The organism is Algoriphagus sp. (assembly GCF_029254265.1).
Classification (GTDB): domain Bacteria; phylum Bacteroidota; class Bacteroidia; order Cytophagales; family Cyclobacteriaceae; genus Algoriphagus.
The window spans coordinates 1-40,684 of the sequence record NZ_JAQWXX010000134.1 but is presented as its reverse complement, the minus strand read 5'-3'; the positions used below and the strand labels follow the sequence as shown (position 1 = coordinate 40,684).

The 40,684-nt window shown below is 38.9% G+C and carries 39 protein-coding genes; 18 read left to right on the top strand and 21 right to left on the bottom strand.

What is annotated here, in order from left to right; genetic code table 11:
- Window positions 1–204: 204 nt before the first annotated feature.
- The 4 genes from P8O16_RS20510 to P8O16_RS20495 all read right to left on the bottom strand — a co-directional run bounded on the left by P8O16_RS20510 (window position 205) and on the right by P8O16_RS20495 (window position 3,845).
- Window positions 205–696 carry a hypothetical protein gene (locus P8O16_RS20510; RefSeq protein WP_300318247.1) on the bottom strand — a complete coding sequence of 164 codons (492 nt, stop codon included), beginning with the start codon at window positions 694–696 and terminating at the stop codon, window positions 205–207.
- Window positions 697–805: 109 nt separating this feature from the next.
- Window positions 806–1,468 (bottom strand): ribulose-phosphate 3-epimerase, encoded by a 663-nt coding sequence (rpe, locus tag P8O16_RS20505; RefSeq protein WP_300318244.1) that lies wholly within the window; start codon window positions 1,466–1,468, stop codon window positions 806–808.
- Window positions 1,469–1,504: 36 nt separating this feature from the next.
- Window positions 1,505–3,169 carry a S8 family serine peptidase gene (locus P8O16_RS20500; RefSeq protein ID WP_300318241.1) on the bottom strand — a complete coding sequence of 555 codons (1,665 nt, stop codon included), beginning with the start codon at window positions 3,167–3,169 and terminating at the stop codon, window positions 1,505–1,507.
- Window positions 3,156–3,845 carry a hypothetical protein gene (locus P8O16_RS20495; protein WP_300318238.1) on the bottom strand — a complete coding sequence of 230 codons (690 nt, stop codon included), beginning with the start codon at window positions 3,843–3,845 and terminating at the stop codon, window positions 3,156–3,158. The genes P8O16_RS20500 and P8O16_RS20495 overlap by 14 nt, the downstream gene beginning before the upstream one ends.
- Window positions 3,846–3,975: 130 nt before the next feature.
- On the opposite strand from P8O16_RS20495, the gene P8O16_RS20490 reads away from it, so the two are divergent.
- On the top strand, window positions 3,976–4,596 hold the full coding sequence (locus P8O16_RS20490; protein ID WP_300318235.1) for a phosphoribosylanthranilate isomerase: 621 nt from the start codon (window positions 3,976–3,978) through the stop codon (window positions 4,594–4,596).
- A gap of 36 nt (window positions 4,597–4,632) precedes the next feature.
- On the opposite strand, the gene P8O16_RS20485 is transcribed toward P8O16_RS20490, so the two are convergent.
- The 5 genes from P8O16_RS20485 to P8O16_RS20465 are packed head-to-tail and all read right to left on the bottom strand — an operon-like array spanning window position 4,633 to window position 10,824.
- On the bottom strand, window positions 4,633–5,583 hold the full coding sequence (locus P8O16_RS20485) for an aldo/keto reductase (RefSeq protein WP_300318232.1): 951 nt from the start codon (window positions 5,581–5,583) through the stop codon (window positions 4,633–4,635).
- Between the two features lie 49 nt (window positions 5,584–5,632).
- On the bottom strand, window positions 5,633–7,030 hold the full coding sequence (locus P8O16_RS20480) for an NAD(P)H-binding protein (protein WP_300318229.1): 1,398 nt from the start codon (window positions 7,028–7,030) through the stop codon (window positions 5,633–5,635).
- 54 nt (window positions 7,031–7,084) lie between these two features.
- Window positions 7,085–8,461, bottom strand: coding sequence for a putative oxidoreductase C-terminal domain-containing protein (locus tag P8O16_RS20475; RefSeq protein ID WP_300318227.1), 1,377 nt, complete (start codon window positions 8,459–8,461; stop codon window positions 7,085–7,087).
- A 7-nt stretch (window positions 8,462–8,468) separates the two neighbouring features.
- Window positions 8,469–9,839 carry a Gfo/Idh/MocA family oxidoreductase gene (locus P8O16_RS20470; protein WP_300318225.1) on the bottom strand — a complete coding sequence of 457 codons (1,371 nt, stop codon included), beginning with the start codon at window positions 9,837–9,839 and terminating at the stop codon, window positions 8,469–8,471.
- Window positions 9,840–9,855: 16 nt separating this feature from the next.
- Window positions 9,856–10,824: a PmoA family protein gene (locus tag P8O16_RS20465; protein WP_300318223.1), complete on the bottom strand. Its 969-nt coding sequence runs from the start codon at window positions 10,822–10,824 to the stop codon at window positions 9,856–9,858.
- A gap of 82 nt (window positions 10,825–10,906) precedes the next feature.
- Here P8O16_RS20465 and P8O16_RS20460 point away from each other — a divergent pair, with 82 nt between their 5' ends.
- Window positions 10,907–11,815 carry a ThuA domain-containing protein gene (locus P8O16_RS20460; protein WP_300318220.1) on the top strand — a complete coding sequence of 303 codons (909 nt, stop codon included), beginning with the start codon at window positions 10,907–10,909 and terminating at the stop codon, window positions 11,813–11,815.
- 14 nt (window positions 11,816–11,829) lie between these two features.
- Here the strand turns inward: P8O16_RS20460 and P8O16_RS20455 are convergent, their stop codons facing one another.
- A complete protein-coding gene (locus P8O16_RS20455) occupies window positions 11,830–13,092 on the bottom strand; it encodes an NAD(P)/FAD-dependent oxidoreductase (protein WP_300318218.1) in 1,263 nt (420 codons plus the stop codon).
- 176 nt (window positions 13,093–13,268) lie between these two features.
- Here P8O16_RS20455 and P8O16_RS20450 point away from each other — a divergent pair, with 176 nt between their 5' ends.
- The gene (locus P8O16_RS20450) at window positions 13,269–14,483 is read left to right on the top strand and encodes a serine hydrolase (RefSeq protein ID WP_300318215.1); all 1,215 of its coding nucleotides are present in this window, start codon (window positions 13,269–13,271) and stop codon (window positions 14,481–14,483) included.
- Window positions 14,484–14,535: 52 nt separating this feature from the next.
- On the opposite strand, the gene P8O16_RS20445 is transcribed toward P8O16_RS20450, so the two are convergent.
- From P8O16_RS20445 to P8O16_RS20435, 3 genes are all read right to left on the bottom strand, one after another.
- A complete protein-coding gene (locus tag P8O16_RS20445) occupies window positions 14,536–15,114 on the bottom strand; it encodes a methyltransferase domain-containing protein (RefSeq protein ID WP_300318212.1) in 579 nt (192 codons plus the stop codon).
- Window positions 15,115–15,161: 47 nt separating this feature from the next.
- Window positions 15,162–15,413 carry a hypothetical protein gene (locus P8O16_RS20440; RefSeq protein ID WP_300318210.1) on the bottom strand — a complete coding sequence of 84 codons (252 nt, stop codon included), beginning with the start codon at window positions 15,411–15,413 and terminating at the stop codon, window positions 15,162–15,164.
- Window positions 15,414–15,523: 110 nt separating this feature from the next.
- Window positions 15,524–16,606 carry an SRPBCC family protein gene (locus P8O16_RS20435; protein ID WP_300318207.1) on the bottom strand — a complete coding sequence of 361 codons (1,083 nt, stop codon included), beginning with the start codon at window positions 16,604–16,606 and terminating at the stop codon, window positions 15,524–15,526.
- Between the two features lie 58 nt (window positions 16,607–16,664).
- Here P8O16_RS20435 and P8O16_RS20430 point away from each other — a divergent pair, with 58 nt between their 5' ends.
- Together P8O16_RS20430 and P8O16_RS20425 are read left to right on the top strand one after the other, a co-directional pair.
- Window positions 16,665–17,969, top strand: a complete 1,305-nt coding sequence (locus P8O16_RS20430; protein ID WP_300318204.1) for an APC family permease — start codon at window positions 16,665–16,667, stop codon at window positions 17,967–17,969.
- Complete coding sequence (locus tag P8O16_RS20425; protein WP_300318201.1) at window positions 17,966–18,838, top strand: dimethylarginine dimethylaminohydrolase family protein; 873 nt, start codon at window positions 17,966–17,968, stop codon at window positions 18,836–18,838. Before P8O16_RS20430 ends, P8O16_RS20425 begins: the two co-directional genes overlap by 4 nt.
- 51 nt (window positions 18,839–18,889) lie before the next feature.
- Here the strand turns inward: P8O16_RS20425 and P8O16_RS20420 are convergent, their stop codons facing one another.
- A complete protein-coding gene (locus P8O16_RS20420; protein ID WP_300318198.1) occupies window positions 18,890–20,551 on the bottom strand; it encodes an amidase in 1,662 nt (553 codons plus the stop codon).
- A 205-nt stretch (window positions 20,552–20,756) separates the two neighbouring features.
- Here P8O16_RS20420 and P8O16_RS20415 point away from each other — a divergent pair, with 205 nt between their 5' ends.
- Window positions 20,757–21,485, top strand: a complete 729-nt coding sequence (locus tag P8O16_RS20415) for a head GIN domain-containing protein (RefSeq protein ID WP_300318196.1) — start codon at window positions 20,757–20,759, stop codon at window positions 21,483–21,485.
- Between the two features lie 40 nt (window positions 21,486–21,525).
- The gene (locus tag P8O16_RS20410) at window positions 21,526–22,404 is read left to right on the top strand and encodes an aldose 1-epimerase family protein (protein WP_300318193.1); all 879 of its coding nucleotides are present in this window, start codon (window positions 21,526–21,528) and stop codon (window positions 22,402–22,404) included.
- 21 nt (window positions 22,405–22,425) lie between these two features.
- Here P8O16_RS20410 and P8O16_RS20405 read toward each other — a convergent pair whose 3' ends face one another.
- Window positions 22,426–22,797 carry a hypothetical protein gene (locus P8O16_RS20405; RefSeq protein ID WP_300318191.1) on the bottom strand — a complete coding sequence of 124 codons (372 nt, stop codon included), beginning with the start codon at window positions 22,795–22,797 and terminating at the stop codon, window positions 22,426–22,428.
- A 372-nt stretch (window positions 22,798–23,169) separates the two neighbouring features.
- Here P8O16_RS20405 and P8O16_RS20400 point away from each other — a divergent pair, with 372 nt between their 5' ends.
- The 4 genes from P8O16_RS20400 (at window position 23,170) to P8O16_RS20385 (ending at window position 26,923) form a co-directional block, all read left to right on the top strand.
- Window positions 23,170–24,096 carry a bile acid:sodium symporter family protein gene (locus P8O16_RS20400; protein ID WP_300318188.1) on the top strand — a complete coding sequence of 309 codons (927 nt, stop codon included), beginning with the start codon at window positions 23,170–23,172 and terminating at the stop codon, window positions 24,094–24,096.
- Entirely contained in the window at window positions 24,097–25,098 is a 1,002-nt protein-coding gene (locus tag P8O16_RS20395; RefSeq protein WP_300318186.1) for a 1-acyl-sn-glycerol-3-phosphate acyltransferase, read from the top strand.
- A 74-nt stretch (window positions 25,099–25,172) separates the two neighbouring features.
- Complete coding sequence (hppD, locus tag P8O16_RS20390; protein WP_300318183.1) at window positions 25,173–26,267, top strand: 4-hydroxyphenylpyruvate dioxygenase; 1,095 nt, start codon at window positions 25,173–25,175, stop codon at window positions 26,265–26,267.
- 74 nt (window positions 26,268–26,341) lie between these two features.
- Window positions 26,342–26,923 carry a hypothetical protein gene (locus P8O16_RS20385; protein WP_300318180.1) on the top strand — a complete coding sequence of 194 codons (582 nt, stop codon included), beginning with the start codon at window positions 26,342–26,344 and terminating at the stop codon, window positions 26,921–26,923.
- On the opposite strand, the gene P8O16_RS20380 is transcribed toward P8O16_RS20385, so the two are convergent.
- Together P8O16_RS20380 and P8O16_RS20375 are read right to left on the bottom strand one after the other, a co-directional pair.
- Window positions 26,920–28,737, bottom strand: coding sequence for a glycoside hydrolase family 2 protein (locus P8O16_RS20380; RefSeq protein ID WP_367182866.1), 1,818 nt, complete (start codon window positions 28,735–28,737; stop codon window positions 26,920–26,922). The genes P8O16_RS20385 and P8O16_RS20380 overlap by 4 nt on opposite strands.
- A gap of 22 nt (window positions 28,738–28,759) precedes the next feature.
- Entirely contained in the window at window positions 28,760–31,570 is a 2,811-nt protein-coding gene (locus tag P8O16_RS20375) for a glycoside hydrolase family 2 TIM barrel-domain containing protein (RefSeq protein WP_300318177.1), read from the bottom strand.
- Between the two features lie 177 nt (window positions 31,571–31,747).
- Between P8O16_RS20375 and P8O16_RS20370 the strand changes: the two genes are divergently transcribed.
- A complete protein-coding gene (locus tag P8O16_RS20370; protein WP_300318175.1) occupies window positions 31,748–33,478 on the top strand; it encodes a phospho-sugar mutase in 1,731 nt (576 codons plus the stop codon).
- 48 nt (window positions 33,479–33,526) lie between these two features.
- Here P8O16_RS20370 and P8O16_RS20365 read toward each other — a convergent pair whose 3' ends face one another.
- The 3 genes from P8O16_RS20365 to P8O16_RS20355 are packed head-to-tail and all read right to left on the bottom strand — an operon-like array spanning window position 33,527 to window position 36,631.
- On the bottom strand, window positions 33,527–34,492 hold the full coding sequence (locus P8O16_RS20365) for an L-histidine N(alpha)-methyltransferase (RefSeq protein WP_300318172.1): 966 nt from the start codon (window positions 34,490–34,492) through the stop codon (window positions 33,527–33,529).
- Between the two features lie 4 nt (window positions 34,493–34,496).
- Complete coding sequence (gene egtB, locus P8O16_RS20360; protein ID WP_300318170.1) at window positions 34,497–35,642, bottom strand: ergothioneine biosynthesis protein EgtB; 1,146 nt, start codon at window positions 35,640–35,642, stop codon at window positions 34,497–34,499.
- A gap of 44 nt (window positions 35,643–35,686) precedes the next feature.
- Entirely contained in the window at window positions 35,687–36,631 is a 945-nt protein-coding gene (locus tag P8O16_RS20355; protein ID WP_300318168.1) for a succinylglutamate desuccinylase/aspartoacylase family protein, read from the bottom strand.
- A gap of 77 nt (window positions 36,632–36,708) precedes the next feature.
- Between P8O16_RS20355 and murB the strand changes: the two genes are divergently transcribed.
- Window positions 36,709–37,722, top strand: coding sequence for a UDP-N-acetylmuramate dehydrogenase (gene murB / locus P8O16_RS20350; protein WP_300318165.1), 1,014 nt, complete (start codon window positions 36,709–36,711; stop codon window positions 37,720–37,722).
- On the opposite strand, the gene P8O16_RS20345 is transcribed toward murB, so the two are convergent.
- Window positions 37,719–38,201, bottom strand: coding sequence for a dCMP deaminase family protein (locus tag P8O16_RS20345; RefSeq protein ID WP_300318162.1), 483 nt, complete (start codon window positions 38,199–38,201; stop codon window positions 37,719–37,721). The genes murB and P8O16_RS20345 overlap by 4 nt on opposite strands.
- Before the next feature lie 130 nt (window positions 38,202–38,331).
- Between P8O16_RS20345 and P8O16_RS20340 the strand changes: the two genes are divergently transcribed.
- The 5 genes from P8O16_RS20340 to P8O16_RS20320 all read left to right on the top strand — a co-directional run bounded on the left by P8O16_RS20340 (window position 38,332) and on the right by P8O16_RS20320 (window position 40,541).
- On the top strand, window positions 38,332–38,919 hold the full coding sequence (locus P8O16_RS20340) for a DUF4136 domain-containing protein (protein WP_300318159.1): 588 nt from the start codon (window positions 38,332–38,334) through the stop codon (window positions 38,917–38,919).
- Entirely contained in the window at window positions 38,919–39,242 is a 324-nt protein-coding gene (locus P8O16_RS20335; protein ID WP_300318156.1) for a DUF962 domain-containing protein, read from the top strand. Before P8O16_RS20340 ends, P8O16_RS20335 begins: the two co-directional genes overlap by 1 nt.
- A 109-nt stretch (window positions 39,243–39,351) precedes the next feature.
- Window positions 39,352–39,708 (top strand): response regulator, encoded by a 357-nt coding sequence (locus P8O16_RS20330; RefSeq protein ID WP_300318153.1) that lies wholly within the window; start codon window positions 39,352–39,354, stop codon window positions 39,706–39,708.
- Between the two features lie 101 nt (window positions 39,709–39,809).
- Complete coding sequence (locus P8O16_RS20325) at window positions 39,810–40,292, top strand: hypothetical protein (protein ID WP_075351072.1); 483 nt, start codon at window positions 39,810–39,812, stop codon at window positions 40,290–40,292.
- 60 nt (window positions 40,293–40,352) lie between these two features.
- On the top strand, window positions 40,353–40,541 hold the full coding sequence (locus P8O16_RS20320; protein ID WP_075351073.1) for a hypothetical protein: 189 nt from the start codon (window positions 40,353–40,355) through the stop codon (window positions 40,539–40,541).
- The last annotated feature ends 143 nt before the right edge of the window (window positions 40,542–40,684 follow it).

Sequence of the window (40,684 nt, the reverse complement as noted above, 5' to 3'; positions counted from 1 at the left end):
TTACCTAGACGAGTTTTGTTACAAGCTCAACAGAAGATACTTCGGTCAAAAACTCTTTGACAGACTCATCATTGCTTCGATTTAATCATACTGGCAAGATTGCGGATATACATATTTTTCTAACGAAGCAGTAAAATGTTTTGGTGTGTAAATATAAAAAAAGCCTCCCGAATAGGAGGCTTTCATATAAAATTCAATTTGAGATTACTTTCCGTCTTCAGCTTTCTCAGCAGATTCTTTGGCTTTTTGAGCCTCAATCATTGCATCAAGCTTTGCTTTAAGTGCAGGATCTTCCTTGATTGCACCATTTACTTTATTATAAGTACCAGCGCCAAGAATCGTATCATCCATGATTAGCTCAGTTTTATATTCTTTGACACTTTCCTGAAGGGAATTCTGAAAATCCTGTACTGCTTGATATGCAGCTTTTTCAGCGTCAGTAATATTTGCTTCGGTCATTTTTGCTTCATCTCCCCAAGCAGCTTTGATCTCATTATATCGAGCGCCTCCATCAATATTTTCATTATTAAGGATCATATTTCTTAATTCCTCTGTTTTTGCATCCACATAATTAGATGTCATGACTTCCACGTTCGCAAACTTTGCAAGTTCTTCATCCGTTACCGCTTCATCTTGCGCATAAGCTGCCAATCCCATCATGGAAAAAAACATTCCCAAAAGCATCAATTTTTTCATATTCTTCTGTTAATAGTTGATTATCAATTTGCAATAAAAAAATCAAACCCCGAAAAATCAAGGATTCTTCGGGGTTATTAAGTTAATTTATGATAAATGGCAACAGATATTAGTCTTTTATCCTGATTGCCTTCAGATCTGCAATTGTTTTAATAGGATCATCTGAATTAAAAACAAAGCTGCCAGCTACTAAAATATCTGCTCCTCGTTCGATCAATTTTGGGGCGTTTTGAGCATTCACTCCACCATCGATTTCGATTTGTGCTTTCGAATTTTTTGAAAGTATCAATTCCTTAAGACGATCGATTTTAGAATATGTATTTTCTATAAATTTTTGTCCCCCAAATCCAGGGTTTACCGACATCACACAAACCACGTCGATATTTGAAATTACTTCGCTGAGCAATTCAATAGGCGTGTGGGGATTGATTGCTACACCAGCCTTTGCACCAAGTTGATGGATAGCTTGAAGGGTACGATGTAGATGTGGACAAGCCTCATAATGAACTGAGATCACTTCTGCTCCTGCATTTCGAAATGCCTCCAAATACTTATCCGGGTCCACAATCATCAAGTGAACGTCCAATAGCTTTTGTGCATGTTTGTAAATTGCCTCAGTGACTGGAATTCCAAAAGAAATATTTGGCACAAATACTCCGTCCATGATATCCACATGAATAAAGTCTGCTTTGGAGTCATTTAGCATTTTTACTTCAGACTGTAAATTGGCAAAATCGGCAGCTAAAATAGAAGGAGCAATCGATGGATACATGGTGAATTATGGATTAAATAAAATTAGGTAATTAAATTACTGACGAAAAAGCTTGGCATGTTTGATTTGCTGACCATCCTGCATTTGAATCAAATAAATTCCTTGCTTAATACCTTCAAGTGTAATTTGATAAGGATCCTTTACACTGTATCGGTTTAAATTAGACTTTATCAATGGACGACCATTCATATCAAGCAGAGTGAATTCACTGGATGTACTTGTACCAAAGAAAATCTGAAGCTGATTACTTACCAATGGATTTGGATAGACTTTCCAGAGAATTTCTTCTCGATTTTCTTCGACTGAAAGGATTTCTCCATATAGTGCATCCCGAAAATTTGGAATCCCAAAACCGATTAAATTATCTGGATTATCAGCTTGGGTTCCACTCTCCAATAATCTCTCAATCAATTCGTCTTTAGTCCACTCAGGTTCAGCCTGCCAAAGTCCGGCTGCTAATGCTGTAATTTGAGGGGCTGAAAACGAAGTTCCGTTTGCAAAGCCTACACTTCCGTTGAAACGGACTAATGCCACCCCATTTCCAAAGGTTACCAAATCAGGCTTGATTCTCCCATCCCCCGTAGGTCCTCGAGAGCTGAAAGCTGAAACAGAAAGATCCTTATTTACGGCTCCAATAGCTAATATTCCTCGAGCATCCGCAGGAGCTACTAATGAAGATTCTCCGGATCCATAATTCCCAGAACTGTTTATTACCAATATTCCTTTTGAAGCAGCGATTGTAGCACCCTTGGTTATCACAGTAGTTTCACCATCCAAATCTGCTACAGTATAATTCATAGAAGCATCGTCAAAATCCCAATAACCTACAGAACTGGAAATTATATCTACTCCAAGACTGTCAGCAAACTCGGCACCTCTTACCCAATTATATTCCTCCACACGATATTCTGTTGCTACTTCTTCGGTCATGACCAGAATATAATCTGCATCCGGAGCACCTGCTATAAGTACGTTCGGATCCTTGGAGGCAATAAGAGAAAGTACATTAGTCCCGTGTTGGTTGTCCTGATATACGTTAGTATTCCAAGGTCTTACGAAATCTCTCTTAGCAAGAATCTGATTATTGGTCTCCAAATGTGTCAATGCTGAGGAAGTATTGGCACCAGGAAAACCAGCATCAAAAACAGCTATTGTTATTCCTTCGCCGCTGTAGCCTTCTTCCAGCATTTGATTGATTCCCAAAAGTTCATTCTGAAAATCATAGGGATTTTCCTGTGAAGCAAGACTACGCTTATTCTCTCCACTTGGTGGATAAAACTTATTACGGACCGAGATAGAAGGTTTTTTTTCAATCCGAGCATTTGGACTTGGAATGAAACCTCTTCCCACTAGCTCTACTTTTTCCACAAATGGCAAACTTGCCATCTCGATCGCTCCAGTCTCATCAGTGACTGCAATAGTCGCATTAAACCATTTGCTGGAGTATAATATGTAATTTGAGAGCTCCGATATCTGATCCTCGTATTTTTTAGCTACAGGTAAATCCAAACTATCTGCCTGCACTCCCTCTTTAGCTCTTCTCGTTAATGCTTTTTGAGACAAAAACTCATCGGGTCTTTCCAAGGAAAGACTTGTCTGCGGTTTAAATTTGTAAAATACAGCATACCTATCCTGAGCAAATAAATTAAGCCCAAGACTACAAAAAAACAGTAAAAATAATGCTCGCTTAATCATTGCCATATTCAATCAGATTCATCTGGATTTTAGATCCAGAATCAATTATTTCATCTCCAAGACAATCATTTCTGGAGCAATATGTTAAAACTTCAGCGAAATATTCTGTCATGCCAATTCCTTTTCCATAGTACTCATAGCGTATATCTCTGAATGTGATTTTATCATCACTTTTTTCCTGCAGAACCCTATATCCAATTTCAAAATCTATCCCATTAGCGGGTCCATTTTGCACTGAATCTATCTCAAAGTCATCTCTAATATCATTTCTGTAAATATTACCATTCCAAACTCTCCCAATTTTGGGTGGAAAAACAAAGGATACCAGCGGTTGATTATCCACAGTCTTGATTAGCGTAAAATCCCTTAGAATAAGGGTATACTCTTTTTCTAACACCCAAGTTTGTTTATCACTGGATTTTAAACGCTCCACTATAAAAACCTGCTCCTTTGCCTCATTCAGGTAAAAAGTTCTGATATGATCGCGGTAAAAGAAAAGTTCCTGCTCAGAATCATTCTCCCCAAAATAAGTTGTCTGATCTACTTCATAGATCCAAAAATTACCAACTCCCAAGGGTTGAAAATCAAATCCAATCTCAATAATGGATTCTTCTACTTCTCGTTCACAAGAAGAAAAAAAGATAAGAGCAACCAATGAAATAAAGCCCAAATGCTTTCTCATAAATCTATAATATGCCCAAAAATACTAGTTTTTGATTAATAAATCTTTTGACTGATAATTGATATAGTGCTTTCACTTTTTTCTATTAAATCATCTTGGCTACCTTCGTATCTCTAAAAATTAAGAACCCATGGCTTTAAGTACTTTTGTAAAAATCAGCGGAATTACCAATCTCAGTGATGCAAGATATTGTGCAGGGATGTATGTAGACTTATTAGGTTTTTCCTTAGAGAAAGATGCCGATCGATATGTAAGTCCTACCCAATTCAAGGAAATAACAGGCTGGATTTCAGGAGTTGAATTTGTTGGAGAATTTGAAACCTATACTGAATCTCAGATTCTTGAAACACTCAAAGAATATCCGGAAATCAAATGGATAGAACGTGATAGATTAGACCCTTTGATTTCCTTCGAAGGAAAAGGATTTAGATTAATCTACAAAATGAATTTGGAAGAAGTCTATCGAATGGAAGAGGATGTTGCGGAGAAGCTTTCTGAATCAGGAATTATTTTTCATGTCACTTCAAAAGATCTTCATTTGAGCCAAGATGATCTAGAAGCTGTGAAAAAATTAAGCACTTACTGCAAAGTCATTTTAGGAACTGACATTTCTGCAAAAAATGTCAATAAGCTAGTAAAAGAATTGAATCTAAAAGGAATAGCTTTAACTGGAGGAGATGAAATAAAACCTGGCCTAAAGGATTTCAACGAATTGGCTGATATCTTGGAAGCTTTAGAAGTCGAGGAATAAAAAAATTGCTGTCGGAGCATTCCGACAGCAATTTTTTTAACTATCCCAAAGATCAGATAATTTGTAGGGACTGTTCGTGCCGGTAAAAAATGTACCGTCTACAAATCGATGGCTCACGCCTATATCCCGAAGTTCCATCATATCATGATCATCAAGCTGAATTTTTGACGCTTCAAAATTTTCCTTAATTCTTCCTTCATTGGTCGACTTTGGAATTACAGCTATATCTCTGGCAATAGACCAGGCGATGAGGACTTGACCTTCAGATATTCCGTGCTTGGAAGCGACTTCCTTCACGATGGGGTTAGTCAAAAGTTTTGGGTCTTCGACATGCTTTTCGTTTCGAGAGTCCGGTGATCCCAATGGAGAATAAGCCGTCATCAATATCCCATGCTCCAAACAAAAATTAACCAATCCTTCTTGTGGTAAAAATGGATGCATTTCCACTTGGTTCATTTCCGGATGCTGCCCTCCTATTCCCATAATTTCTTTCAACTTACTTTGATTGAAATTAGAGACTCCGATATGCTTTGCTAAACCTTTAACTTTAAGATCCTGCATTGCTTCCCAAGTTTGGCTTAGAGGCACATCATGGTAGGTGTAGAATTCCTCTATTTTTTGGGCAAAGGAAACTCCTGATTTAAATGCCAAAGGCCAATGAATTAAATAAAGATCAAGGTAATCCAATCTCAAATCTGAAAGCGTTTTTTGAATTGCGGGCAAAACATCTTCATGACGGTGGGCACTGTTCCAAAGTTTGGAAGTCACAAAAAGATCTTTTCGCTTCACAAGACCTGCTTCAATTGCATCCGCGATCCCTTGACCAACTTCTTTTTCATTTTGATAGATTGCTGCACAATCAATATGTCTATATCCAGCCTCAATAGCCCAAAATATCGCTTTTCTAACTTCTCCAGGGTTACTTTTCCAAGTTCCCAATCCGAGGATTGGAATCTGATCTCCGTTTTTAAATGTTAAATGTTTCATTTTGGTAAAGTTTATTTAGGTAAAGCTTCAAAACATAAGTATGTATCAATCATTTCTTTTTTAAATAAGAATTGAACCGATTCATTACCCAAAGATGCAACCTAGCTTGCGTATTGACATAAATAAACCAAGGTAATCTCGGAACAAATTCATGAATGGCAGAAATCATGTATCGATTGTTCAATACTCCTCTGAACTCTAGCCAACCGTAGTCAAACCGTCGAACCAACCAGCCTCCTGTGATATAAAATAGCTGACGATCCTCATCACTTCGATCAGGTATCATGGTAAGCTGGAGCATTGGTTTTTTTCCGTTCAAAAGGTGGAACCCGATATCTCCGTTTTCATTCCTTTTACCATTGATTAGGAATTTGAAAAAACTGGGCAACCAAAGGTTGTATCTATTGGCAACCCAAATAGCTGAATTCCCATTTTGATTCCGCATTCGTTGAATACTTCTGACCGTATTTTTTACACCCTTTTTCTCATAGAATGTAGGCATTTGGGGACTCTCCTTGGAATTCAGAGCTTCATCAACCGATTCTTCATAACTCAGATAGCTAATTTCTTTTTCTTTAAAAGCCAATTCGGGTGATACAGTCAGTGTATGTTTTAAACTTTCGACCAAAGGCGAAACCAGCTGTGGCGGACTGTCTCCAAATAAACCCACCCAAAATTTTGATAGTCCCAATGAAAAAACCGGCACAGAAAAAACCAATCGCTTTTTCCCCATCACTTCGGCGGTTCGCTCCAGCATTTTTCGATAAGACATCACCTCTGGACTTCCGATTTCAATGGGTTTATTATAAACAGAGGGATTCCCGATACAGGTATCCATTATATCCAAAGTGTCCTTGAGAGAAATAGGCTGAGTAAGGGATTCAGTCCATTTGGGACACATTAACACTGGAAGTCTCCTTACCAGATTTTTGATCATATCAAAGGAGGATCCTCCCGGTCCTACAATAATTGATGCTCTAAGTGCCGTTAGTTTTGCACTTCTGGAACCTAAGGTCATTTCCACTTCCAATCTACTCTTCAAATGTCTTGAGAGTTTTTCTTCGGGTTCCTTAGGCAAAAGTCCGCCTAAGTAAATAATTTGTTTGACACCGTTGATAGCAGCTGCCCGGCTAAAGTTATCTGCCAAAAGCAAATCAGTATCCTCAAAACTCCCTTGATTTAAACGGGTAGAAGCATTCATTGAATGCACCAAATAAATCGCCACGTCGACTCCTCTTAATGCTTCAATCGTGCTTGAGATTGAGTATAACTCTACCTGCCTCCACTCTACTTGAGGGTTGGGATTGGACTTTAACTTCTTTCTGCTAAGTGCAACAATGTTATACTTATCCTTAAATCGATGAATAAACCAGCGACCGATATACCCTCCCGCACCAGCTATTGCGATTGTGAGTTTTTTTGGAGTTACTGTGGCTTGTTGGTTCATAAAAAGTATTTCCCTATTCAACCGATTTAAGTAGGGTAAGTTCAATAAAGCCGATTATTTCTCCATAGCTTTCTCCAGCGCTTGTGTGGTCGTAAAATATTTAACGATCATATTCGGCACTTCCCAATCGGGCATTTTACCTGCATTCATGTATTCCAAGAATCGCTCAGTTACTTGAGCAAAATGAGCCTCATGACCAACATGATAGCTTTCAGGAATATTTATCAAATATTCCCCACTACTTTGTTTAGTAATTGTAAGTCCAGGGAATTTACTTTGAAGTGTTTGCTGAATAGCTTTTTCCAAGCTTTCAAATTGGGCTTCATGAAGTCTGACATAAAGACTCGGTTTGTAATTTTCCTCCTTCCCTTGACGAATAATCAAATCGGCTTTTGTACCTCGCATCATGCTGTAATGAGTATCTCCTGTTCCTTCAGGAGCCTGATAGTTCCAGATAACACTTATTTTCGCATGTTTACCTTTCAAGGTGTAATTCATTTCTCCATTTGAAAACACCTGCAACTTGTCATTTTTTAAATCTTTTTGAAGAAAATCCGGAAACTCGCTTTTACCCGTTACTTCTTTGAATTGATTCAAATCCAATTCTGTTGTCCATCTTTTAGCTGAAAGCATTTGAACTTGAGTGGTATCAAGAATTTCTCCTGGAAAAACTTCCCATTGAATCAAATCAACCAAATGAGTGGTCACATCGACGATTCCGTCCCCCTCTTGTTCCACATCAAAAAACCAATCTGGACGGATCAAAGCTTGCCCGGAAACATATTTAAAAAAATGGTGCACTGATTCTTTGGTAATTGCAGGGTTTTCCAGAGTGCCATCTTCCAGCGTGCCAAATACTTCTGGGATCAGAGATAACTCCCGCTGCAAAATCGTACTAATCTCGTATCGCTCAGTCATGATGTCGTAGAGCATCAGATTTTTTTCTTCAGCTGATTCAAAAGCATTTATAAGTTTCTTAAAACCTTGCGAATTGATCACCAAAGGTTTATCAGCATAGACATTAATCCCGTTTTCTATAGCTGCAGTGATATAGTCAATCTTCAAATCATTCTTTCCTGCTACCACCATCACATTCCCAGGCTTTGATCTGATCATCTTATCCAGGTAATCTGGCCCTATTTCAAGATTGATATTCCATGCAGTCGGATTTTCATTCCGCTCATTGTAACCTGCAATACGATTGAGGTAATCTTTCAATTCGGGACCCTCAGGTGCGAATACATAAATGGTAGAATCGATTTCCGGATACATGGTCTTATGAATCAGGCCGGCATGAAAATGTCCCGGATCCAAAGCCATGATTTTTATCTTGGATTCTGAAGGTGGTGTTGAGTTTTCCAAATTTTTCGTTTCACATCCAAAGATTGAACTCATCAATAGAATTCCCAGGATTGGTTTTAATAATTTCATTTTCAGTTTAGACTTTTATATTATTCGTGCCGTAAGGTGCACGTTGTGGCCGACTCAAATGTGAATTTGCTTCCGAATCATTAACAAATGTTTCCGATTTAGCATCCCATTCCAGCTTTCTTCCAAGTTTCATCGCGATATGGCTCACTAAGCAAACTGAGCAAGAACGATGACCAATCTCAGCTGGAGAAAGCAATTCATTCTGGCCTTGAATTGCGCCCAACCAATTTCCATGATGCTCAGTACTTCGCAACAGTTGAATCTCATCTGGCCCGATAACTGAATCCAAAATCTTAGGATCAGATGCATCAAGTGCTTTGCTACTTGCTTCTTTGGAAACTGGATCTGAAGCAGAGGCGGTATAACTTCCTCGAGAAACCCATATCCATCCCTCAGTTCCCTCATATCGAATTCCATTTGGATAGCCTCCACTGGTAAACATGTTTATTCCATTTTCATATTCTGCTTTCACCATAAAGTCACCATGAACATTCCAAAGACCTGATCGAGGGAATTCTGCAACTGCCTCAATGAATCGTGGACCGGTTAATTCAGTATCCATTCCCCAAGCTGCTGAGTCAAAATGATGCTGCCCCCAACCGGTAATCATTCCTGCACCGTATTGCTCTAATCTCAACCAACCCGGACGATCATATCCAACTTGCGGATGAACCCCAATCTCCGTATAAGGGACCTCAGGAGTTGAGCCTAGCCACATATCGTAATTCAAATTTTTGGGAATTGGCATCGCTGGCGCATCTGGACCTGATGGATCACCCGGAAGTCCAATTCGTACCGTATGAAGCTTACCAATTCTTCCATTTCTCACCAATTCGGCAGCTTTTCTAAATTGCTCACTGGAGCGTTGCTGTGTGCCCAACTGAAGTACAATTCCGGTTTTATTAACCATTTCCACGAGTTGTCTTCCCTCTTTAATAGTTAGTGAAGTAGGCTTCTGTACATACACATGCTTTCCTGCCAAAGCAGCTTCCATAGCAGGCTGAGAATGCCAATGATCCGGTGTACTGATCACTACAGCATCGATATCTTTATCAGCAAGCATATCATGGTAATCTGCATATTGCTTCACGTCCAAATAGGGAGATCCCATCTTTTTTGTATAGTAGTTCTCTACATGTTTTTTACCATCTGCCATTCGGTTGGAATCCAGATCAGAAACAGCTACTATTCGAGCTACATCATGCTGCCAGACTCCCGGCATATCGTGATCTCTGGCGATGCGTCCGCAGCCGATTTGACCAATATTAATCTTATTACTAGGTGCATTTTTTCCAAAAACGGAAGACGGAACGATCGTTGGAAATCCAATGGCAGCACTGGCTAATGCTGTGTTTTTGATAAAGTTTCTTCGTTTCATGATTTTTGGGTTATTGTTATTTTACAAATGCCTTCCAGTAGGCCTCAGCCTCCTGAGGGCTGAGTTCACCATCGAAGACAATCATTCTATATTTCAAGGTATAATTATGATTTTTTTGCATTGCCCAAGACTCGTGGCGAATAGGACAAAACTCGATGAATACATTTCCCTGACCATCGTATTGCCCTTCAGGCCAAACCCGCAATGGTTCAGGGTGAGCTTTATTTGTGTTGTGACTTAAAAAAAGAATTCCACTTTTTCCAGACTTATCTTTTGTTTCTCCTTGTACGATTATCCACTTGGCAGCGGTACCGTCGGCAGTTTTACGATCATTTCCTTCGGAAGTAAGAATAGTACTATTTGCATCACCCCATACTTCAGTCGCACGAAAACCAATACCTCCACCATACCGGTAATCATCTAATAAAATCCCACCTTCTAATGGAGTACTTATGGTCGTTGTATAATCTACACTGTATCGTCCCTGATCAGCAGGCTTTACTTTGATTCGAAGATCTTCTTTGATTGCCAATCGCTCCCTTTCTGGAGCTGTAAGGTCTAGATGATTTTGCCTCACATTTAGTTCAGCCGCTCCTCCTGCTTCTTTCATCGAAAGAATTTCCCCAAAATCAACTCTGCCTTTTCCGTCACCCAAATTCCAAAAATCGACCTCTCTCCCACCAATGGTAGCACGGGTCCAAGGTCCCCAAATCCCATAATGATGGTAATGATCTTTAGGCTGGATCCTACTCAATACCTGACCGGATGGGGAAGTAATTGGATGGATAAATCCAGACTTTTCATAGTCTTTTTTTACGCCATCAGGGACTTTAGCAGTCGCGGTTTGATAGGTTAGAACCACTCGGTCTCCAAGCTTAAAATCTACCCCATTTTCATTTTGAGTCAAACTGACTGATTGCGCGAACGATTCCGTAGAAAGTAAAAGCAAAATGCCAATGAGACCAAGGTATGTTTTGCGAATCATAGAAAAATCAGGTTATTGGGTGTTGACTTTTAAAGTTATTGAAATTCTAAAAAGATTACAGACTATTCAACAATCAAACCCAATGAAGACCCTAGTTTTCTACGCAATCGTTTTCTTTGCTTTTTCTGGAATAGCCTTAGGCCAAAATTTAAGTGAAGTCCCTTTAGATGAAAATTGGAAAGGAAAAATCAAATCACTGGCACCAGAAGAAACTTCTTTTGAATTTAAGAAAAAGAAAAAAATCCTGGTCTTTTCCCTTCATACAGGATTCAATCATTGGGTAATTCCTCATACTGAAGAGATGCTCAAAATAATCAGTGAGAAAGCTGAAGTATTTGATGTCACTGGCAGCAAAGACATCGCTTGGTTTGAGCCAGAGAATTTAGCTCAGTTCGACGCGGTTGTTTTGAATAATACCTGCTCTAAGTCAGACCATCGTAATTTGTTTTGGGATAAACTCCGAGAAACTTCAGATGCGGATTCAACCGTTTTGATGGCAAAAGCATTAGAATTGGAAGGGAATATTAGTAGATATGTTAAAAACGGTGGAGGATTACTTCTTATTCACGGAGCCATCACCACCCAAAACAATTCCGATGAATTCAGTCGATTAGTTGGAGGAAGTTTTGATTACCATCCAAAGCAACAAAAATTTCAGGTACGTCTTGAAGATTCATCTCATCCATTGGTTCAGGCATTTCCTGTAGAAGGTTTTAGCCATATAGACGAACCTTATTTCTACAAAAACGCTTACGCAAATCTTGATTTCACCCCGCTGCTTTATTTCAACAATGCTGAAATTGAAGGTCAACGAGAAGGTCAAGAGTTGAAAGAGGGAAAGACCTATGTATCCTGGATCAGATCAGAGGAAAAAGGTAGGGTAATGTACATTTCCCCATCTCACAATGCCCAAAGCTTTGATAACCCTAGATTACTCCGATTTTATTTGGATGGTTTACAATACGTTGCCGGAGATGTTCCCTTAAAATAATTTTAAGTTTCCGTTCAGTGGGTAGTCATAAAACTATGGCTAACGGCTTCAGCAGCGAGTCTTCCTGAAGTCATTGCTGCATTGATCGAACCATTGAGAAGGTAATCTCCTGCTAAGAATACATTTTCGGTAATCTTGGTCTCGGTAAAAGCAATTTCATATTTCAAATCATCCAAAGTAGGTAATGCATATGGAATCTCGTAAGTTTTCAGATGCTTGAAATATTCTCCTTTAATCCCTGAGATCCTTTCCAGCTCAGCCTGTACTGCTTTGATCAACTCTTTTTCAGAAAAGGAGTGATCCAGCACGGTTACTGACAATAGTGAACGATTTTCTGCACTATACTCCTCAGATACATCATCCATAAAAACAATATTGCTTACCAAATGACCATCACCCGGAATTAATCCAATCATAGGGCGAGCCATAAATGACTTCTGGGTTGTGAAATACAGATTAGTCACATGCTTAGGTTTAGCGAATTGACCTTGCATTTGAGGCAATACGCTATCCGGCTGAGTAGCTATAATGATTCGATCAGCAGCTAGTATCTCCCCATTCTCAAGATGAATCTCCTGGCTTTTTATTTGTTTAACGGGGGTTTCAAAATAGATTTGAGTTTTGCTCAACTGACGACGAAGCATCTGTGGTATTTCCCCCATTCCTTTTGCCGGGACAGCTGCATTTCCTATGGAAAACATCTTAAAAACAAACTCAAACATTCGGGAAGAGGTATTCAAATGGGGTTCAAGAAAGATCCCTCTGAAGAATGGCTTGAAGAAATAGGAAATAATTTGATCAGAAAAACCATATTCCTTTAAGTACTGAAGTGTAGGTCTTGATTCCGAACTGAAGATCTCATCCACAGTTTTCTTTTTGAGGCTTTGAGTAAGGCTGAACATTTTCACTTTATCCAAAAATGAACCCACTTTGGAAAAAGCCATTCCAACAATTTGGAGTGGATTTCGCAGCGGATCGGTAATAATAAAAGATTCATGCTCATCAAAAATCACTGCGCCAGGTTCAAAGCTTTTTAGATTCAAAGCCTGATAGTCCAAATATTTCTTAGCCTCAGGGTAGGCCGTAAGTAAAACCTGAAACCCCTGATCCAGTCGAAAACCATCTATCAAATCAGTCTTGACTCTTCCTCCAATCGAATTACTTCCTTCTAAGATAACAGGAGAAAATCCACTTTTCTCCAGCTCAATTGCCGCCACAAGGCCTGAAATTCCAGCTCCGATGATGTAGATTTTAGGGTCAAGTTTTGCTTCGGTCATAACTTTGATATGAATAGGTTTGATTTTCTTTCCAAAGAATAACTCCGCTAAGGAGGAAGGGTTTGAAATGCAACCACAAAGAAAACCAGAATTATTGACTTCTGATGAAAGAGCTTTTGATGAATGGCAGATTATGAATGATAAAAAATAGTAAACTCGCAACAAAGTTCAAATCCATGAAAATCTTTATCAACACACTTCTGGCCTTCCTGTTTTTAAGTCAAACCACTGTTGCACAGCAGTATTTCCCTCCGAAAGGAGACTGGAAAAAAGTGAAACCTAGCGAACTCGGCATAAACGAATCAAAACTGAATGAGGCTCTTGAATTTGCAAAAACTCATGAGAGTAACGAAAACCCAAATCTTAAAATAGCACATTATGAAAGTGCTTTTGGTCGGGAGCCTTTTGGATATCCTGTGGGTCCGATGAAAATCAGAGGTTCGGCAGCCGGTCTGATTATTTACAAAGGTATGGTCGTAGGTGAGTGGGGTGATCCAAGTCGGGTAGATTTGACATTTAGTGTTGCAAAAAGCTTTCTATCCACTACTGCAGGACTCGCTGTAGAGGCAGGTTTGATTAAAGATGAAATGGATTTGGTCTATCCCTATATGGCTCCTATTTACCCTTATGACCCAGTGAAAGCAATGATGAACAAATCCGATCATTTGTTCGAAGAAGATGTTTTTGAGCTATTTGACACAGAGCACAATAGACAAATCCGATGGGATGACTTGCTCCGCCAGACTTCAGATTGGGAAGGAACGCTCTGGGGAAAACCTGACTGGGGCGATCGTCCATCTGAGGGTGTGAAAGAAAAACGAGCAAGACCACAAAATGCCCCGGGATCAGTCTATGAATACAATGACACACGAGTAAACGTACTTGCGCTGGCTCTATTGAACGTGTGGAGAAAACCACTTCCTCAAGTATTAAAATCTGAAATAATGGATCCAATAGGCGCAAGTGATACGTGGAGATGGACTGGGTATGAAAACTCTTTTGTGATCCTGGACGGGCAGATAATTCAATCTGTAAGTGGTGGCTCTCATTGGGGTGGAGGGATGATGCTTTCAGCTTGGGATCAGGCAAGATTTGGATATTTGACGCTTCGAAATGGAAATTGGAATGGTAAACAATTGATACCTGAAAACTGGATTGCCAAATCACGAACCCCTACTCCTGCTAATCCAGGTTATGGTTTTATGAATTATTTCCTCAATGAGGATCAAAAACAAGTTCCAGATGCACCCAAAAGCGCTTTTCTTCATATTGGTGCTGGAACAAATATGATCTACGTAGATCAGGAAAATGATTTAGTGATTGTAGCGAGATGGATTCCAAATAGCGATAAGGCAGAATTGGTAAGGCTAGTGCTGGAGAGTTTAAAATAAATCGCTCTCACTTCCACTTCATCAGCATCATGAAAAACCAATTTTGGGAGGTTTAAATCTGCTTTTCCCAAAACCGCAATTTCCCCTTGTGGCTTTGCTGGACCAATCGGTAGCTTTCCGGGATTTCAGAAGCTTCGCCACAATAGGTGACTATTTTGGTTTTAATAGGACAAGCATCAAACTTCGCCCTAAGAGCTAAGATATGTTGCTCATATTGAATCGAATTTATGTTGCTTTGCCTGTCTAGAGGGTCTTTTGAATTGATATTCTCCTCGAAGGAATTGAAAAAGTAGAAGCCGTCAAAATCACGGAAATCCAGGGAAATCAAATCTCCATGGATAAATTCCAGATTAGAAAGTTGATGATTGACAGCAATCTTTCTGGCGAGTTGAACCAGATTTTCCCGCTGTTCTATGCCAGAAATTTTAATACCCGAACTGTCTGCAGCGATCAGGCAGAATTTTCCTAGGCCTGATCCTAAATCTAAAACCGACTTACATCCTGAATTTTCAAAGAAGGAAATTGCTTTCCTTGCAATTCCCACAGGAGTCCAGTGTGTCCCTGAAAGCTTCCTCATTTTGAGGGGGTAAAGCGCATCAAAATCCTTATCCGAATAAGATCCTAAAACCATTCTGTTTCAAATTTAAGTAACAACTAGAAGGGCTTACTTTTCAAAACTCATGAGATTCGTGATTCAGAATACAGGTCATAAGCTGCAACAAGAGTTTGTCTTTGGGAGGAATGTCCATAGGGCTCATAGTCTTGAATTTGGTCTCTATTTTCTACAAAAACCGGAAAGTAGGTAGCCTCAAGTTCATCCCAAACGATCAAAATATAGGCATATGAAATTTTACTGTTTCTCCCATTTTCAAGCCAGGAATCAAAAACTGATTCATCTAGCGCTTTGGGGTAATCGGGACTTTCAAACATAAACAAGGGAGAGTTCTAATAGGTCTGCAAAATAGAAAGGTCCACAATCTACTCCAAATTCGAATTTGTAATCAATGAAGCGTTAAGAAGCTCTAGCAGAGACTCAAAATTTAAGAGTTCAAAAACTGCGCTAATAAACCTTGAAACTGATGAACTCCTTGTTCCATTTTAGGGGAAAAACGTCCAGTTTGATAGACTCTGGAAGACATTCCCTTGAAAACACCTTCCACCACAAATTCATCTTCCCGTTCTACTTTATCTAGCGCAGCCCCTGCACCGGTGTCAAGTTTAGACTCATCAAGTACATAAGTGATGAAGCTAACTTTGGTTCGATTCAGTGAAATAGGTTTAACAATGTTGATTGAGCAGCCCCATGGATAAAAATTGAACATCATATTTGGGAAAATCCAGAAGTAGTAAGCAGAGATCTTCTGTCCATAATCTTCATGATCTTTTGGTAAATCAAACACATGCTCCCCTCCTGCTGCATGACCAACTTGTAGATTACAATATGGATAAAGCTGCGTCTCGTACTTTTTATAATCCAGCACAGCATTTAGACTGTCATGCACAAAAGGAATATGAAATCCCTCCAAATAATTGTCGCAATACAAGGCCCAATGCGTATTGACCAAGTAATCCTTGTTTCGACTTTTATCTTCTTTAAAATCGTTTAAAGGCAAAAAACCCACTTTACGCTGCATGACATCTAAGACTAATTGAAAGTCTAAAGAGTCTTCTAATGCAGTAAATAACCAAGGCCCCCATTGCTTGAGCGGAAAGCGATGCAGGTTATCTCCTTTTCTTGGAAAATCTTTAGCTTCCTTAAATTCAGGCATGTGTTGAAATCCCCCCTGAAGATCAAATCTCCTTCCATGATATGCGCAAGTAATTTGTCGCATTTTGCAGGGATCATGGCAAAGAATATTGCCACGATGCGTGCAGACATTGGAGATACAGGATATAGATCCATTATCATTGGTCAGCATCATTGGTTCTTCAAGACCAAATTCCAAAAAAGTAAATGGGTTTATTTGCTGATTCAAAGAGACTAAACCAGTATCTCCGACAAATTGCCAGGTTTTGGCGAAGACCCTATCGATTAGTTCCTCATAAACCTCCTTCGAGCGGTAAAAAGAAGAAGGCAAAGTTTCTGCCTGAGTAATATCGGGATGGATATGGAAAGCTTTCAATTATCTAATTATCTTGTTTGCTTCCAAAATAAGTATTTCCACTCAATTCAGTTTTCTTTTGAATAAAACTTCTTCGCCTAGACAGCTCGGATTAATTACAGTCATCGCATTGGTTGCCGGGGGAATGATCGGCTCGGGGATTTTTACTCTTCCTTCTGCTCTAGCGCAGTTTGGAGGGATCAGCATTTTGGGTTGGGTTGTAGCCGCGATAGGAGCAATAGTTTTAGCACATATGATGGGGCGGCTTAGCAAAGTGATTCCCGAAAGTGGCGGTTCTTATGCTTATACCAAAAGAGCTTTCGGGGATTTTCCCGCATTTTTAGTGGCATGGGGATTTTGGCTTTCACTTTGGAGTACCAATGTGGCCATTGCTTTAACTTTCACAGGCTACCTCAGTGTTTTCTTTCCTGCTATTGGGCAATCATCTTATTTATCACCAATCATTAGTTTGGTTGTGATTTGGACACTCACTGCCATCAATAGCCGATCAATACGAACAGGAGGAAACTTACAAGTGCTGACAACGGCTTTGAAGGTAATCCCTGTTTTAGTTGTCGCAGTTGGTGGAATCTTCTTTTTCAACCCAGATCATTTCGTTCCTTTCAACCTTTCAGGAACTTCTTCTGCTCAAGCAGTTTTAGGTGCGTCAGTGCTTTGTTTCTATGCCTTCCTCGGTATTGAAGCCGCTACGATCCCAGCAGATAATATTAAGAATCCCGAGAAAAACATTTCAAAAGGCACACTGATCGGAGTTGGATTGGTAGTTTTTCTTTACATGTTCAGTTCAATATCCCTGTTTGGTGTGCTGCCTCCAGGTGAAGTAGCTTCAAGTCTTGCCCCACTTAGTGATGCTGCGACCAAAATTTTTGGAGGTGGAGCAAAATACTGGGTTGCAGCAGGAGCTTGTATTTCCACTTTTGGAGCGCTGAATGGTTGGATTTTGATTCAAGGACAAATTGCCCAATCAATGGCAAAAGATGGCTTGCTTCCCAAAGCGCTGGCTTTTAAAAACAAGAATAATTCGCCTAGTACCGGCATTATCGTTTCCAGCGTTTTTGTGACAATTCTTTTGATCCTAAATATGACCAAAGGATTTGCCAGCCTTTATTCCTTTATGGTTTTGCTAAGTACGATTACTTCTTTATTTTTCTATTTATCTGCAGCTTTGGTGTATACCTATTTTTCATTCGGAGAAAAGTTAGGGTTTACCTGGACCCTCAAAAGCAAAATCATTTCTTTGCTTGGACTAGGCTTTAGTATTTGGGTATTCTTTGGTTCGGGAACAGAAGCGATACTTTGGGGAACTGTTGGAATGCTACTAGGGGTCCCAGTTTATATCTACAATAAAAAACAACGAAAATGAAAACTTGCCACTCAGACTATGGATTGATTAAAAGTGTTATCCTGAAACCAGCAGAATCTGCTTTTGAATCAGCCGAAAAAATAGCCGCAGAATGGAAAGAATTGAATTATCTCTCTGCTGTGGATTTCACAAAATCAAAAACAGAATATTCAGAGTTCCAAAAATACTTCGAAAATCTAGGCGCTGAAGTCCATTTGCTTCCTGCATCCAAGACGAGCATGGATTCGATTTATTGCCGGGATGCAGCTTTGGGAACAGATTTTGGTCTGATCCTTTGCAATATGGGAAAAGCGGCAAGGAAATCTGAACCAAAGTCAATAGAGGTTTTTTGTCAGGGAAATGGAATAAAAGTTTTAGGTAAAGTGGAAGCACCTGGAACCTGCGAAGGTGGAGATATGTGTTGGCTGGATGAAAAGACTTTGGCTGTAGGCCATACTTACCGAACCAACCTAGAAGGAATCAGACAACTTCGAAATTTTTTAGAGCCAAGAGGAATTGAAGTCCTCCAAGTAGAGCTTCCCCATTACAAAGGACCATCTGACGTATTTCATCTAATGTCGATTATCAGTCCTTTAGATAAGGATTTGGCTATGGTTTATTCTCCTCTTATGCCAATATATTTCAGGGAGGAGTTAATGAAAAGAGGATTTACTTTGGTCGAATGCCCAGAAGAAGAGTTTGATTCAATGGGTTGCAATGTCCTGGCTTTGGCTCCAAGAAAGTGCCTCATTGTCAAAGGAAACCCAATAAGTGTAGCACGTTTAAAAGCTGTCGGATGTGAAGTGATAGAATACGAGGGTCAGGAAATTAGCCAAAAAGGATGTGGTGGACCAACTTGTCTAAGCAGACCTTTGTACAGAATGATCTAGTCTGGTTAAATTTACAAGTTATTTTATCCTGAACTCAAGCGAGATTCTCTTCTATTTCTGAAACAAAGGAGGATGCGCCTCTTCAAATTCAGTGGCAGCTTGATAGGCTTTAGCCAAAGCTAAAATACTACCCTCATCGTAAAGATTCCCAATTAGTGTAAAGCTCGTAGGTCTTCCTTTTTTATCTAAACCATTTGGAACGCAGACCACCGGATGTCCAGTTAGATTCGTACCCATCAGTTGGTGCATATTCGAAGTGGGAGAAATAATCACATCATATTGGCTAAAAAGTTTATTTACTTCTTCAATTAGAAGTCTTCGCTGCCGATTTGCCTGAAGGTATTCCACCGCAGGGATAAATCGAGATTGCCGAAGCGAATTCGTTCGTGAACTTTTTTGTTGCTCGACCATTGTATCCACTGCCCCTGATCGAACCAACTCATCAAAGAACGCTCCAGCCTCTGCTCGCAAAATAATGTCAAAAACAGCATACGGGTAATCAGCTGGAAAAGCAATCGAATCCAGTTGAACTCCTAAATTTTGAAACAACTCCAAAGTTGCCTGGAGATTCCTTCCAACATCGGTAGTATCCTTATCTATATCCCCCTTTAAATAAGCAACTTTCAATTGGCCTGCAGTCTTTGAGGACCGATTGAAGGGAACGTCATTTGTACTGGGATCTTTTACATCTTTTCCATAAATGGTCTCAAAAACTATCTCACAGTCTTCTGCTGATCTCGCGATCGGACCGATCTTATCCATAGACCAACTCAAACTCATCACGCCGTGACGACTCACTCTTCCATAAGTAGGCCTAAGTCCAGTCACGCCATTTCTACTGGAAGGTCCCACGATTGAACCCAAAGTTTCTGTACCTAGTGCAAAAGCTACTAATCCTGCAGAAGTTGCCGATCCAGAACCTGCAGATGAACCACTAGCCCCTTGTGTAAGGTCCCAAGGGTTTTTGGTTTTTCCACCGAACCAGACGTCTCCTCTAGCCAAGGCTCCAGAGACTAGTTTGGCAATTAGTACCGCACCTTCAGCTTCCAATTTTTGAACTACCGTAGAAGTGTAATCTATTACTTGATCCTCGTATGGCTTTGCTCCCCATGTCGTCGGGTAGCCTTCCACAGCCATCAGATCCTTTACCCCGTAGGGAATGCCGTGTAAGATGCCTTTATAATTTCCAGCCGCGATTTCCCTATCTGCTTTCTTTGCCTGCGCCAAAGCCAAGCTGTCTGTTAGAGTAATCACACTCAGCAATTGCCCATCAAAACGTTTGATTCGATCGATATAAAGTTGGGTAAGTTGCTCAGAAGTGATTTTTCTATTTTTGATTAGTGAGGCGAGCTGCGGAATAGAGAAAAATGCCACTTCCTGCAAATCATCAGGTAGTTCTATTCCTTCTGGAATCAGAAACTTGGGGTTTTCTTTTTTCTGAGGAAATTCAAACCCCAATGGATGCGGGTCAAACATCATTGCCGGAAAAGTCTCTGCTGAAGTTTTATATAGGCGAAGACTGTCATATCCAAGTTTATTTTCTACCAAGTAATCATACATGGTATCAATCTCTTGATTTGAATAATTAAGGCCAATTAGCTTTTGACTGGCTTTAATATCCCTTTTTGTGAACGGAGCTTGATTGCTTTTGCAAGCAAAAACAAATAATGAAATCAGTAAAAACTGAAAAACTCTAAGTGTGATCGTGTTCATAAAAGCGTTTGGGTAGATAAATCGAATTGGATTGATTCGGGATTAAGATAACCGAACATTTCCGAAGAAAAAATTGATATTACTCCACATGATTTCTTATTGTATTTTCATGGTTTATACGCCTTTTTTTAGATTGCTAAAATTCAATCGAGATGATTAGTATCTTTAATTTCTATTATTTGAAAACAAAACAACCCCACTGCACATGAAAACTTATCACTATTTCCTAGCCTTGGCCTTTTTAGCCGTTTTATCCTGCACTTCCCGGTCATCTCGTGAAAGACAAGAATCGGGTGAAAATGTAACTGATGAGCGAAAGCTTAGTGGTATTTCCGAAGTTAAAATCTCCGGTATCCTCAATATTTACCTAAAGCAAGGAGATAATGAGTCGATTCGAGTAGAAGGTGATGAAAAGGCAGTTGCGTTACTTGAAATTGTTGAGAATGGAGAGGTTCTGGAGATTGGATATAAAGATGAAGATAATGTCAAAAATATATTTGAAGACTTTACACCCGATATCTATGTGACTGTCTCAGATCTAAGTAAGTTGAATTTTGAAGGTGTAGGGAATATTCAGACTGAGAATGCATTCCAAGTAGACGGAATCATCATTTCCGGTGATGGGATAGGAAAGATTGATTTGGAAATTGAGGCAAATACTATCGAAGCAACATTTAATATGATGGGGAATATTATCCTAAAAGGAACTGTAGAAACAATTAGTCTGTCCAACGAAGGCATGGGTAAGATTGATGCTTCTAAACTAATTTCCCAAAAAATGATGCTGAATTCTTCAGGAATAGGGCTGGTCGAGGTGTATTGTGAAGAAGAATTATCAATCACAGTAAATGGCATAGGATCAGTTAATTATAGTGGAAATCCTAAAGTGATCAAAGAAGATATTAACGGGATAGGAAAAGTCAACAGGAACTAACCTTGAGGCGCAAACCTCAATTTTCAAAAAGTAAAATTTTATGATGCATCAGATCGAATCCTCCGATCTAAGGATCCAAGTCAATTCTATTGGTATGGAGCTTTCCTCCATCCATTCAAAAAATTCTAATCAAGAATACTTGTGGCAAGGAAACCCAGATTACTGGGCAGGCCAAGCGCCAGTATTATTCCCGATCGTTGGAGCCTTGAAAAAAGGACAGATGACTTATAGAGGAATTACCTATTCCCTGGAGAAGCATGGGTTGGTTAGGAATTCGTTAAAACCAAAGCTTATAGCTTCCGGAAAAAATTTCCTGCGCTTTGCTTTATCATGGGACGAAGAATCATTGATTGCTTATCCTTTTAAGTTCAGGTTGGAAATTGAATTTTTATTGGATAGAAAAACACTTCAAGTCAAGCATCATATTTCTAATGAAGGTGAGGATTTTATGCTGTATTCCATTGGAGGACACCCAGCTTTTAACTGCCCACTTCATTCAGATGAAAAATACGAGGATTATTATTTAGAATTTCCCGAAGACGAGACTGATGCAACCTGTATGATCGAACCAAATGGATTAATAGGTTTGGGTAGTATCCCTATGCTAAATCAAAGCAAAACCATCCCTCTTCACTCCCATCTTTTTGATGATGATGCCTTGGTTTTTAAAAATTTGATATCCAGAAAAGTAGCTCTTGTATCTCAGAAGCGCGGACCGATACTAGCTGTAGAATACCAAGATTTTAATTACCTGGGGATTTGGGCAAAACCATCAGCTCCATTTGTATGTATCGAGCCTTGGCTAGGAATTGCTGACTCAGTGGACACCAATCAAAACTTTGAAGAGAAGGAAGGACTCTTGAAGTTAGCTCCGGGTGAATCAGATCAAAAAAATTATTCAATTACTATTTTGGAATAACTCCGCAGTAAATTTTAATTCTCAGACCGTACATTCAAAGCCGGTTCCTTTCCAAATGATGACCTCATTTTTGATTTCCGTCGGGTCAATCCCAGCTCCATCTCTACCTAGAAAACCTAAGACCTTTCCCTCACAATCATAAACTGAGATTATTGTGTTACAATTTGGACAACAGTTTCGGATCAGAAAGACTTCTTGGTTTTGGTATTTGCCAGCAGTGACATAAAAATAAACTCCAAAATACGAGTCATTTAATTCATCGGTGAGTGTGTTTAGCCAAGTCAGACTTTCAGCAGGATTTTCTACCCCACAATAAATAATTGGTTCTTCTTCCTCTTTGCAGGCAGTGATTAAGAAAAAAAGAATGAATAGAGATAAAAGCGACTTTTTCATTTTAAAAGAGATTTTTAATCTTTTACGAAGGAAAACAGAAATAGATAACAATGCTCGAAGATCAAATTAAGCAATAAATAGAAATTAACAGGATTATCCGAAATGATGTCATCGGCTTTATTTCATTGATCTTCAATATTGAATAACGAAAAGAACAAATTCAGGCTTTACCCTTATTTCTAATAAGGTTTAATCTATTTACTGGCAAAAAATCGGATATTAAAATTAGAATTAAAACGAAAGCCAGAAGGAAGCTCGCATTCTAGAAATTCAAAGAGCATCAACTCGATAAACATATTTTAATCAGTAGCTTTATTAGCTTTGGTCCTCTTCTTAAATCTGATTTCATAATTTTAAGGCTAGCTGCTTGATATGGACCCAACCTCACCTCTCGATTCAATCCGGATAAATTTCTCTACAAGCGATCTACTTTTATTTAATCTTGCGCTTGCATTGATCATGTACGGAGTTTCACTTGATCTGAGGTTCCAGGATTTTAAATACCTACTTAAAAACCCTAAGGCCTTTTTCTTAGGGGTATTTTCCCAATTTTTTCTTTTACCTTTTTTGACTTGGTGTCTAGTGCTGGCCATGAAGCCACCACCTTCTGTTGCACTTGGGATGTTTTTAGTTGCAGCTTGCCCAGGAGGAAACGTATCAAATTTCTTGAGCAATCTTGCTGGAGGGAATACTGCACTTTCAGTGAGTCTGACGGGATTTTCTAGTATTTTATCAATCGTGACTACTCCCTTGAATTTTGGGATTTGGGCTAGCTTCTACTCCCCAACCTCCAATCTTTTACGAGATATAAGCCTAGATTATTCTGATGTTTTCATGACTGTAGGCTTAATTCTCGGTGTTCCGTTGATTTTGGGAATTCTGACTCATCAATACCTTCCTAAATTTGCTGAGCGTGCTTCTGCAATATTGAAACCGCTGAGCATTCTCATTTTTGCAGCATTCGTGGTTATTGCATTTATAGGGAATTTAGATATTTTCCAAAAGTACATTTCATTGATTTTCTTCTGGGTTTTAGCTCATAACCTAGTGGCATTAGGAGCTGGTTTTTTTACAGGAAAAGTTTTTGGTTTGCCCATTACCGATATCAAATCACTTACAATTGAGACAGGAATTCAAAATTCAGGCTTGGGGCTCGTCTTGATTTTCACTTATTTTGATGGGTTGGGAGGAATGGCAATCATCACTGCCTGGTGGGGAATCTGGCATTTGATCTCAGGAATGACAATTGCCAGTATATGGAAACAAAAAAAACTCCCTGTAAAAGTTGAATTTGAGTAAATGAAATACTTGCTAAATGCATTTCTTCGTCTGATCGTGAAAATCGCCCTTCATGGGTATTTCAAAAAAATCAAGGTCGAAGGATCAGAAAACATCCCAAAGAATGTCCCTATCATCTTGGTAGCCAATCATCAAAATGCTTTGGTGGACCCTTTGCTTTTGGCCACACACACTTCACTGAACCCATATTTTCTAACTCGAGCCTCAGTTTTTAAAAACCCAATTGCTGCTAAACTGCTGGATTTAATCCGGATGCTTCCAGTATACCGTGTGAGAGATGGTTTTTCTACAATTCAGCAAAATCAAAAAACCTTCGATCAAACTTTTGAAGTTCTTCGCAAAAATGGCACTGTAATCATTTTTGCCGAAGGTAGTCATAGTCTTATTCGAAATCTTAGACCACTCAGCAAAGGCTTTACCCGAATGGCATTTGGACTTAAAGAAAAATATCCTGAAAAAAATCCGGTCATTTTACCGGTAGCCATGGATTACAGTGCACATCGAAGGTCAGGCAGCAAAGTAAGAATCACTTTTGACCGGCCCATTCCCGTGGACATGCCAGCCTCTAAATCCGGTCTACTTACCAAATCTGTCGAAAAAGCACTCCAAAAGCTTGTGGTCACCATTCCAATCGAAAATTATGAATCTCATTTGGAAAGGTTGATCGAGAATGAAGTAGATCTTACCTCCAAAAAAGATGTTGAACTTTTTTTGAAAACTGGAGAGGTTCCAAATCCCATCAGAACCCATGGAGGATTAAAAAACAAGCTGATGAAAATATTTCATTTCCCACTCTTTTTCCTCTGGCTTTGGAAAAGTCCAAGTGTCAAGGATAAGGTTTTTGATAGCACTTGGAAGTTTTTGATCGGATTCGTTTTTGGACCGATTTGGTACTTTTCCCTGTTTTGGCTTGCATTAGACACTCCCCTTGGCAGTTGGGCTCTCGCTTTTTTGATCATGGCTTGGATTAGTCTTTGGGGAAATAAAAACCCTCAGGAATAATTCGCGAACACCAAATAATATTTGGCAGGATTTTCTACCTTTGAGGTAGATTTTAACCCAAAAATAACGAAATCATGTCTGAAGATTTTCTTCCTCTTAATGGTACCGACTACGTAGAACTATATGTAGGAAATGCCAAACAATCTGCATTGTATTATCAATATGCATTTGGATACGAACTGATAGCTTATGCGGGTCCTGAAACAGGTATTCGAGATCGTGCTTCTTATGTATTGAAGCAGGGAAAAATCAGATTAGTCTTAACATCTCCTCTTCAAACAGGCGGAATCATTTCTGATCATATCCTAAAGCATGGAGACGGTGTAAAAGTGCTTGCTCTTTGGGTTGATGATGCAGAAAAATCTTGGCTAGAAACTACTTCAAGAGGTGCGGAATCTGAATCAGAGCCAAAAGTCCTTTCTGATCAATTTGGAGAAGTAAAGGTGGCATCGATCAAAACCTATGGAGATACAATTCATACTTTTGTAGAGCGTAAGAATTATACGGGCGTTTTCCTTCCGGGATATATGCCTCGTAAAAGCACCTACACCCCTACTACTATTGGGTTGATGTATATCGATCATTGCGTTGGAAATGTAGCCTTAGGAGAAATGAACAAGTGGGTTGAATTCTATGAAAATGTAATGGGATTCAAGCTTTTGATCACATTTGATGACAAAGATATATCCACCGAATATTCCGCATTGATGTCAAAAGTTGTTTCCAATGGAAATGGCTATGTGAAGTTCCCAATCAATGAACCTGCTGAAGGCAAGAAAAAATCTCAAATCGAAGAATACCTTGATTTCTACAATGGACCTGGGGTACAGCATATGGCAATTGCCACGGATGATATTATTCATACCGTTGGAGAACTTCGAAAGAGAGGAGTTGAATTTTTAGAAGTTCCAGCTTCGTATTATGATGATTTATTGGACCGAGTAGGTAAAATTGATGAAGATCTACAACCACTTAAGGATCTCAATATCCTAGTTGACCGAGACGAAGAAGGTTATTTATTGCAAATATTCACCAAACCGGTGCAAGACCGCCCTACCTTGTTTTTTGAGATCATCCAGCGGAAAGGGGCCAAATCATTTGGAAAAGGTAACTTCAAAGCACTTTTCGAAGCAATCGAACGAGAGCAAGAGCTCAGAGGAAATTTATAATTACAAAAGCCGGTCTTAGACCGGTTTTTTTTTGCTCAATAATCTCTTAATTTTTAAACTCAAAGTAGAAATCTATGAAAACAATCCTGTCATTTGTGTCAAAGACTATCAAAGGAGGAATTTTTTTTCTTTTACCCATCCTTCTCGTATTATTTTTTGTAAAAAAAGGAATAGCGCTGATTAAGCCAGTGGCAGAAGCGATTAGTAATGAGCTCGAAATCAATAGCTCCATTCTAAATGTGCCTTATATTCTTACCATCCTGATCATTGTATTAATTTGCTTTTTAGCAGGTTGGATTGCCAGTTTCGGATTGGGAAAAGTAATGGTTAAATGGATTGAAGAAAATGTCCTTTCTCTTTTTCCTGGGTATTTATTGATGAAAACTAGCTTAGAGAGTAAGGCTGGTTTAAAATCTGAAAAAGAGTTTCCAGTAGTACTCGTTCCAATTGACGGATTAATGTTTGGCTTTCTAGTGGATGAATTTGAAAATGGAGACTGTGTGGTTTTCGTACCATCAGCTCCAAGCACATGGGAGGGGAATGTAATTATTTTCAAGAAGGATCAAGTCACACGAACTAATTACAAACAAGGAGATATTTCTTCGATCATGAGAAAATTAGGAGTAGGAACAGTTGGTTTACTTTCGAAGAGTTAGTAGAGCCCAGAATGAATGTTTTTTAAAAACTTTTCGTCAAACTTAAAAATCTTCCGATCATAAGTCATCAAACCATTCGTTTCTATTTCTACATCTGTGGTCTGAGTATAGATAGCAGCTGCCAAACCAAGTGGAATGAGCTTTTTCAAATCCGCCATTAGTCTTTCATAACGGGTCTGTAAATCCGCTTTCGTAGTAAAAGACTGATAGCCCCAATTATCTTTATTCAACCAAGTATGACCTTCGATAGGCAATCCTAATCCACCAAATTCTCCCAGAACCATCAAATCAGATTTACCAAAGGTCCCTGGGTCAGGCATAACAGGGTCTGGATAATTATGAAGATCCAGAATATCTCCCACCACATCTGTTCCTTCCATTTCAAAATTACCTCCACTCGCTGAATTGATCAGCCGTGTAGGATCCAATTTCCTGGTTAAGTCCACAATCTCAGCTGTTTTGAATTGTCCCCAAGCTTCATTGAAAGGAACCCACACCACAATCGATGGAAAAAACTTGAATTCATTTATGATTTCTGTCCACTCGGTTTTGAAAATCTGCTCACTTTCAGGAGTACGGTCTTTATTCATTCCTTCCCTGATAATTCCCGGACGTACTTCCCAGCGATTCCCCATATCTCCACTTGGCATATCTTGCCAGACTAGCATTCCCAATTTATCCGCATGGTAATACCATCTTGCTGATTCTACCTTCACATGCTTACGAATCATATTAAAACCCATCTCCTTGGTCTTAAGTATATCAAAAGCTAGCGCTTCATCGGTTGGAGCTGTGTACAATCCGTCTGGCCACCAACCTTGATCAAGCGGGCCATATTGAAAGAGCGGTTTACCATTCAAAAACATCCTTTGGAAACCTTCTGAATCTTTAGACATTCGGATATCTCGGTAAGCCGCATAGGATGTAATTTCATCAATAACTTTTTTGCCTTTTAACAGGCTCACTTTTACATCATATAGAAATGGACTATCTGGAGACCATGTTTTTGGATCGGTCAAGATGATTTTTCGAGTATCCGAAGCGGATGCTAGGCTTGAATAAATCTCCCTTCCAGCTTCCATGAGCGTTATCTGAAGCTGCATACCCTCGGAATTACCAGTGATTTCCTGAGAAAAAATCAGTGCCGAGTTTTCCCAATCAGTCACAGAATAAAGAGATTTAAGATGAGTCTCTGGAACAGATTCCAGCCAGACGGTCTGCCAGATTCCAGTGACAGGAGTATACCAAATGCCCTTTGGGTCTTTGACTTGCTTTCCACGAGGCTGAGAGCCCGAATCACTCGGATCCCAAACTCTCACCTTGATTTTTTGGGTTTTCCCTTTTTTCAGAAATGGCGTCACATCGAAGCTAAAACCATCAAATCCACCTTGATGGATTCCAACGCGTTGATCATTCACCCAAATTTCAGATTCCCAATCAACCGCTCCAAAATGAAGTAAAATCCTGTTTTCACCTCTTTCTAAAGAAAGATCAAATGATCGTTCGTACCAAAGTTCAGCCTCAGGTCCAACGGTTTTATGCACTCCAGACAGCAGGGATTCTGCTGCAAAAGGAACAATGATTTCCCCCTGATCAATCGTTGTTGGGGCCGTTCCTTTGGCTTGAATGGCATAATTCCATCGACCATTGAGGTTCTGCCAATTATCCCGAACAAGTTGAGGTCTTGGATATTCCGGCAAGGGTGAATCAGGATTCACCTCGTCGGTCCAATCGGTTTTGAGAATCGGCCCCTGAGCAAAAACCTGAACAGCTAAAAAGCTAATTAAGCAGGATAAAAACAGATTTCTCATCATTGTTTTCTAGGTTTAGGTAAAGTCATTTAAAATCAAACCAGAGAATCATCGAGTACCCGGTATCGCCAGAATGAGCCACTCCATTGGATTTTTGCCCCTGTGGCCCCATTTCATCTGCCAGATGAAACTTAGTGCCAATCGGAGAAATTTTATACAAGAAAGATAAATCACCTTTTGGTAAAACTGGTCTTGTGCCTGGAGTTGAAAGGGGTGGGATTTCAGGATTAAAAAGCCCCAGAAATAAACCTAGTGTTTCAGACCGAATCTCTATCTCTCCTTCTTCAGTCTTTAAGTTAAGTGCATGAAAATTAGAATGAAAGCCTTTGAACTCCGGATAAATTAAATTTTCGAAGCTAAAACCAGTCATGGTGTTATTGTATTCCTTTTCCCAAAGCCCAAATTCAACACCCTTCAATCTGTTCTGCCAGACTCGATAAGGACCATTTCCTATCCATTGGGCACTGATGACTTTTTCCTCTGGATAAGAAAAACCAAGTCCAAGGATATCCAGATTCTTACCGTTGAAGTTTGGGGCAGAAGATTCCATTTTCAATCTTCCATCAGTCAAAACAGTCCAGGTAATCTTTGCTGGATAAGGTTTATACTCTGATTGTATCTGAATTGAACCGTCCTTATTTCTCTTCCAAGACACTTCTGAGACAGTTGACTCTACTCCCTCAACCTCCTCACGCTGTACAAGCGAAATTAAATCCCGGTCAACTCTGATCAATTGAAGATTTCCGTATTTCTTTCCAAAGAAATAAATCTTTTCACCTACCGCTATCTGCAAATCAGTTGATGTCTCTCTGACCACAATGTTTTGGGTTTCCAAGGGAGGATCATTACGGAAGTAATTTTGATTTCCTTTTGTGGGGTTATGAATTGGCTTAGCCCAAGTATAAAGCTCCTCACCGTTTATGCCAATTGCCGTTATCTTAAGCACATCACCGCTAGTCCATGAGCTAGGGAGATTCAAATTAACGATCCTAGTTTCACCTGGTTTTCCTTCAGGAAGGTCTATGGTACCTGAGTGGATTTCACTTCGCTCTTTCCATCCGTTAAAAGCCTCGATAGACCAATTGAGTTTGGTTTGATTCAAATTGGAAAAAAGGTATTTGTTCGTAACTCTGATGTTTCCATCAAAATTGGGAGAAAGAATAAAAGGTTCTACCTGCACTGGAGACCATATGGATTTGATGGTATAAAAACTGCCTTCCTTTTCCCGATATGGGCCTACTATCCCATCTGGAGCATGATTTCCGTCCACATCATGGATATTTCCCAGATCTTTTCTCAAAATCGCTTCATCTGCAAAAACCCACAAAAAACCGCCAGCACCGAGTGGATTGGACGTGTAGCTCTGCCAAAAATCATCTAAACCAGCGCCCAAACCACCATCATAAAGTCCATGAAGTAATTCGGTAGGTAAAAAAACATCTTGACCGCTGGTCAGTCTATTGATTCCAGCATCATAACGCGGGTAATGAAAAGTGTCAAAGCCATTTCGCTGTAACCAAGGATAAAGGATGGGACGCTTTTGAATATCTAACTGGTGGAAACCTTTTTCATTGGCAAAATTCCATCCACCTTCATTTCCATGATCCCAAATTACTACTGAAGGGTGATTGGCATCTTTGAGCACCGTTTCCTTAACCAACTTGGGTCCCACGATTGTATCATAGGCATCTTGCCATCCTGTCACCTCATCCAAAACAAACAATCCCAACGAATCCGTCAATTCTAAAAATCGTTCATCAGGTACATAATGAGACATTCGAACCGCATTCATATTCATTTCTTTCATCAAGAAAATATCCTCCAAATGATTGGCTTCTGACAAAGCTCTTCCGGTAGTTGGATAAGATGAATGTCGGTTTACACCTTTAAATATGACTTTCACATCATTGACATAGAAACCATCATTTTTGCGAAGCTCAACTGTCCTAAAACCGATCCGCTCAGTCTTTTCAAAAAGCGTTTTTCCATTTTGAAGAATCGAATACCGGGCATCGTAGAGATTTGGAGTCTCGGGATTCCAGGCTTTAATCTGATCAAATTGAGTACTGATCCAAACGGAATCAGAACTGATATCCTCTACTTTCGATCCTATGGCCAAATCAGAACCTTGCTCGAATAGTTCTATTTTAATCTGAGCAGCCTTCGGTACCTGACTTAAGGTTAATAAAGTAGTAAGCTTTCCCGATGCATTCGGGTCTACTGCGATTCTTGTGAAGTGTGTTTTGGGTAAAATCTCCAAAAAAACAGGTCGGAAAATACCTCCGAAAATCCAAAAATCAGCCTCTCTTTCAGCTTTGTTAATCGATTCATTTTCAGAATGCTTCTTTACTTTTACTTCAAGTATATTCTCTTTTTTATAATTCAAAAAACCAGAGATATCATATGAGAATCTATAAAAACCACCTTGGTGGATTGGACCAACAATCTGTCCATTAATTTTCACCTCAGTATCGGTCATCACCCCATCGAAAACCAATCGAATTACTTTGCCTTTCCAATCAGGATTTCCTGAAAAACGATGTTTGTAGTATCCGACTTCTTTTCCCAAAACCCGATCAGATTCTCGGTGATCATGACCGTAATTCAAGGTACCAAAGCCTTCCATTTCCCAATTGGAAGGAACCTTGATTCTAGTCCATTGTCCGCTATTTCTTCCATCGGATACTTTGAAATCCCAAAGCACTGCTTTGGAATGATCTTTTCCACTAAGATAAATTCGCTGATATAAATTGGATTGCTGCTGGGCAAAGCCAAGATTAATACTTATCGAAAAAGTGAAAGCAAAAAGGAAAATCCGAAAGAAATGATTCTTCATATTGGCTATTTAGATGATATCCTAATATTAAAAATAGGTCAAAGTCGATGGGATAAAAATTTTTTCTGCTTTTAATGAGCAATTTCTTCAAACAAATATTTCTTAATTCATTTACCTATCAGAATGGCATTTTTTAACAAATTACATATCTTAGACCCATATAGAAATTTTTGAAATATGACTTCAATAGACCCTTCAATCCTAGCGAAAGCCGAGTCTTGGCTTGCTGGAAATGTAGATGAGCAAACCAAATCTACCATCAGAACACTCATCAAGGAAAATCCCAAAGAACTGATTGACTCTTTTTATCAAGACCTGGAATTTGGAACAGGTGGACTAAGAGGGTTGATGGGTGTAGGTACCAACCGGATGAATGTCTACACAATCGGAATGGCAACACAAGGTTTAGCAAACTACCTTTTGAAATGCTTTCCAAACCAGGAAATCCGAGTAGCTATCACTCATGACAGCAGAATCAACAATACTCTTTTTGCAACTACGACTGCAAACGTATTGACTGCCAATGGTATCCACGTGCTCTATTTCAGAGATATGCGTCCTACTCCTATGTTATCATTTGCAGTTCGCCATTTTGGATGTAAAAGTGGCGTAATGATCACCGCTTCCCACAATCCAAAAGAATACAACGGCTACAAAGCCTATTGGGAAGATGGCGCTCAGGTGGTTGCACCGCATGATAAAAATATAATCACCGAAGTGCAAAAGATCACTTCTTTTGATCAGGTGAATTTTGATAAAAATGATGCGCTTTTCTCCTATATAGAAGAAGACTTTGATGCAATCTATCTGGAGAAAGTTAAGGGTCTAAGTCTCTCCAAGGGAGCCATTGAAGCTCAAAAAGACATGCCAATAGTCTTCTCACCGATCCATGGTGCCTCAGGTAAAATGGTGCCTGCCGCGCTTCGTGGCTTCGGATTTGAAAATATCAATATAGTGAAAGAGCAGGCTGAGCCAGATGGAAATTTCCCAACCGTGATTTATCCAAATCCAGAGGAAGCTGAAGCCTTGACCCTTTCCCTCAAACTAGGGAAAGAGGTTGGAGCTGAATTGGTTTTGGCTTGTGATCCTGACGGGGATAGATATGCTGCTGCTGTTCCTAATGCAAGCGGAGAATTCGAACTTTTAAATGGTAATCAGACTGGTTCACTTTTGACTTATTACCTTTTGAGTAGGTGGAAAGAAGCCGGAAAGCTTGATGGAAATCAATTTATAGTGAACACAATTGTGACCACAGAGCTAATCGATGAAATCGCAAAAGGATTTGATGTAACCTGTTTTTCGGTTCTGACAGGATTCAAAAATATTGCATCAATCATTTTAGAACTCGAAGGGAAAAAGAAGTTCATCTGCGGCGGAGAGGAATCGTACGGTTATCTAGTTGGGGATTTTGTGAGGGACAAGGATGGTGTTTCGGCTTGTGCTATGGTGGCTGAAATGATAGCCTACTACAAGACACAGGGTAAAACAGTCTTTGATGTTTTGGCTGAAATCTACACCCAATATGGTTTCTACAAAGAATCTTTAATCTCAGTCACTAAAAAAGGAAAAGATGGGGCTGAACAAATCCAGGCTTTGATGAATGGATTCCGGACAAATCCTCCTACGGAAATGAATGGAATCCCTGTAGAACGAATCGTGGATGTGAAGGAAAGTACTATAACCTACGTCAAAACCGGGAAAACAGAAAAGCTCGACATGGACAAGTCAAACGTGATGCAATTCTATTTAGAAGATGGAAGTAAGATATCTGCTAGACCATCTGGAACAGAACCAAAGATCAAGTATTATTTCTCTGTCAATAGACCGCTTGAAAATGTCGCTGATTACAGAAAGAAAGAAGCTGAACTTGCCAAAAAACTTGAAGGCTTGAAAGAGTATTTTAGCTAAAAAGCTGAAACCAAAAAAAGCGACGTTGAAATTCAATGTCGCTTTTTTTTACTTTTTCTGCCAAAGGCAATCTGCAAAATAATTTTCTGGATCTGTGAAGTTTTTAATAACCTTGAAGCCGCTTCTCTCGGCTAATTCACCTATCTCAATTAGGTTGTATTTTTTACTTACTTCCATAAAAATAGGTTCAAATGCCTCAAAATGAATCGTTTCCTGATTCGAGGAAAAATAAACCTGTTGCTTTTTAGTGGAAACAAGGTAACTCCGGCACTCACCGGAAATAGGATCGTATGTTGGCCAGTGAATAAATGAATCTAAGTCAAAATTTGCCCCCAGTTCCTTATTGATTCGGGCTAATAAGTTTAAGTTAAATGCTTTTGTGACTCCAGTAGGGTCATTATAAGCATTCAGGATTGTTTGAGGGTCTTTTTTCAAATCAAATCCAATCATTGCCCAATCCGAATGATTAGCTCCAATCATCAAATGGTCTAAAATCTCATGAGCTTCTTTCAATTGAAAATTACCCAAATTGGAACCTAAAAATAGAATGAGGCTTCTTTTCCCATTATCCCAAGCCTTTTCTTTTAAAGCGCCACGATAGGTGTCCTCAATTGAAGTGACTTTCAACTCAGGCATTTCCTGAGTCAAGCTATCTTTCAATTCTTTTAAAACTGATCCTGAGAAATCAACTGGGAAATAAGAATAGTCAACCTTCTTTTCCTGAAGATATCTGAGTAGAATTTTTGTTTTCAAACCATCCCCTGCCCCAAGTTCGATAAGATTAAATGATTCACCTGATTCTAAAACAGGTTCTAAAATTTGTTTATGCTGACTTTCTAAAATCTCAAACTCTTTTCTTGTCAGATAATACTCAGGCAAAGCCATGATTTCTTGAAAAAGTTTATCTCCTTTTGCATCGTAAAAATATTTTGATGAAAGTGTCTTCGGATTTGAACTAAGCCCTAACAGAACGTCTTGGGCAAAGCTTCCAAAGTCAGAATTTTTTGCATTCATAATTTTAAAGGGATTTCGCTAGACGTATTCCCATGAATTGCCATCGGAAGTGCGGGTGGAAAAAATTTCTGTAAGTTGATCTCGAATGATTTTCAGATGTGGCAATTGATGCTCCCCGGAGTACCATTTGATTAACCATAAATTTCCCATTGTATTCACCAAGAGCTCCTGGTGCAACTTTGAAACCTGGATAAGGCAAATAGGAAGAATTGGTCCACTCCCATCGCTTCCCCCAACTGAAATTCTGATTGGCAACTTCCCATTCAAATTCCGTGGGGAGCCTTGCTCCTTTCCAATTAGCATAAGCAGACGCTTCATAAAAATTTATGTGGGCTACAGCTGCATTATCATCGAGTTTCTTTCTACCGTTTAAAGTATAATAGGTCCAATCCGAGTTCTTTTTTTCCCAGTAGAGAGGTGCTTTGATCTCGAGATTTTTTGCCCAAGTCCAGCCTTCATCGTGCCAAAAAACAGGATTTTCATAACCTCCCTGATTTATGAATTCTAAATATTCCGAATTAGTCACCAAGCGATTAGAAATTGCAAAATCATTCAAATAAACCTTGTGACGATTGAGTTCATTGTCAAAGCAAAAGTCCTTTCCTGAATGACCTATTTCATATATCCCCTCCTTGATTTCCGTCCAGCCCACCCCTTCCTCTATCTCATATTCTCCAATTTCCATTACCTCAGGGTCAATCGGATTATGCCAAAGGCTAAATTTGAGATCCGTGATCAACAATTCTTGGTGCTGCTGCTCATGATTTAGACCAAGGACAACTAGCTCTAAGATCTCCGAATCACCAGAATTTATAAGTCTTTCCATTGCATCATCAACATAGGTTCGGTATTCTAAAACCTCTGATACCGGAGGTCTGGACATCAACCCCCGCTGATTTCTTACCGTCCGCGATCCAAGCGTGTTGTAATAAGAATTGAAAAGGAAATTGAATTGAGGATGTTTGACCAGATATTCAGGATTTTTCGGAACGAGGATAAATTGCTCAAAAAACCAAGTCGTATGCGCAAGATGCCATTTAGGAGGACTTACTTCCTCGGAAGCTTGAAGTGAAAAATCTTCAATTATCAGGTTTTTGCAAAGATCCAAGGAGCGTTTGCGAACACTACGAAAACTTTCTAAAATAGACATTAAACTCAGCTATTTTTGGCAATTAAGCCAATTATTCAATTTTTTTATTCGTTTCCAATATGTACTAATGCATCCCCTACGTTGATCACAGGAAGATTATTCAACCCGAGAACATAGCCATTTGTCGGGGACTTTATTGGCTCTTTAATCTGACCATAAGGGTCTGATATTCTTGCTAGAACCTGTCCTTTTTTAATTGAATCTCCTAGTTTGACAGAAGCATTAAATATTCCAGAAGACCTTGCTCTAACCCAGTTGCTCTCTTTCAGGAAAATCGTTTCTTGAGGAGTAGAATTATAATCTATCATTTCTAAGCTTGCGAGAAGCCTCTTGGTTCCCTGTACACCTTCTTCAATTGCATAATCGTCCAATCGCATAGATTCACCTCCCTCATAAACCAAAATCCGCTTTTCAGCCTTAAAAGCTGCTTTTCGGAATGATTTTTCAATGTACTTTGAATTGAGAATATAATGAGTTCCAAAGGCTTTTGCCAATTCCATTGCTTTTTTATCCGAGTAGTCCACGCGGATTTGAGGGTAATTACTCAACATTCGCCCTCCCGTATGAAAATCAATTCCATAATCTATCTGAGGGATAATTTGCTCATTAAGAATAAAGGCAATACGTCCTGCAAGAGAGCCTTTTTTACTACCGGGAAAACTTCTATTCAAATCTCTTCCATCTGGGAATGTGCGGGAATTAGATAGAAAACCATAAATATTTACCAAAGGAATGAAAATAAGTGTTCCTTTTAATAACGTTAACCCCTCATCCACTTCTTCTAAAAGTCTTTTGGCAGTAACTATCCCGTTGATTTCATCGCCATGTACACCACCGCTTATCAGTACAACAGGGCCCTCCTCTTTAGCAGATCTAATAAATATGGGTAAATCAATTAATGTATGAGTGGGAAGTTTGGCAATTGGTAACTCGATATTCATGGATTGTCCCTGACGAATCCTGACCCCATTAATTAAAAGTTCTTTCATTAAATCTAGTTTTGGATGATCCTTTGATTTTCTATTGGTTCAAAATCTTACTTATTTCGCATCACAAGGATTCATTCATGAATATACTAGAAAACATTTCGCTGAAGGCGTATAACACTTTTGGGATTGACAAAAAGGCCAAATATTTTTCAGTTGCCAATAATTTGGAGGAGCTCATAGCGCTTTTGAAATGGGCCAAATTAAATAATGAGAAAGTCTTGATATTAGGAGGCGGTAGTAATATTCTTTTAACTCAGGATCTTGATTGCCTAGTAATTAAAATTGAAATCAAGGGGATCACCTTGCTTGAGGAAACAACGGATGAAGTTCTTATTGAGGTCGGAGCAGGAGTTATTTGGCATGATTTAGTCCTTTATACAATCGATCAAAATTGGGGTGGAATTGAAAACTTATCGCTGATCCCGGGTACAGTTGGAGCCTCGCCAATGCAAAACATCGGTGCATATGGCGTGGAGATCAAAGAGGTTTTTGAAAATTTAAAAGCCATTGATCGAAATGATTTTTCGATTCGGAAATTTGAAGGTGTTGATTGCAATTTTGGCTACAGAGAGAGCGTATTTAAGCATGAATTAAAAAATCAATTCATTATCTACTCGGTAACTTTTAGACTTAAAAAATCACCTGATTTTAAGATTACTTATGGAGCTATTCAGCAAACGCTCCAGGAAAAAGGTGTGAAGGAATTAAGCTTAAAAGCGATTTCCGATGCTGTTATTTCAATTCGTCAGTCAAAGCTTCCTGACCCAAAAGAAATCGGAAATAGTGGTTCATTTTTTAAAAACCCTACCATTCCTAATTCGGAATTTGAAAAATTGAAAGAAAACTACCCAGATATACCTGGTTATAAAAACGAAGAAGGAACCAAAATTCCCGCTGCATGGCTGATTGAGCAGGCGGGATGGAAAGGGAAGCGATTTGGCGATGTAGGCGTTCATCAAAACCAACCTCTTGTACTAGTCAATTATGGAAATGGTTCAGGAGAGGAAATTGTAGCACTTTCAAAAAAAATACAAAAGTCAGTTTTTGAGAAATTTCAAATAGAACTCAGCCCAGAAGTTAACTTCCTTTAAACAAGCGCATCATTTACTTCAAAGGTTTTGTCATATTTCTCCACCTTCACACCAAATTTTCGCAGAAAATCAACTCCTTCGTCACTTCCGATCCCTTTATATTCTGCATACGAAAAGAGGAAAATTACTTTTGAAATACCCATTGAAAAAATAATCCTTGCGCAAGCGAGGCAGGGAGAAAGTGTCACATAAAGCGTAGATCCTTCTACTGTTGTGTTATTTTTTACAGCATAAAGAATGGCATTTTGCTCCGCATGAAGAGCCAAAGAACAACTTCCTTTGCTATCTCGAGCACATCCATTTTCAGGAAACTCAACATCACAATTGTGGGTACCGGCAGGAGGCCCATTATATCCAATAGAGATTATTCGAGTGTCTTTAGTTAGGACAGCTCCCACATGTTTTTTGATACAGTGTGATTTTTGGGCAAGATTAACTGCCAATTCCATGAAAATATCGTCGAAATCCGGTTTGTTCATTTTCTATAATTTGCCCAAAAATAGTATTTGAGCAGGAAGAATCATGTACTTATCTACACTTGTTTTTCGTTTAAATTTTAAATTTTAACTTTCAAGGACCTTATTCGTTTTTGAAGAAAAAGAACAAAAAATGACAAAACCATCCATTATCACTTTACTTTTCTTCTCTTTTGGTTTGATTTTTCTAAGCTCATGTAGTTCAATCGAAGTTTTCAAAGAAAACTCTGAAATCCCCATAAATAAACCCTACAAGACTTTTGTGCTAATAAACCAAGAAATCGGTATGCGCGGATTTTCATCCCAGTTCATAGATGCTCAGGTGCAAATCCATCTTCAAGAAGCACTAGAGGCGGAAGGCTTGGTTTACGATAAGATACAACCCGATCTTGTCATTAGATATACCTCCAATGAGGATCCGAGGGAGCGCGAAATAAATAATAATTTAAATCCATATCCTTTTTGGGGATATCGAGTATGGGATCCATGGATGTACAATCCATATGTAGATAATTACAATAGGAGCACAACCTCAAGCTATGAACTGGTACAAGTGATTGTCGACTTTATTGATCCAAAACAAGACAAGTTCTTGATGACTTTGACAGGCGTTACCGAGGTTTCAAGTCAAAAAACGAAGGATAATAGAATTTTAAAAACAACAGATAAAATTGTTGAAAGATTTATCTCAGAAATTCAATCTTACAAAAACCCTAACTAATGATGGAAACTAAAATGAAAACCTTGAAGGAGTTTTATCCTTATTACCTATCTGAGCACCAAAACTACACCTGCAGAATGCTTCATTTTGTAGGCACGGGTCTTTTGTTCATGATTTTAGTTTCCGCTTTGGTTACCCAAAACTATGTTTGGTTATACTCCATCCCAGTTGTTGGATACGGATTTGCTTGGGTAGGACATTTCTTTTTTGAAAAGAATAAGCCTGCAACTTTCAAATATCCCTTATTCAGCTTAGCATCTGACTTTATTCTATTTTTTGATCTTTTAAGAGGAAAAGAAAAATTCCGAATCATCGAAAAATAAAAATTTAAAGAAAGATTGGATTATTTCTGGCAACATATTTGATAAATTAATAACACCTGCTACTTTTGTATTAGGATATTTGTATTTCAATCTTAAGTTTTTGGATTTGATGTTAACCATAGTACTTATCGACGATGACCCCATCAGCACATTTGTGACTGAGAAACTTATATCCAAAAATGTAAGTGAACCTTGTAAATTTTTTAAATACCAAAGTGCAAAACAGGCACTAAAAGAAATATATTTAATACGCCCCAATTATTTGTTTTTAGATCTAAATATGCCTGAAATGAATGGATGGGATTTTTTAGATTCCTTTAATTCTGACCAAAATCAGGCTCAGATCTATATTTTAAGTAGTTCTGTTGACGATAGAGATATTTCAAAAGCAAGAAATTACAGTATTGTAAAAGATTATCTTTCAAAGCCACTCATCAAGAAGTATATAAAATCCATCTTTAGTTGATTCCTATTCGGCCTTTCTTAAGGTCTTTTTTTTTGATTTTACTTTTTTGACAAACCCTTGGATACGATATTGGTTATGTTTATGAATCAAATTTTACCCATATGGCTATTGCAAACCCAGAATTAATTTCGGCACTAGAAAAGACCATTTTTAAGCTTTCCAATGGATCTCCATATCAATGGGGTCATATGGGAGCTTGCAACTGCGGAAATCTTGCCCAAGAATTAACCAAGTTAGAAAAGTCGGAAATCCATCGGTATGCGATGGGGAGATATGGCGACTGGAATCAACAACTTGTAGACTTTTGCCCCACAAGTGGATACCCAATGGATCTAATGATTAGTAAGATGTTAGAGTTTGGATTAACTATTGAGGATTTATCTCATTTGGAAAGACTATCTGACCCAAAAATCTTATCAGCTATGCCCTTTGAAAGAAGGAGATCAATATCTAAAAACTCAAAAGAAGATGTAATCTATTATATGAAGACTTGGTCAGAACTACTTAGAAAAGCTTGGGTGAAAGAAAATGTAGAATCTGAAATAGCAATTGAAGAAAAAAAATTAGCTGTTGCTTTATTGTAGGCAAAGAAAAAATATTTTAATTAGCATCAGTATTTAACAAAACCTCTTTCTAATTAAACTATGGCTGATTTTGACGACGATTTTGATGATGTTGAAGACATCGAAGATGGTGATGATTTCGACAGTGATTTTGAAGATGAGTATGACTTGGATGATGACAATGAATTCTTAGATGATAACATTGTGGATTTTGACGAGGATGAACTTGACGAAGACATCGATGAGGATTTTGATGACGAAATAGACTAATTAACACTTCGTTTGTAGTTTATTTTGGGATAGTTCATTAAACTGTGTCTAGGTTTAAATTTATGTTTCAAAGGACTGGCAGAGGAGGCCGTAGGCCGACGAAGCCAGTCCTTTGAAAACTAGTTTTTCAGAGGTATTCTTTC

Coding starts and splice junctions, on each gene's coding strand:
- P8O16_RS20510 (WP_300318247.1), bottom strand. CDS start 696: ATGAAAAAATTGATGCTTTTGGGAATGTTTTTTTCCATGATGGGATTG.
- rpe (WP_300318244.1), bottom strand. CDS start 1,468: ATGTATCCATCGATTGCTCCTTCTATTTTAGCTGCCGATTTTGCCAAT.
- P8O16_RS20500 (WP_300318241.1), bottom strand. CDS start 3,169: ATGGCAATGATTAAGCGAGCATTATTTTTACTGTTTTTTTGTAGTCTT.
- P8O16_RS20495 (WP_300318238.1), bottom strand. CDS start 3,845: ATGAGAAAGCATTTGGGCTTTATTTCATTGGTTGCTCTTATCTTTTTT.
- P8O16_RS20490 (WP_300318235.1), top strand. CDS start 3,976: ATGGCTTTAAGTACTTTTGTAAAAATCAGCGGAATTACCAATCTCAGT.
- P8O16_RS20485 (WP_300318232.1), bottom strand. CDS start 5,583: ATGAAACATTTAACATTTAAAAACGGAGATCAGATTCCAATCCTCGGA.
- P8O16_RS20480 (WP_300318229.1), bottom strand. CDS start 7,030: ATGAACCAACAAGCCACAGTAACTCCAAAAAAACTCACAATCGCAATA.
- P8O16_RS20475 (WP_300318227.1), bottom strand. CDS start 8,461: ATGAAATTATTAAAACCAATCCTGGGAATTCTATTGATGAGTTCAATC.
- P8O16_RS20470 (WP_300318225.1), bottom strand. CDS start 9,839: ATGAAACGAAGAAACTTTATCAAAAACACAGCATTAGCCAGTGCTGCC.
- P8O16_RS20465 (WP_300318223.1), bottom strand. CDS start 10,824: ATGATTCGCAAAACATACCTTGGTCTCATTGGCATTTTGCTTTTACTT.
- P8O16_RS20460 (WP_300318220.1), top strand. CDS start 10,907: ATGAAGACCCTAGTTTTCTACGCAATCGTTTTCTTTGCTTTTTCTGGA.
- P8O16_RS20455 (WP_300318218.1), bottom strand. CDS start 13,092: ATGACCGAAGCAAAACTTGACCCTAAAATCTACATCATCGGAGCTGGA.
- P8O16_RS20450 (WP_300318215.1), top strand. CDS start 13,269: ATGAAAATCTTTATCAACACACTTCTGGCCTTCCTGTTTTTAAGTCAA.
- P8O16_RS20445 (WP_300318212.1), bottom strand. CDS start 15,114: ATGGTTTTAGGATCTTATTCGGATAAGGATTTTGATGCGCTTTACCCC.
- P8O16_RS20440 (WP_300318210.1), bottom strand. CDS start 15,413: ATGTTTGAAAGTCCCGATTACCCCAAAGCGCTAGATGAATCAGTTTTT.
- P8O16_RS20425 (WP_300318201.1), top strand. CDS start 17,966: ATGAAAACTTGCCACTCAGACTATGGATTGATTAAAAGTGTTATCCTG.
- P8O16_RS20420 (WP_300318198.1), bottom strand. CDS start 20,551: ATGAACACGATCACACTTAGAGTTTTTCAGTTTTTACTGATTTCATTA.
- P8O16_RS20415 (WP_300318196.1), top strand. CDS start 20,757: ATGAAAACTTATCACTATTTCCTAGCCTTGGCCTTTTTAGCCGTTTTA.
- P8O16_RS20410 (WP_300318193.1), top strand. CDS start 21,526: ATGATGCATCAGATCGAATCCTCCGATCTAAGGATCCAAGTCAATTCT.
- P8O16_RS20405 (WP_300318191.1), bottom strand. CDS start 22,797: ATGAAAAAGTCGCTTTTATCTCTATTCATTCTTTTTTTCTTAATCACT.
- P8O16_RS20400 (WP_300318188.1), top strand. CDS start 23,170: ATGGACCCAACCTCACCTCTCGATTCAATCCGGATAAATTTCTCTACA.
- P8O16_RS20395 (WP_300318186.1), top strand. CDS start 24,097: ATGAAATACTTGCTAAATGCATTTCTTCGTCTGATCGTGAAAATCGCC.
- hppD (WP_300318183.1), top strand. CDS start 25,173: ATGTCTGAAGATTTTCTTCCTCTTAATGGTACCGACTACGTAGAACTA.
- P8O16_RS20385 (WP_300318180.1), top strand. CDS start 26,342: ATGAAAACAATCCTGTCATTTGTGTCAAAGACTATCAAAGGAGGAATT.
- P8O16_RS20380 (WP_367182866.1), bottom strand. CDS start 28,737: ATGATGAGAAATCTGTTTTTATCCTGCTTAATTAGCTTTTTAGCTGTT.
- P8O16_RS20375 (WP_300318177.1), bottom strand. CDS start 31,570: ATGAAGAATCATTTCTTTCGGATTTTCCTTTTTGCTTTCACTTTTTCG.
- P8O16_RS20370 (WP_300318175.1), top strand. CDS start 31,748: ATGACTTCAATAGACCCTTCAATCCTAGCGAAAGCCGAGTCTTGGCTT.
- P8O16_RS20365 (WP_300318172.1), bottom strand. CDS start 34,492: ATGAATGCAAAAAATTCTGACTTTGGAAGCTTTGCCCAAGACGTTCTG.
- egtB (WP_300318170.1), bottom strand. CDS start 35,642: ATGTCTATTTTAGAAAGTTTTCGTAGTGTTCGCAAACGCTCCTTGGAT.
- P8O16_RS20355 (WP_300318168.1), bottom strand. CDS start 36,631: ATGAAAGAACTTTTAATTAATGGGGTCAGGATTCGTCAGGGACAATCC.
- murB (WP_300318165.1), top strand. CDS start 36,709: ATGAATATACTAGAAAACATTTCGCTGAAGGCGTATAACACTTTTGGG.
- P8O16_RS20345 (WP_300318162.1), bottom strand. CDS start 38,201: ATGAACAAACCGGATTTCGACGATATTTTCATGGAATTGGCAGTTAAT.
- P8O16_RS20340 (WP_300318159.1), top strand. CDS start 38,332: ATGACAAAACCATCCATTATCACTTTACTTTTCTTCTCTTTTGGTTTG.
- P8O16_RS20335 (WP_300318156.1), top strand. CDS start 38,919: ATGATGGAAACTAAAATGAAAACCTTGAAGGAGTTTTATCCTTATTAC.
- P8O16_RS20330 (WP_300318153.1), top strand. CDS start 39,352: ATGTTAACCATAGTACTTATCGACGATGACCCCATCAGCACATTTGTG.
- P8O16_RS20325 (WP_075351072.1), top strand. CDS start 39,810: ATGGCTATTGCAAACCCAGAATTAATTTCGGCACTAGAAAAGACCATT.
- P8O16_RS20320 (WP_075351073.1), top strand. CDS start 40,353: ATGGCTGATTTTGACGACGATTTTGATGATGTTGAAGACATCGAAGAT.